Source organism: Cupriavidus sp. R6-3 (assembly GCF_059772245.1).
This window is the reverse complement of record NZ_JCBAJO010000009.1, coordinates 1-54,488: the sequence shown is the minus strand read 5'-3', so window position 1 is coordinate 54,488 and position 54,488 is coordinate 1. Positions and strand designations below refer to the sequence as shown.

Annotated in this window: 54 protein-coding genes, 2 tRNA genes and 1 pseudogene; 27 read left to right on the top strand and 30 right to left on the bottom strand. The window is 67.0% G+C overall.

The features are described 5' to 3' along the window. Positions 1-178 precede the first annotated feature (178 nt). Positions 179-1,099 carry a LysR substrate-binding domain-containing protein gene (locus AC6EI8_RS03615; protein WP_498381285.1) on the top strand — a complete coding sequence of 307 codons (921 nt, stop codon included), beginning with the start codon at positions 179-181 and terminating at the stop codon, positions 1,097-1,099. 92 nt (positions 1,100-1,191) lie between these two features. Here the strand turns inward: AC6EI8_RS03615 and AC6EI8_RS03610 are convergent, their stop codons facing one another. Together AC6EI8_RS03610 and AC6EI8_RS03605 are read right to left on the bottom strand one after the other, a co-directional pair. Continuing rightward, positions 1,192-2,268, bottom strand: a complete 1,077-nt coding sequence (locus tag AC6EI8_RS03610; protein WP_498381284.1) for a porin — start codon at positions 2,266-2,268, stop codon at positions 1,192-1,194. Between the two features lie 389 nt (positions 2,269-2,657). After that, positions 2,658-3,581 carry a LysR family transcriptional regulator gene (locus tag AC6EI8_RS03605; RefSeq protein ID WP_498381283.1) on the bottom strand — a complete coding sequence of 308 codons (924 nt, stop codon included), beginning with the start codon at positions 3,579-3,581 and terminating at the stop codon, positions 2,658-2,660. Positions 3,582-3,781: 200 nt separating this feature from the next. Here AC6EI8_RS03605 and AC6EI8_RS03600 point away from each other — a divergent pair, with 200 nt between their 5' ends. Both AC6EI8_RS03600 and AC6EI8_RS03595 read left to right on the top strand, forming a co-directional pair. After that, a complete protein-coding gene (locus AC6EI8_RS03600) occupies positions 3,782-4,207 on the top strand; it encodes an OsmC family protein (RefSeq protein WP_149316384.1) in 426 nt (141 codons plus the stop codon). Positions 4,208-4,350: 143 nt separating this feature from the next. Beyond that, on the top strand, positions 4,351-5,088 hold the full coding sequence (locus tag AC6EI8_RS03595) for a BON domain-containing protein (RefSeq protein WP_149316383.1): 738 nt from the start codon (positions 4,351-4,353) through the stop codon (positions 5,086-5,088). A gap of 93 nt (positions 5,089-5,181) precedes the next feature. On the opposite strand, the gene AC6EI8_RS03590 is transcribed toward AC6EI8_RS03595, so the two are convergent. Next, positions 5,182-6,327, bottom strand: coding sequence for a GlxA family transcriptional regulator (locus AC6EI8_RS03590; RefSeq protein ID WP_498381294.1), 1,146 nt, complete (start codon positions 6,325-6,327; stop codon positions 5,182-5,184). Between the two features lie 250 nt (positions 6,328-6,577). Here AC6EI8_RS03590 and AC6EI8_RS03585 point away from each other — a divergent pair, with 250 nt between their 5' ends. From AC6EI8_RS03585 to AC6EI8_RS03565, 5 genes are all read left to right on the top strand, one after another. Continuing rightward, positions 6,578-7,837, top strand: coding sequence for a M20/M25/M40 family metallo-hydrolase (locus AC6EI8_RS03585; RefSeq protein ID WP_150082916.1), 1,260 nt, complete (start codon positions 6,578-6,580; stop codon positions 7,835-7,837). Between the two features lie 376 nt (positions 7,838-8,213). Then, a complete protein-coding gene (locus tag AC6EI8_RS03580) occupies positions 8,214-9,389 on the top strand; it encodes a hypothetical protein (RefSeq protein ID WP_498381282.1) in 1,176 nt (391 codons plus the stop codon). Between the two features lie 126 nt (positions 9,390-9,515). Further along, positions 9,516-10,265 carry a DUF892 family protein gene (locus AC6EI8_RS03575; RefSeq protein ID WP_149316381.1) on the top strand — a complete coding sequence of 250 codons (750 nt, stop codon included), beginning with the start codon at positions 9,516-9,518 and terminating at the stop codon, positions 10,263-10,265. A 78-nt stretch (positions 10,266-10,343) separates the two neighbouring features. Next, positions 10,344-10,664 (top strand): hypothetical protein, encoded by a 321-nt coding sequence (locus AC6EI8_RS03570; protein WP_149316380.1) that lies wholly within the window; start codon positions 10,344-10,346, stop codon positions 10,662-10,664. Next, a complete protein-coding gene (locus AC6EI8_RS03565) occupies positions 10,661-10,939 on the top strand; it encodes a DUF2795 domain-containing protein (RefSeq protein ID WP_149316379.1) in 279 nt (92 codons plus the stop codon). Before AC6EI8_RS03570 ends, AC6EI8_RS03565 begins: the two co-directional genes overlap by 4 nt. Before the next feature lie 96 nt (positions 10,940-11,035). Here the strand turns inward: AC6EI8_RS03565 and AC6EI8_RS03560 are convergent, their stop codons facing one another. Then, entirely contained in the window at positions 11,036-12,001 is a 966-nt protein-coding gene (locus AC6EI8_RS03560) for a LysR family transcriptional regulator (RefSeq protein WP_053824353.1), read from the bottom strand. Between the two features lie 316 nt (positions 12,002-12,317). Between AC6EI8_RS03560 and AC6EI8_RS03555 the strand changes: the two genes are divergently transcribed. The 4 genes from AC6EI8_RS03555 (at position 12,318) to AC6EI8_RS03540 (ending at position 19,621) form a co-directional block, all read left to right on the top strand. Continuing rightward, entirely contained in the window at positions 12,318-13,238 is a 921-nt protein-coding gene (locus AC6EI8_RS03555; RefSeq protein ID WP_498381281.1) for an alpha/beta hydrolase, read from the top strand. Positions 13,239-13,432: 194 nt separating this feature from the next. Continuing rightward, entirely contained in the window at positions 13,433-14,680 is a 1,248-nt protein-coding gene (locus tag AC6EI8_RS03550) for an efflux RND transporter periplasmic adaptor subunit (RefSeq protein WP_498381280.1), read from the top strand. A 172-nt stretch (positions 14,681-14,852) separates the two neighbouring features. Further along, the gene (locus AC6EI8_RS03545; protein WP_149316374.1) at positions 14,853-18,053 is read left to right on the top strand and encodes an efflux RND transporter permease subunit; all 3,201 of its coding nucleotides are present in this window, start codon (positions 14,853-14,855) and stop codon (positions 18,051-18,053) included. Positions 18,054-18,133: 80 nt separating this feature from the next. After that, on the top strand, positions 18,134-19,621 hold the full coding sequence (locus AC6EI8_RS03540; protein ID WP_498381279.1) for an efflux transporter outer membrane subunit: 1,488 nt from the start codon (positions 18,134-18,136) through the stop codon (positions 19,619-19,621). A gap of 140 nt (positions 19,622-19,761) precedes the next feature. Here the strand turns inward: AC6EI8_RS03540 and AC6EI8_RS03535 are convergent, their stop codons facing one another. Further along, positions 19,762-20,523: an SDR family NAD(P)-dependent oxidoreductase gene (locus AC6EI8_RS03535; RefSeq protein WP_149316372.1), complete on the bottom strand. Its 762-nt coding sequence runs from the start codon at positions 20,521-20,523 to the stop codon at positions 19,762-19,764. A 156-nt stretch (positions 20,524-20,679) separates the two neighbouring features. Between AC6EI8_RS03535 and AC6EI8_RS03530 the strand changes: the two genes are divergently transcribed. Continuing rightward, the gene (locus tag AC6EI8_RS03530) at positions 20,680-21,588 is read left to right on the top strand and encodes a LysR family transcriptional regulator (protein ID WP_498381278.1); all 909 of its coding nucleotides are present in this window, start codon (positions 20,680-20,682) and stop codon (positions 21,586-21,588) included. A 94-nt stretch (positions 21,589-21,682) separates the two neighbouring features. Further along, a complete protein-coding gene (locus tag AC6EI8_RS03525; protein WP_149316370.1) occupies positions 21,683-22,627 on the top strand; it encodes a cation diffusion facilitator family transporter in 945 nt (314 codons plus the stop codon). Here AC6EI8_RS03525 and AC6EI8_RS03520 read toward each other — a convergent pair. Together AC6EI8_RS03520 and AC6EI8_RS03515 are read right to left on the bottom strand one after the other, a co-directional pair. Then, on the bottom strand, positions 22,624-22,836 hold the full coding sequence (locus AC6EI8_RS03520) for a DUF3820 family protein (RefSeq protein WP_149316540.1): 213 nt from the start codon (positions 22,834-22,836) through the stop codon (positions 22,624-22,626). The genes AC6EI8_RS03525 and AC6EI8_RS03520 overlap by 4 nt on opposite strands. A gap of 123 nt (positions 22,837-22,959) precedes the next feature. Then, positions 22,960-24,150 carry an MFS transporter gene (locus AC6EI8_RS03515; RefSeq protein WP_150082915.1) on the bottom strand — a complete coding sequence of 397 codons (1,191 nt, stop codon included), beginning with the start codon at positions 24,148-24,150 and terminating at the stop codon, positions 22,960-22,962. A 190-nt stretch (positions 24,151-24,340) separates the two neighbouring features. Between AC6EI8_RS03515 and AC6EI8_RS03510 the strand changes: the two genes are divergently transcribed. Beyond that, positions 24,341-25,264, top strand: coding sequence for a LysR family transcriptional regulator (locus AC6EI8_RS03510; RefSeq protein ID WP_498381277.1), 924 nt, complete (start codon positions 24,341-24,343; stop codon positions 25,262-25,264). Here AC6EI8_RS03510 and AC6EI8_RS03505 read toward each other — a convergent pair. From AC6EI8_RS03505 to AC6EI8_RS03470, 8 genes are all read right to left on the bottom strand, one after another. Further along, positions 25,257-25,868, bottom strand: coding sequence for an AAA family ATPase (locus AC6EI8_RS03505; RefSeq protein WP_498381276.1), 612 nt, complete (start codon positions 25,866-25,868; stop codon positions 25,257-25,259). The two genes, AC6EI8_RS03510 and AC6EI8_RS03505, sit on opposite strands and share 8 nt — an antisense overlap. A gap of 74 nt (positions 25,869-25,942) precedes the next feature. After that, positions 25,943-26,383, bottom strand: a complete 441-nt coding sequence (locus AC6EI8_RS03500) for a M23 family metallopeptidase (protein WP_223819553.1) — start codon at positions 26,381-26,383, stop codon at positions 25,943-25,945. Positions 26,384-26,533: 150 nt separating this feature from the next. Then, positions 26,534-26,938 carry an OsmC family protein gene (locus tag AC6EI8_RS03495; protein ID WP_149316368.1) on the bottom strand — a complete coding sequence of 135 codons (405 nt, stop codon included), beginning with the start codon at positions 26,936-26,938 and terminating at the stop codon, positions 26,534-26,536. A gap of 185 nt (positions 26,939-27,123) precedes the next feature. Then, a complete protein-coding gene (locus tag AC6EI8_RS03490; RefSeq protein WP_498381275.1) occupies positions 27,124-29,340 on the bottom strand; it encodes an amylo-alpha-1,6-glucosidase in 2,217 nt (738 codons plus the stop codon). Positions 29,341-29,359: 19 nt separating this feature from the next. After that, positions 29,360-30,478: a glycosyltransferase family 4 protein gene (locus AC6EI8_RS03485; RefSeq protein ID WP_149316366.1), complete on the bottom strand. Its 1,119-nt coding sequence runs from the start codon at positions 30,476-30,478 to the stop codon at positions 29,360-29,362. 259 nt (positions 30,479-30,737) lie between these two features. Continuing rightward, a complete protein-coding gene (locus tag AC6EI8_RS03480) occupies positions 30,738-31,238 on the bottom strand; it encodes a GFA family protein (protein ID WP_149316365.1) in 501 nt (166 codons plus the stop codon). A 249-nt stretch (positions 31,239-31,487) separates the two neighbouring features. Then, positions 31,488-31,564: transfer RNA gene (locus tag AC6EI8_RS03475), tRNA-Asp, on the bottom strand. A 101-nt stretch (positions 31,565-31,665) separates the two neighbouring features. Continuing rightward, positions 31,666-31,741, bottom strand: a tRNA-Glu gene (locus AC6EI8_RS03470). 157 nt (positions 31,742-31,898) lie between these two features. Between AC6EI8_RS03470 and AC6EI8_RS03465 the strand changes: the two genes are divergently transcribed. The 3 genes from AC6EI8_RS03465 (at position 31,899) to AC6EI8_RS03455 (ending at position 33,601) form a co-directional block, all read left to right on the top strand. Further along, positions 31,899-32,294: an NINE protein gene (locus tag AC6EI8_RS03465; RefSeq protein ID WP_223129660.1), complete on the top strand. Its 396-nt coding sequence runs from the start codon at positions 31,899-31,901 to the stop codon at positions 32,292-32,294. A gap of 49 nt (positions 32,295-32,343) precedes the next feature. Further along, on the top strand, positions 32,344-32,811 hold the full coding sequence (locus tag AC6EI8_RS03460; protein WP_498381274.1) for a DUF2127 domain-containing protein: 468 nt from the start codon (positions 32,344-32,346) through the stop codon (positions 32,809-32,811). A gap of 193 nt (positions 32,812-33,004) precedes the next feature. Then, positions 33,005-33,601 carry a CDP-alcohol phosphatidyltransferase family protein gene (locus AC6EI8_RS03455; RefSeq protein ID WP_498381293.1) on the top strand — a complete coding sequence of 199 codons (597 nt, stop codon included), beginning with the start codon at positions 33,005-33,007 and terminating at the stop codon, positions 33,599-33,601. Between the two features lie 90 nt (positions 33,602-33,691). On the opposite strand, the gene AC6EI8_RS03450 is transcribed toward AC6EI8_RS03455, so the two are convergent. The 4 genes from AC6EI8_RS03450 to AC6EI8_RS03435 all read right to left on the bottom strand — a co-directional run bounded on the left by AC6EI8_RS03450 (position 33,692) and on the right by AC6EI8_RS03435 (position 38,998). Next, positions 33,692-35,194 (bottom strand): aldehyde dehydrogenase family protein, encoded by a 1,503-nt coding sequence (locus AC6EI8_RS03450; RefSeq protein WP_498381273.1) that lies wholly within the window; start codon positions 35,192-35,194, stop codon positions 33,692-33,694. 101 nt (positions 35,195-35,295) lie between these two features. After that, complete coding sequence (locus AC6EI8_RS03445; protein ID WP_498381291.1) at positions 35,296-37,131, bottom strand: ATP-binding response regulator; 1,836 nt, start codon at positions 37,129-37,131, stop codon at positions 35,296-35,298. A gap of 71 nt (positions 37,132-37,202) precedes the next feature. After that, positions 37,203-37,850, bottom strand: a complete 648-nt coding sequence (locus AC6EI8_RS03440) for a response regulator transcription factor (RefSeq protein WP_149316361.1) — start codon at positions 37,848-37,850, stop codon at positions 37,203-37,205. A gap of 467 nt (positions 37,851-38,317) precedes the next feature. Then, positions 38,318-38,998, bottom strand: a complete 681-nt coding sequence (locus AC6EI8_RS03435; RefSeq protein ID WP_265633601.1) for a flavodoxin family protein — start codon at positions 38,996-38,998, stop codon at positions 38,318-38,320. A 135-nt stretch (positions 38,999-39,133) separates the two neighbouring features. Here AC6EI8_RS03435 and AC6EI8_RS03430 point away from each other — a divergent pair, with 135 nt between their 5' ends. The 8 genes from AC6EI8_RS03430 (at position 39,134) to AC6EI8_RS03395 (ending at position 45,637) form a co-directional block, all read left to right on the top strand. Then, positions 39,134-40,015 (top strand): LysR substrate-binding domain-containing protein, encoded by an 882-nt coding sequence (locus tag AC6EI8_RS03430; protein ID WP_150082851.1) that lies wholly within the window; start codon positions 39,134-39,136, stop codon positions 40,013-40,015. A gap of 260 nt (positions 40,016-40,275) precedes the next feature. Beyond that, entirely contained in the window at positions 40,276-41,064 is a 789-nt protein-coding gene (locus AC6EI8_RS03425) for an alpha/beta hydrolase (RefSeq protein ID WP_498381290.1), read from the top strand. Between the two features lie 126 nt (positions 41,065-41,190). Further along, entirely contained in the window at positions 41,191-41,556 is a 366-nt protein-coding gene (locus AC6EI8_RS03420) for a glyoxalase superfamily protein (protein ID WP_149316359.1), read from the top strand. 124 nt (positions 41,557-41,680) lie between these two features. Further along, positions 41,681-42,358 carry a LuxR C-terminal-related transcriptional regulator gene (locus AC6EI8_RS03415; RefSeq protein WP_223819544.1) on the top strand — a complete coding sequence of 226 codons (678 nt, stop codon included), beginning with the start codon at positions 41,681-41,683 and terminating at the stop codon, positions 42,356-42,358. Beyond that, positions 42,355-44,184: a hybrid sensor histidine kinase/response regulator gene (locus tag AC6EI8_RS03410; protein WP_226106679.1), complete on the top strand. Its 1,830-nt coding sequence runs from the start codon at positions 42,355-42,357 to the stop codon at positions 44,182-44,184. Before AC6EI8_RS03415 ends, AC6EI8_RS03410 begins: the two co-directional genes overlap by 4 nt. Before the next feature lie 59 nt (positions 44,185-44,243). Next, positions 44,244-44,762, top strand: coding sequence for a GNAT family N-acetyltransferase (locus AC6EI8_RS03405; protein ID WP_498381272.1), 519 nt, complete (start codon positions 44,244-44,246; stop codon positions 44,760-44,762). 152 nt (positions 44,763-44,914) lie between these two features. Next, the gene (locus AC6EI8_RS03400) at positions 44,915-45,097 is read left to right on the top strand and encodes a hypothetical protein (RefSeq protein ID WP_226106677.1); all 183 of its coding nucleotides are present in this window, start codon (positions 44,915-44,917) and stop codon (positions 45,095-45,097) included. Positions 45,098-45,274: 177 nt separating this feature from the next. Further along, a complete protein-coding gene (locus AC6EI8_RS03395) occupies positions 45,275-45,637 on the top strand; it encodes a YHYH domain-containing protein (protein WP_226106676.1) in 363 nt (120 codons plus the stop codon). Between the two features lie 33 nt (positions 45,638-45,670). Here AC6EI8_RS03395 and AC6EI8_RS03390 read toward each other — a convergent pair whose 3' ends face one another. The 3 genes and pseudogenes from AC6EI8_RS03390 to AC6EI8_RS03380 form a co-directional block, all read right to left on the bottom strand. Continuing rightward, positions 45,671-46,573 (bottom strand): NAD(P)/FAD-dependent oxidoreductase, encoded by a 903-nt coding sequence (locus AC6EI8_RS03390; RefSeq protein ID WP_226106675.1) that lies wholly within the window; start codon positions 46,571-46,573, stop codon positions 45,671-45,673. Then, complete coding sequence (locus AC6EI8_RS03385) at positions 46,563-47,027, bottom strand: Rrf2 family transcriptional regulator (protein ID WP_149316532.1); 465 nt, start codon at positions 47,025-47,027, stop codon at positions 46,563-46,565. Before AC6EI8_RS03385 ends, AC6EI8_RS03390 begins: the two co-directional genes overlap by 11 nt. A gap of 301 nt (positions 47,028-47,328) precedes the next feature. Then, positions 47,329-47,502 (bottom strand): annotated as a pseudogene (locus AC6EI8_RS03380) (AraC family transcriptional regulator); the annotation flags it as partial. Between the two features lie 166 nt (positions 47,503-47,668). Between AC6EI8_RS03380 and AC6EI8_RS03375 the strand changes: the two are divergent. Continuing rightward, positions 47,669-49,171, top strand: a complete 1,503-nt coding sequence (locus AC6EI8_RS03375) for an argininosuccinate lyase (protein WP_498381271.1) — start codon at positions 47,669-47,671, stop codon at positions 49,169-49,171. A gap of 167 nt (positions 49,172-49,338) precedes the next feature. Here the strand turns inward: AC6EI8_RS03375 and AC6EI8_RS03370 are convergent, their stop codons facing one another. The 8 genes from AC6EI8_RS03370 to AC6EI8_RS03335 form a co-directional block, all read right to left on the bottom strand. After that, positions 49,339-49,866, bottom strand: coding sequence for a phage integrase Arm DNA-binding domain-containing protein (locus tag AC6EI8_RS03370; RefSeq protein ID WP_498381270.1), 528 nt, complete (start codon positions 49,864-49,866; stop codon positions 49,339-49,341). Further along, complete coding sequence (locus tag AC6EI8_RS03365; RefSeq protein WP_498381269.1) at positions 49,859-50,947, bottom strand: phage integrase Arm DNA-binding domain-containing protein; 1,089 nt, start codon at positions 50,945-50,947, stop codon at positions 49,859-49,861. Before AC6EI8_RS03365 ends, AC6EI8_RS03370 begins: the two co-directional genes overlap by 8 nt. 3 nt (positions 50,948-50,950) lie before the next feature. Further along, positions 50,951-51,148: an excisionase gene (locus AC6EI8_RS03360; RefSeq protein ID WP_226106672.1), complete on the bottom strand. Its 198-nt coding sequence runs from the start codon at positions 51,146-51,148 to the stop codon at positions 50,951-50,953. A gap of 241 nt (positions 51,149-51,389) precedes the next feature. Beyond that, a complete protein-coding gene (locus AC6EI8_RS03355; RefSeq protein ID WP_498381268.1) occupies positions 51,390-51,773 on the bottom strand; it encodes a hypothetical protein in 384 nt (127 codons plus the stop codon). Then, complete coding sequence (locus tag AC6EI8_RS03350) at positions 51,770-52,285, bottom strand: hypothetical protein (protein WP_498381267.1); 516 nt, start codon at positions 52,283-52,285, stop codon at positions 51,770-51,772. The genes AC6EI8_RS03355 and AC6EI8_RS03350 overlap by 4 nt, the downstream gene beginning before the upstream one ends. Positions 52,286-52,302: 17 nt before the next feature. After that, entirely contained in the window at positions 52,303-53,346 is a 1,044-nt protein-coding gene (gene recT, locus AC6EI8_RS03345; RefSeq protein ID WP_498381266.1) for a recombination protein RecT, read from the bottom strand. Next, positions 53,343-54,209 carry a PD-(D/E)XK nuclease-like domain-containing protein gene (locus AC6EI8_RS03340; protein ID WP_174108204.1) on the bottom strand — a complete coding sequence of 289 codons (867 nt, stop codon included), beginning with the start codon at positions 54,207-54,209 and terminating at the stop codon, positions 53,343-53,345. Before AC6EI8_RS03340 ends, recT begins: the two co-directional genes overlap by 4 nt. Next, positions 54,206-54,340, bottom strand: coding sequence for a hypothetical protein (locus tag AC6EI8_RS03335; protein ID WP_302480489.1), 135 nt, complete (start codon positions 54,338-54,340; stop codon positions 54,206-54,208). The genes AC6EI8_RS03340 and AC6EI8_RS03335 overlap by 4 nt, the downstream gene beginning before the upstream one ends. Positions 54,341-54,488 lie beyond the last annotated feature (148 nt).

Here is a 54,488-nt window from a genome sequence, read left to right as displayed (position 1 = left end):
GGCCGGATGTTTCGTCATCCCCGGTATTCCGGCGGATCATGGCCACCGCCGATGACAACGCCATCGGGGCCATATCCCTATCGGCTTCGGTCCGCGCCTGTGTCCACGCCTCTGTCCGGGCATTTGTGCCGGCCTCTGTCCGCGCATTTGGTCGCGCGTTTTTCCGCATCAGCCCGCCATGACGCCAATCAGCCAGGCCGCTTCCCAGGCCCTGCGCGCGATGTCGCTCGATGCGCTGCGCGGATTCGACAGCGCGGCGCGGCATTTGAGCTTTACCGCCGCAGCCGACGAGTTGTGCCTGACGCAGTCGGCCATCAGCAAGCAGATCAAGAGCCTGGAGGACGCGCTTGGCGTGCCGCTGTTCCTGCGCGGGGCCAAGGGCTTGTCGCTGACGCCCGAGGGACGCCTGCTGCAGCAGGCCGCCAGGGAGGCCATCGAACAGCTGGCCGGCACCGTCGAGCGCCTGATCGCACCGGAGCGCAGCGCGATCTCCGTCACCACCACCCCGTCATTTGCCTCGCTTTGGCTGGTGCCACGCCTGGCGCGGTTCCAGGCGGAGGCGCCGGAGATCGACGTGCGCATCGACGCCTCGGAGGCAATCGCCAATCTGGACAGGGATGGCTTCGACCTGGCGATCCGGCTGAGCCAGCCGGGGCAGGCCCCCACCGCGCTGCTGCGCGAACGGCTGATGCTGGTGGCGGCGCCGCAGGTCGCCGCGCGCATTCATCGGGCGGACGACATCCGTGCCGCGACGCTGCTGGTCTATCACGATCCGAATGCGCGCTTTGGCTGGATGTCGTGGGGCGAGTGGTATCGCCGCCTGGGCCTGACGCCGGTGGCCAGCCAGCCGTGCCTGTATTTCTCGCGCTACGAGCACGTCGTCGCCGCGGCCGCGGAAGGCGCGGGCGTGGCGATCGGCCGCACGCCGCTGATCCTGCCGCTGCTCGCCCGCGGCGAGCTGCAGGTGGTACTGCCGGATGCCGGAATCGACGGCATGGAATACCAGGTCGTGACCGCGGACCATGCACAGGCACGGCCCGCGGTGCACCGTTTCGAGGCCTGGTTGACGCGCGAACTGACGCGCGACGTCACCGGTTGACCAGAGGCGCCGCGCGCTCCCAGGCCGACACCGAGGACACCGGCGACACCGGCGACACCGGCGACACCGGCGACACCGGCGACACCGGGCGATCAGAAGCGATGGCGCACGCCGACCCCGTAGTTGTTGCCGTGGGACAGGCCGCCGACCTTGTCGTAGTAATAGGCGACATAGACGTCGGTGCGCTTTGACAGGTTGTAGTCGTAGGCCACCGCCGCGGTGTTGCGCTCGACGTCGGCGACCTCGTTCTTGACCTTGCCGTAGGCATACGACAGCCGCAGGCTGCCCGCGCCGATCGGCACCGAAGCGCCGATCTGCCCGTTCGTGTGCTTGATGTCGCCGGTCGCGCTGTCGATATCGGATCGGATGTGCTGGCCCTGCGCGAACAGCTTGACCACCTTGAAGTCGTAGCTCAGGCCGGCCTGTACGGCGTTCTGCTTGCGAAAGCCCACCATCGCGGCCGGCGAGGTCACGTCGCCCGGCGTGTTGTGGAACTTGACCTGCTGGAAGGCGACGGTCGCGGCAAACGGGCCGTTGAAGTACAGCACGTTGCCGCCCCACTTGTTCTTGCCGTTGTCGCCGGCCTGCTCGCCGAAGGCGTAGATCGCGTTGAAGCTGAGCCCGCCGAACTTCGGCGACGAATAGACCAGCGAATTGCTCCAGCCCGAATCGCCGACGATGCCCGGATCGTAGACCGTGCCGCCATTGCTGCTGACATAGGTGTGGAAGATGGTCGGCGAGAAGTGGTACGAATCGACCAGCGGATTGAACAGGATCGTCGACAGGAAATAGGGCGTGGTATTGCGCCCGAGCCGGAGAGTGCCGGCCCTGTCGCTCTGCAGCCCGACGTAGGCGCTGCGCGTGAACATGCCGTCAGCATCGAAGCGGCCCGCGCGGCCGCCGTCGGCGCGATAGAAGCCGTTCAGGTCGAAGATCGCCTTCAGGCCGTTGCCCAGGTCCTCGGTGCCCTTGATGCCCCAGTAGGAGGTCTGCATGCCGCCGGCGCCCAGCACATAGGCGCGATCGCCGCCGACCGCCTTGTTGCTGCCGACGTAGGTGTCGACCTGCCCGTATAGCGTCACGCTGGACTGCGCCAGCACGCCCCCGCTTGCCAATGCCGCCATGGCGGCCGCCAGCGCGCGCGCCGGCCCGGATTTCGTTGTTGTCATGCAAACCTCCATCGTTGACCCTGATTTCTCTCGTGCTTCGTTGTGATGTTTTTGTCGTGACGTCGCCGTGATCGTGCGCGTCGGCCCCGCTCGGCTGGCTCGGCCGTAGGACGGGGCGTTCGGATCAGTGTGCGGAAATCGGGCGGGACCGACCACCATCATTTTTCGCGCGACGCGAGCGCAAAATGTGTGCGGTGCCGGGGCAAGGACGGTGCAGCCGGATCGGCGCGCAGAGCCGACGCCGGGCGCTTCGCGGCTACCGAGGCTACGCGGTTACCGAGTGCCAAATGAACGGCCAATGAGCGGCCAATGGGCAGCCACCAATGAGCGGCCAATGAGCGGCCAATGAGCGGTCACCGAGGGGCTGTCGAGCGGATACCGGCCGGCCACTACGCGACCAACGTCAACGGCGGGTGCAGCGCCCCGATGGCGGTCTTCAGATGTTCGGCGAATGCGGCCGCGGCCGGCGGCAACGCGCGGCCCTTGCGCGTGGCCAGCACCAGCCGGCCCAGCGCCAGTTCCGGATCGCTCAGCGGCACCGCGGTCAGCGTGCCCTGCCGCGTTTCGCGCAGCGTGCCGGCATGGAACTGGAAGCAGATCGCATCGGTCTGCCGGACGAAACCCTTCAGCGTCTCGACCGTGGTCGCCTCGAGCATCACCGACAGATGCAGCCGATTGCGCGCGGCAATGGCCTCGATCAGCCGGCGGCTGGCAAAGTTGACCGGACCGAGGGCGACCGGAAACGCCGCGCAGTCGGCCAGCCGCAGCGTGCGCCGGGCCGCGAGCGGATGGTCCGGCCGCATCATCGCGCAGAACGGCTGCGGCGCGGCCGCCAGCTCCTGCAGCAGCGGACTGGCAGGCGGATCGTGCGCGAGCAGCAGGTCGGCGTCGTCCTGCTTCAGCGCATCCATCAGGGCATCGGTGCCGCCGATCGCCACATGGAATTGCACGCCGCGATGGCGCGCCTGATAGCGGCCGATCGCATCGGGCAGGAAATCGGTTGCCACCGACTCCGCCGACGCGATCCGCACCGAGCCGCGCACCAGCCCGCGCAGTTGCGCCATCTGCGCCGCGGCCGCGTCCAGGTCGGCCAGGCTGCGCCGGATCGTGGCCACCAGGACCTCGCCGGCCGACGTCAGGCGCACGCCGCGCGGCAGCCGCTCGAACAGCGGCGTGCCGATCTGCTGTTCCACCTCGAGAATCTTGCGGTTCAGCGCGGTGGATGCGACATGCAGCTGTTCGGCCGCCTTGCGGATCGAGCCGCAGCGGGCCACGGTGTCGAGGTACAGATAGACGCGGGGAGGGTGAAGCATCGGCTCGGGGCAGCAGGAATCGGAACGATCACTGCTAGCAAGGATCGTGCGCACCCTGTGCGCCCGGCGGACCACACGGCGATTGGGGCCCTGCGCTGGCCGATCGTCCGTTCGCGTCCTATTGTGGGACGTGGTTGGGTCGGTCCGGACGGTGCGCGGCCGGCCCTTGATCTGTAACAACTTCGACGGAGCGCATGGCTATGCAGAAGACTGGATCGGCAAGATGGCAAGGCGGCATCAAGGACGGCGGCGGCACGATCTCGACCCAGAGCGGCGTGCTCAAGGATGCGCCATACGGCTTCAAGGCGCGCTTCGAGGGCGGCCCCGGCACCAACCCCGAGGAACTGATCGGCGCCGCGCATGCCGGCTGCTTTTCGATGGCCCTGTCGCTGATCCTCGGCGAGGCGGGCATGGTGCCGGACAGCATCGACACCAAGGCCACCGTGACGCTGGAGAAGGAAGGCGGCGGCTTCAGTATCACGGCCATCCATCTCGACGTGGCGGTGCGCATCCCCGGCGCGGACCAGGCCGCCTTCGACAAGTGCGCGCAGACCGCCAAGGAGAACTGCCCGGTGTCCAAGCTGATGAAGGCGCCGATCACGATGAATGCCACCCTGAATGCCTGAGGCCGGGTCCGCCGCCGTGCCGCGCCAACATGGCCCGGCGGCGAGATTCGCGGGAACCGGGCGCGAAACGCGCTTTCTATAATGGACAGGGCGCAGCGCCCCGCCATCCGGCGCTGCTGCCCGCCACCTCAGGAGGCAACATCATGCAGAGCAGCGAAGCGGTGCTCACGCAGGCCCGCGCGGCGCTGGCCAATCTGCCGTTCCACGGCCAGCATCTCCATCCCACCATCAATCTGCGCCTGTCCGACGGCGCTCTGATCCTCGAGGGCGACGTGCCGGATATCGTCGCCAAGACGCGGGCCGCGGCCCGGATGCGCAAGATCGACGGCGTATCGTGCGTGATCGACCATCTACGCGTGGCCAACGGCGCCGCGCCCGCAGGCGATGGCGAGCTGCGCAATGCCGTCTGCCAGCGACTGCTGCAGGCGGTGGATTTCCGCAGTTGCAAGATTTGCGTGCATGCCAAGGGCCGGCTGGAAACGCTGCGCGAGGCGGTCGGCGAGCGCAGCGGCTGGATCGAGGTCAATACCGTCGATGGCATCGTGACCCTGCGCGGACAGGTGATCAGCCTTTCCCATATGCGCCTGGCCGGCGTGCTGGCCTGGTGGTCGCCCGGCTGCCAGTGCGTGGTCAATGAGCTGGAGATCGCGCCGGCCGAGCGCGACAACGACGAAGAGATCACCGAGGCGCTGCGCCTGGTGCTCGAGTCGGACCCGCTGGTCAATGCGGACCAGATCGTCATCCGCACCGAAAACCGCGTGGTCACGCTGGAGGGCTATGCGGGCGAGGGCGCGCGCCGCCAGGCCGAACGCGATGCCTGGTATCTGCACGGCGTCGAGGACGTGGTCAACCGGATCGAGCGCCGGCCCGACGCCGTCTGACGTCCGAACGCGCGAGAAGCGCTGCCGAAGGGTTTGTGCTGTTTCTCGCCCCGGGCCCTGGCCCCCGCCCCCGGGCCCCGGGGCCCCGGTCCTTCAGGCCGCGGCGCCTTCGCGCAGCGCGTCCTCCACGCGCCAATAGCGGCGCCGCGCCCGCAGCGCGTAGCGGGCGCGATAGTGCGACATCGACATCCCCGTCGCGCGCTGGAACAGCCGCCGGAAGGTCGCCGCATCGCTGTAGCCGCACGCTTCGGCGATCGCCTGCGTGCCGTGCAGCGATACCTCCAGCAGCGTCTTCGCGCGTTCGATCCGCAGCGCATGCAGATAGGCCAGCGGCGTCGCGCCGGTGACCTGGCGGAAATGCCGCAGCAAGGTCCGCTCGCTGACCGCGGCGGCGCGCGCCACTTCGGCCAGCCGGTATGGCGCGCCGATATGGTCCTGCAGCCAGCGCTTGGCGCGGAACACCGGGCTGTCCGCCGTGGGCGTGAGCCAGCGCTGCGCCGTCAGCGCCGGTGTCAGCTGCTGGCGTTCTGCCTGCAACAGCAGCACGCGCGCGCTGGCCTGGGCCAGATCGGGATCGTGCAGATGGCCCAGCACGCGCAGCATGAATTCGGTCTGCAGAGCCGGCGCCACGCTGTGGAAGACGCGCCCGTGCACGCCCATCGGCTCGTCGTCCGTGAAGTCGCACAGCGGATAGCGGCGCGCCATCCAGCTTTGGTACAGCCACGGCGCGCTCACGCGGGCGCCGTCGAGCAGGCCGAGTTCGGCGGCATAGGCGATGCCGTTGAAGGACGCGGCGATCCAGCCGCCCCCCTGCGCATGCCGCTCCACCAGCCTGAGCACCGCGCGCTGCTGTTCGAACAGCTCGCCCAGATGCGGGGCGTTGCGGGCCATCACCCCGGGGATCACCAGCAGTGAATGCGCTTCGGCAGGCTGGGGAGGGGGTTCGACAGCGCGTTCGACGGCGCGCTTGTCCGCGCCCTTGTCCCCGCGCTTGTCCCCGCGCTTGTCCCCGCGCTTGTCCCCGCGCTCCGCCGGGCGCGAGCGCCGGCGCGCCCGGGCCAGCCCCGGTACCGGCATCGGCAGCGCGCGTCCCGTTTCCCCGATCACCTGCCAGCTGAGGCCGCAATCGCGGCCGGGGCGCTGCAATTGCGCGATGCCGCTGGCCGTGCGCAGCACGTCGAGCGCGGCAAACAGCGAGCCCGGCATGGCGTGGGGCAGCCACAGCAGCCGCACATGCAGCTCGGGCGCGGGGCGATCCGTCGCCGGCAGCAGGCCGAGTTCGGGGAAATCGTGTGCGGCAGCATCTTCGTCTTGGCAGGGCGGGCGGGACACGGACTTGGCGGGATCGGCATCGGAAATGGCGATATTGGTCCTCCCCTGTGCGACGGACAAGCCCTAGCATCCCGGATTGACTCCCGGCACAAGGCGGCCCTTGCCGCCACGACATTCCTACCCCGGGCCCTCACCAGGAGACTTCATGCAGCCACGTCTGCCCCCCGCCGTACGCCGCCTCGCCGCGGCCGCGCTGTTCGTCTGCACCGCCGCCGCCACCAGTGCGGTGCAGGCCGCGCCCGACGCGACGCTGTTCGAGGCAGCGCGCGCCGCGCAGCCGAAACTGATCGAATCGCTGAAGGAAATGGTGTCGATCGAATCGGGCAGCCGCAACGCGGCGGGACTGGCGCAGATGGCGGCGTATGCCGAGAAGCGGCTCGCGGCGCTGGGTGCGACCGTCGAGCGCGTCAAGCCGAAGAGCGGGGACAGTCCGATCGTCAAGGCGACGCTGACGGGCAACGGCAAGGCCCGCATCATGCTGATCGCGCATATGGACACCATCTATCCTCCCAACACGCTGGCCACGCAGCCGATCCGGCAGGATGGCAACAAGCTGTACGGGCCGGGCATCGCCGACGACAAGGGCGGCATTGCGGTGATCCTGCACGCGCTGGAGATCCTGCAGGCGAGCGGCTGGCGCGACTATGCGCGCATCACGGTGCTGCTGAACGCCGATGAGGAAATCGGCTCGGAGGGCTCGGGCGAGCTGATTGCCGCGCTCGGCGAGCAGCACGACGTGGTGCTGTCGTGCGAGCCGACCGCGGCCAAGGCGGTGGTCAAGGCCGAGGCGCTGCTGCTCGGCGCCAGCGGCACCGCCAGTGCGACGATGGAGGTCAAGGGACGCGCCGCGCATGCGGGCGCGGCGCCCGAGCATGGCCGCAACGCGCTGCTCGAACTCGCCCATCAGCTGCAGCAGACGCGCGATATCGCCAAGTCGGTGCCCGGCACGCAGCTGAACTGGACCGGCGCGCAGGCGGGCGTCGTGCGCAACCAGATTCCCGAAGTCGCGGTGGCGACCGCCGATGTGCGCACCACGGTCAAGGACGGTCCGCAGAAGCTGAAGGCCGCGCTGGAGCGCAAGGTCGCCGAGAGCAGGCTGATTCCGGATACGCATACCACGGTGTCGATGGAGGAGGGCCGTCCGCCCTTTGTCGTCAACGAAAAGGGCCGCGCGCTCGCGAAGCGGGCCCAGCAGATCTACGCCGAACTGGACGGCCGCCCGCTCGCGCTGGCGGAGGGGACCGGCGGCGGCACCGACGCCGGCTATGCCGCGCTGTCGGGCAAGCCCGCCGTGGTGGAGAGTTTTGGCCTCGCCGGGTTCGGCTATCACGCACGCGACGAGTACATCGAAATCGACTCGATCGTGCCGCGGCTGTATCTGATGACGCGCATGCTGCAGGAAATCGGCAAGCAATAGCGGGGTAGTCCACTCCGCGGCAGTCGCATTCCGCGGCAGTCGTATTTCACGGCAACCCCATTCCGCGGCAACCCCCATTCCGCGGCAATTCCATTCCGCGGCAATTCCGTTTCGCAGTCGTTCCGCTTAAAACCCGCGCCATACCGCTTGTCCAATGCGCCCGCCGGCAAGAAACCGGCGGGCGCATTTTTTTGCGCAACGCTGCGCGAGCCGCCAGCGCAAGTTTTGCAAGGCGTGCAGGGATTGTCTTCCGGATTCACAACGTGGGGCCTGCGCTGGCGCGCAGCGGGATCGGCACGCCCGTTGCTAGAGCAAGAAACGCGTCGCCGGCGGCATGCCGCACGGCGTCTTTCGCTCACCCCACAATGGAGTTTCCATGGACACCTTGACCGATCTGCTGGATGCCAAGGGCTGCCCGCTGGGCCAGCAACATTTCACTTGGAAGGACCTGGTCCAGGCGCCGATCAGCAAGCTGGACGACGACGCATTCACTCGCGTCCGGATCATTCTGATGAATGGCATCGAATCCGATGCGCTGCGGCTCAAGCACATCATGTCCCGCTGCAATCGGGAATTGCGCATTCCGCTCGCGCAGATCCGCCGCGTCGAGCATCACCAGGCGACGATGATCAACTGGCTGATCGGCGCCGACCATTCCCCGCTGGAGACCACGATCGCCTACGAGCAGGTAGCCATCGAGGTCACCGCGGCCGTCGCGCAGACCGAGCCCGATCCCTACCAGGCGCAGGCCTATCGCTTCGGCCTGCTGGAGGACTTCGATCACCTGTACCGCTATAGCGCGCTGCTCGACCGGCTCGAAGGCAAGAACGCGAACGCGATCACGCAGGGCCATACCGACATCGTGCCGGGGCGCTCGACCTGGGTCGAACACCGCGCGCCGCAGGATGACGTGCGCGAGAGCTACGACCGCGCCAACGCCGCGCTGATCACCAAGATCCACGCCGCGATGATCACCGCGGCCGAGTACCAGACCCACGACTACTACATGAACATCGGGCCGCTGTTCACCGATCCGCTGGCGCGCCAGCTGTACGCCGAGATCGCCTCGATCGAGGAGCAGCACGTGACGCAGTACGGCTCGCTGATGGACCCCGACGAAAGCATGATCGAGAAGTGGGTGATTCACGAAGCGATGGAGGCCTACAACTACTACAGCTGCGTGCAGCAGGAGAGCAACCCGCGCATCAAGGCGATCTGGGAACGCTTCCTCGATTACGAGCTGGGGCATCTGCATGTCGCCTGCGAAATGCTCAAGCGCCACGAGAATCGCGATCCGGCCGAGATCTTGTCCGGGCCGCTGCCCAAGCCGATCGACTTCGCCAGTCAACGCGATTTCGTGCGCAAGGTGCTCGCGGACGAGGTGGACCTGCGCGCCAACGGCATGGACTTCGTGCCGCTCGACAAGGACAGCCCCGCCTCGATCGAATACCGCCGCGTGATGAATGCCGAAGGCTCGCCGTCGCAGCTGGTGTCCGCCGGCTATGTGTGGACGCCCGGCACGGAACTGGCGCGGATGCACACGAGCGCCTGAGGCGTTTGTTGCCGAGGCGGCCGCCGAGGCCCGCACGCTGAACTACCGAGCCGAACGATCGCTTGAACTATCGAGCCTGACTATCGCCTGACTATCGAGCAGGACAACCGAAACTGGAGAGAACGCATGCAACAGACCACCCAGATGGGCGTCAACCGCACCGGCGCGCAGATGTCGCCGATCGACACCGAGACCATGGAGCGTTATGCCGAAAACATGGGGCCGGACAGCGGTATCGACGATATGAACGTGCCGGCCGAATCGCAGCCCGCCGCCGATATGCGTGCCCAATATATTGATGCGGCCGATCCGGTCGGTTCGGTGCCGCTGCCCGGTACGCTCAAGGGCGCGATGAGCACGACCGTGGACAAGCTGACCGGCAATCGTCCCGAGGTGCTGATCGACAAGCTCGGCGAGCGCCTGGCTTTCGAACGTACCGGTACGCGCCTCTACGAACTGATGATCGCCAAGTGCAAGGAGATGGATACCAGCGCGGTCGATCCGGACGTGCTCGGCACGCTGATGCATTTCCACGATGAAGAGGCCGAGCACTTCGCGATGGTCGACGAGACCATGCGCGCGATCGGCGCGGACCCGACCGCGGTCACGCCCTGCGCCGACGTGGCGGGTGTCACCGCGATGGGCGTGCTGCAGACCATCGCCGATCCCCGCACGAACTTCGCGCAATGCCTCAATGCGCTGCTTACCGCGGAGATGACCGACAACGCCGGCTGGGAGCTGCTGATCAAGCTCGCCACCGAGACCGGTCATACCGAGATGGCGCAGAAGTTCCAGCAGGCGCTGACGGAGGAAGAGCAGCACATGGCCACGATCCGGCAGTGGCTGGAGCGCGCGGTCATCACCGAAGCGACGTAAGACGAGGCGCACCGGCACCAACACCAGCGCCGGTTGCCGCGGCAGCGCCGCGGCATCCCCCCGCCTGAAGGAGAGCGCATGAAGGAAATGTTCTATCGCGACCATCTGATCGCCGCCCACGCGGTGCCGGTCGGCGCCAGCGCGGGCGTGCGCTACGGCTACCAGGGCGAGATCCTGCCGGCCGGGGCGCGTGCGGCCACGACGCAGGACCTGCCGACGTCCTTCGCCTCCGATGTCGACACGGCGTTCGACAACGCGGCCACGGCGATCGAGGCCTGCCTGCTCGAGGGCCGGCGGCTGATCGATACCCGGCTCGACGGCGCCGACACGCCGGCGGCATCTTCGGACCCGGCCCGGGCGCCGGGCTCGGGCAACAGCAATCACAGGAGCATGCAATGACCCAGAAGCAGACCGACCAGGGCAAGAGCGGATCGAGCGGCAAGGGCGCCGCGCAGGGTGGCAAGGATGGCGGAGGCGGACGCGAGGAGCCGAGCCCGATCGATGTGCAGAAGTCCCTGAAGGGCATCGACTTTCCCGCCACCAAGGACGACATCCTCTCGCGCGCCCGCGACGGCGGCGCCAGCGAGGAAGTGATGGCCGAACTGGAACAACTGCCCGAGCGCGACTACGATTCGCCGGCAGAGATTTCGCGGGAGTTGGGCAAGCTGCATTGAGCGAATTGACTGTGCGCGGCCTTTCGCGGGGTATTCAGCTGCCGCAGGCGTAATGCGATTCGGGGCAGGCGGTGCGCAGCTTTTGATTTCTGCGTGCTACGACACCGCCTCCAACACCGGCGCCACGACCGGGCGCGGGCCCGGGAACGAATCGCGATAGCCCATTTCCGGATCTCGCGCGAATATCTCGGCGGCCCAGTCGACGAAGACCCGCACCTTGGCCGACAGATTCCGGTTTTGCGGATACATGGCCGAGATCGGCATGACCTCTTCCTGCCAGTCGCCCATGATTTCGACCAGCCGGCCGCTTTCCAGATACGGTTGCGCCATCACGCGCGAAATGACGGCGATGCCGTGTCCTTCCAGCGCACAGCCGATATAGACCTCCGGATCGTTGGTCGAGATCGCCGACGGCAGCAGCAATTCATGGCGTTCGTCGCCGCGCGTCAGGATCCATGGCATTTCCCGGCCGGTGCGCGTCGACAGGTAATTGATCGCGCGATGCTGCATCAATTCTTCGGGCGTGGTCGGCGTGCCGTGCTGCTTTAAATAAATCGGCGACGCGTAGAACGCCAGACGCAATTGGCCGATGCGGCGCGCCACCATCGTATCGTCGACGGTATCGCCGACGCGGATCACCACGTCGACGCCTTCCTTCAGCAGATCGATTGGCTTGCCATTGATGGTCAGTTCGACCTTCAGGTCTGGATAGCGCGCGAAGAACTCATGCAGATTGGGCACCAGCGCCAGGCGCGCCAGCCCGCCCACGGTATCGACTCGCAGCGTGCCGCGCGGGGTCTGGTTCTGATGGGTCAGCGATTGCTCGGCTTCGTCGACATCGGCCAGAATGCGCACGCATCGCTCGTAATAGGCGGCGCCTTCGGAAGTCACGCTGATCCGGCGCGTGGTACGGTGCAGCAGCTTGACGCCCAGGTGCGTTTCCAGATTCTGGATCAGCCGCGTCAGCGTGGCCTTGGGCAAATCGAGCGATTCGGCCGCGCGGGCGAAACTGCCGACGTCCACGACGCGGGTAAAGGCTTGCATTGAGACGAAGCGGTCCATGGCGGCTGTCCAATTAGAAGCCATAGCGAGCGGACGGCGCCGCGCGGCTGGCGAGGGCGAATCTTACTCACTCTGTCGGTCGTATGCACGGTAGGGTCTTTCATTGGCATAACCGCAACAGTGGAGCGGTTATTCGCCGAATGGGGACGATCTATCGGAACAGACCACGGGCCGGCGCGATTATTCCATCCGCAGAATAGTGCGTTGGCAAACTGCGCCTTTATCCCGTCTACGTCAATCACCATAATTCGATGCAACGCAACATGCAAACCATGCGTCGAGCCGTGTTCCCGGCCGGCGCAACGGGACCGACACCATGACCAAACCGACGCAAGCCACCGCATCCCAGCCCGCCAAGGCCGGCGCCGCGGCGCGCGTGGTGCGGCATGAGATCGCCAGCGGCGAGCGCACCATCGCTGTGCACGTGTGCTATCCGGCCGGGTATCCGACCGCCTGGGCGCCGGCGCCGCTGCCGTGGCTGCTGTATCTGCACGCCGGCAGCTTCGTCGACGGCGGCATCGAGAAGGCGGCCCGTCTGACCCGCCAGCTGGCCGGCGCAGTGCCGGCCGTGGTGGTGGCGCCCGAATACTCGCTGGCCCCGGACCATCCGTTCCCGGCCGCGCCGGAGGACGCCTTCAATACCGCCGAATGGGTATTGCGCCAGGCGCGCCGGCTCAAGGTCGACAAGATGCGTTTCTCGCTGGTCGGCGAGGAAGCCGGCGGCAATCTGGCGATTGCGGTGGCGCAGATGCTGCGCGATCGCGGCCTGCCCGCGCCGCGCGCGCAATGGCTGATCCGCCCGGTTACCGACCCCTGCCTGCAGCACGCCTCCTGCGCCGGCCAGGCGCACGTGCCGCTGGAAACGCTGCAGCGCATGGCCGTCTGCTATCGCGATTACCTGCCGACGCCCGCCGCGTCGGTCCACCCCTACGCCGCGCCGGCGCATGCGATGCGCCTGGCCGGCCTGCCGCCGACGCTGATCCAGGTGGCCGAGCTCGATGCCCTGCGGCCCGAAGGCGAGGCCTTCGGACGCAAGCTGCTCGACCGCGGCGTGGCGGCGGAAACCCGAATCATGCCCGGCGCCTGTGGCGCCGGTGTCGAAGCATCCCACGACCGATGTCAGGTATGGGTCGATGAAGGCGCGCGCTTTCTGCGAGAACGATTCGCGGACAGCGACGATGCCTCGCCACAGGCCGAACGCCGGCCGGCAGCCAAGCCTTCCGGTTGGGCGCCGTGACGTGCCTGCGGCCGCGCCAGCGTTCATCGCGCTAGCGCCGGCCGCCATTCGAGAAGTCAGCCGCGTGTGAATGTCTCCGGACCCCGCGTCGGCGCCCCAGGGTGTGCTCACCCGCAAGGCGCCGAACGGGCCCGGCGGGCGGCGTTCGTCCTTTTGCTTTTCCGGTTGAAGAAAACCCGAAACGGAGTGAAGAAATGAAGCTGCAATCCCGACGTAGCCTGATCGCCGTCGCCATCGTGGTCGTGCTGGGCACCGGCCTGGCGACCTCGATCCTGCGCCCCTGGCATGCCGGCGAGGCGCAAGCCGTGCCGAGCCCCGCCGCCAGCGCGGCGGCGGTCGATGTCGCCGCCGCCATCGGCAAGACCATCACCGAGTGGGACGAATTCTCGGGCCGCCTGGAGGCGATCGACCGCGTCGAGGTGCGTCCGCGCGTCGGCGGCACCATCGACGCGGTGCACTTCCGCGAAGGCGCGATGGTCAAGAAGGGCGATCTGCTGTTCACCATCGACCCGCGGCCGTACGCGGCCGAGGTGGCCCGCGCCGAAGCCGCGCTGGCCGCGGCGCAGGTGCGCGCCAGCCACGCGCAGAGCGAGCAGGTGCGGGCGCAGCGGCTGCTGGACGACAACGCGATCTCGCGCCGCGAATTCGACGAACGCATCCATGCGGCGCGCGAGGCCAACGCCAACGTGCGCGCCGCGCAGGCCGCGCTCGACTCCGCCAAGCTGAACCTGGCCTACACCCGCATCGCCTCGCCGGTGACCGGCCGCGTCTCGCGCGCCGAGATCACGGTGGGCAATCTGGTCGCCCCGGGCGCCAATGCCCCGGCGCTGACCACGGTGGTGTCGGTGTCGCCGGTGTACGCCAGCTTCGAGATCGATGAGCAGAGCTATCTGCGCTACACGGCGCCGGGCGCCGCGGGCGGGTCCAACGGCAAGGGCATGGCGGTGTATCTGGGCCTGGCCAACGAGGAAGGCCATCCGCACGAGGGCCGCATCCAGTCGGTCGACAACCGGCTTGACCCGCGCAGCGGCACGATCCGCGTGCGGGCGGTGTTCGACAACCCGGACGGACGCCTGCTGCCGGGGCTGTACGCCAAGGTCAAGCTCGGCGGCAACGCGCCGCATGACGCGGTGCTGATCAACGACCGTGCGATCGGCACCGACCAGGGCAAGAAGTTCGTGCTGGTGGTCGACAAGGACAACAAGCTGAACTATCGCGAAGTCCAGATGGGGCCCAACTACGACGGCCTGCGCGTGATCCGCTCCGGCCTGAAGGCGGGCGAGGTGATCGTGGTCAACGGCCTGCAGCGCGTACGGCCGGGCGATACGGTCGCGCCGACGCCGGTGCGCATGGCGCTCAAGCGCGAGCTCGAACGCGGCAATGCGACCGAAAAGAGCGCGGACAACCAGCCGGAGCCGGCCAAGAAGGAGTCGGTCGGATGACGTTTGCCAGCCTGATTTTCTCGCCTCGCCCGCGGGCTGGCGAGGGAGAACCAGCCCCGCCAGCCACGGCATCCTGAGCTGACCCAGTCAGCCAGCTGCATCGCCCAAATGCGTTTCCATGGCGTCCAGAAAACGGACCGCCAGGGGGCTCCCTTTTTTATCGAGACCCGTCATGAACCTCTCGAAATTCTTTATCGACCGGCCGATCTTCGCCGGCGTGCTATCGGTGCTGATCTTCCTGATCGGCGCGATCGCCATGTTCAAGCTGCCGATTTCCGAGTATCCGGAAGTCGTGCCGCCGTCGGTCGTGGTGCGTGCCCAGTATCCGGGCGCCAACCCGAAGGTGATCGCCGAAACCGTCGCCTCGCCGCTGGAAGAGCAGATCAACGGCGTCGAGGACATGCTGTACATGTCCTCGCAGTCGAACAGCGACGGCCTGCTGACGCTGACCGTGACCTTCAAGCTGGGTACCGACCCGGACAAGGCCCAGCAGCTGGTGCAGAACCGCGTCTCGCAGGCCGAGCCGCGCCTGCCCGAGGACGTGCGCCGGCTCGGCATCACGACCGTCAAGAGCTCGCCCGACCTGACCATGGTGGTCCACCTGGTCTCGCCGAACGATCGCTATGACATGACCTACCTGCGCAACTACGCGGTGATCAACGTCAAGGATCGCCTGGCGCGTATCCAGGGCGTGGGCCAGGTGCAGCTGTTCGGCTCGGGCGACTATGCGATGCGCGTGTGGCTCGATCCCGAGAAGATGGCCGAGCGCCAGCTCGCCGCCAGCGACGTGGTGCGCGCGATCCGCGAGCAGAACGTGCAGGTGGCCGCCGGCGTGATCGGCGCCTCGCCGTCGCTGCCGGGCACCGACCTGCAGCTGTCCGTCAACGCGCAGGGGCGCCTGAACACCGAGGAAGAGTTCGGCGGCATCATCGTCCGCACCTCGCCGGACGGCGGCGTGACCTATCTGCGCGATGTCGCGCGCATCGAGCTGGGCGCGTCCGAATACGCGCTGCGCTCGCTGCTCGACAACAAGCCGGCGGTGGCGATTCCGATCTTCCAGGCGCCGGGATCGAACGCGATCCAGATCTCCGACGATGTGCGCAAGACCATGGAAGAGCTCAAGGAGAACTTCCCGGACGGCGTCGACTACAGCATCGTCTACGACCCGACGCAGTTCGTGCGGCACAGTATCGAGGCGGTCACGCACACGCTGTTCGAGGCGATCGCACTGGTGGTGCTGGTCGTGATCCTGTTCCTGCAGACCTGGCGCGCGTCGATCATTCCGCTGCTGGCGGTGCCGGTGTCGATCGTCGGTACGTTCGGCCTGATGTACGCGTTCGGCTTCTCGATCAACGCGCTGTCGCTGTTTGGCCTGGTGCTGGCGATCGGTATCGTGGTCGACGACGCGATCGTGGTGGTCGAGAACGTCGAGCGCAACATCGAGGAAGGACTGTCGCCGAAGGAGGCCACGTACAAGGCCATGCGCGAAGTCAGCGGGCCGATCATCGCGATCGCGCTGGTGCTGTGCGCCGTGTTCGTGCCGCTGGCCTTCATGACGGGCCTGACCGGCCAGTTCTACAAGCAGTTCGCGCTGACCATCTCGATCTCGACGATCATCTCGGCGTTCAACTCGCTGACGCTGTCGCCGGCGCTGTCCGCGCTGCTGCTGCGCAGCCATGACGCGCCGAAGGACTGGCTGGCGCGCGCGATGGATCGCGTGCTGGGCGGCTTCTTCAAGCGCTTCAACCGCTTCTTCGGCGCCAGTTCCGAACGGTACGGGCAGGGTGTCAAGGGCGTGGTGCGCCGCAAGGGCGCGGTGTTCGGCGTCTACGCCGTGATGCTGGCGCTGACCTGGGGCATCTTCCAGATGGTGCCGAAGGGCTTCGTGCCGGCGCAGGACAAGCAGTACCTGGTCAGCTTCGCCAAGCTGCCCGATGGCGCGACGCTCGATCGGACCGAGGACGTGATCCGCCGCATGTCAGAAATCGCGCTGAAGCATCCGGGCGTGGAATCGGCGGTGGCCTTCCCGGGCCTGTCGATCAACGGCTTCACCAACAGCCCGAGCGCGGGCATCGTGTTCGCCACGCTCAAGCCGTTCGAGGAGCGCAAGTCGGAAGACCTCAGCGGCAATGCGATCGCGGCGCAGCTGAACCAGCAGTACGGCGCGATCCAGGACGCGTTCATCGCGGTGTTCCCGCCGCCCCCGGTGCAGGGCCTGGGCACCATCGGCGGCTTCAAGCTGATGATCGAGGACCGTGCCGCGCTCGGCTATGACGCGCTGTTTGCCGCGACCAATGCGTTCGCCACCAAGGCGCGCGCGACGCCGGAACTGGCGGGCATCTTCAGCAACTACCAGGTCAACGTGCCGCAGCTCGACGTGCAGCTGGACCGCGTCAAGGCCAAGCAGCTGGGCGTGCCGGTGACCGACGTGTTCGACACGCTGCAGACCTATCTGGGTTCGGCCTACGTCAACGACTTCAACAAGTTCGGCCGTACCTACCAGGTCAAGGTGCAGGCGGATGCCAGCTACCGCCAGCATGCCGAGGACATCCTGCAGCTGAAGACGCGCAACGCCGCCGGCGAGATGGTGCCGCTGTCGTCGATGGTGCAGGTCAAGCAGGGCTTCGGTCCGGACAGCGTGGTGCGCTACAACGGCTTTACCGCCGCGGACATGAACGGCGGACCGGCGCCCGGCTTCTCCTCGGGCCAGGCGCAGGCCGCGGCCGAGCGCATCGCCGCGGAGACGCTGCCGAAGGGCATCAAGTTCGAATGGACCGAGCTGACGTATCAGGACATCCTGGCCGGCAATGCGGGCGTGTGGATCTTCCCGCTGTGCGTGCTGCTGGTATTCCTGGTGCTGGCCGCGCAGTACGAGAGCCTGACGCTGCCGCTGGCGGTGATCCTGATCGTGCCGCTGTCGCTGCTGGCCGCGCTGACCGGGGTGTGGCTGTCGGGTGGGGATAACAACATCTTCACGCAGATCGGCTTCATCGTGCTGGTGGGCTTGTCGGCGAAGAACGCGATCCTGATCGTGGAGTTCGCCCGCGAGCTGGAGCATCAGGGCCGCACCATCGTGCAGGCCGCGATCGAGGCGAGCCGCCTGCGTCTGCGCCCGATCCTGATGACCTCGTTCGCTTTCATCATGGGCGTGGTGCCGCTGGTGGTGTCGACCGGCGCGGGCGCGGAGATGCGCCAGGCGATGGGCGTGGCGGTGTTCGCCGGCATGCTGGGCGTGACGTTCTTCGGCCTGTTCCTGACGCCGGTGTTCTACGTGGCGCTGCGCAAGCTGGCCACGCGCGGCAAGGCGCAGCCCGAGCCGGCGCCGGAGCCGAAGCCCGACAACAGCGTGGCACTGGCTGAACCGCAACATTGAGTCGCAGTGAAGGTGTGCTCGCTCCCCCGGGGAGGGAGCACACCGAACGAGCCAAAGAACGAGAATCAAGGAACAACGACATGACAGCAAACCTGCAATCGTGGATGCCGCGGCTGGCCACGCTGGCCGCCGCGCTGGTGCTGGCAGGCTGCTCGCTGGCGCCGACTTACAAGGTGCCGGAAACCGCGACCGCCCCGGCCTTCAAGGAGGCCGAGGCCGCGCAGGCCGAAGGCGCCCAGTGGAAGGTGGCGACGCCGGCCGAGGGCGTCGAACGCGGCCAATGGTGGAAGGTATTCGGCGACGCAGAACTCGATCGGCTGATCGACGCGGCCAACAGCAATAACCAGGACCTCGCGGCGGCGGCCGCGCGCGTCAAGCAGGCGCGCGCCTTCACCGGCGTGGCCGAAGCCGACCTGTATCCGCAACTGAGCGTCGGCCTCGATCCGACGCGCAGCCAGCCGTCCGCGGCCTCGCTCGGTTTGCCCGACGGCACGCCGGTGTCGCCGCGCACCGTGCTGCGGGCCCGTGCGATCGCCAGCTACGAGGTGGACCTGTTCGGCCGCGTGGCCGACAGCGTCCGTGCCGCGCGCGCCGAGGGCGAAGCGGCCGAGGACCTGTTCCGCTCGGTGCAGTTGACCTTGCAGGCCGACGTTGCGCAGGCCTTTTTCGTGCTGCGTACGCTCGACGCCGAGCGCCAGCTGCTGCGCGCGACGATCGCGCTGCGCGAGGACGCGGTGCGCCTGCTCAAGCGCCGTTTCGATGCCGGCGAGACCACCGACCTCGATCCGGCACGCGCCGAGGCCGAGCTGGGCACCGCCCGCGCGGATCTGGCCGATATCGAGCGCCGTCGCGCCAACCAGGAGCATGCGCTCGCCGTGCTGACCGGCGTGCCGCCGTCGCAATTCGCGCTGGCCGAACGTCCCTTCGACGCCGCGCCGGTGGCGATTCCGGCCGGCTTGCCGTCAGACCTGCTCGAGCGCCGGCCCGACATCGCGCAGGCCGAGCGCCTGATGGCGGCGGCCAACGCGCGCATCGGCGTGGCCAAGTCGGCGTTCTTCCCGCGCATTTCGTTGACCGGCGTGTTCGGCTTCGAGTCCAGCGAGCTGTCGAATCTGTTCCGCTGGTCCTCGCGCGCCTGGCTGCTCGGCCCGCTGATCGGCTCGACCATCGCGGCGCCGATCATCGACGGTGGCCGCAACCGCGCCAACCTGGCCGCGGCGCGCGCCCAGCATGAAGAAGCGGTCGCTGCCTACCGGCAGACCGTGCTGGTGGCGTTCCGCGAGGTCGAGGATGGGCTGGCCGATGTCCGCTGGCTGTCGCAGCAGGCCAGCGCGCTCGACAGCGCGCTCGCCGGGGCTCGCCGCGCGCAACGCATCTCGCGCAGCCGCTACGATGCCGGCGCGGTCGACTATCTGACCGTGATCGATGCGGACCGCACCGTGCTGCAATCGCAGCGCGCGGCCAATCAGGTGGCGGGCCTGCGCGCCGCCGCCACCGTGGCGCTGGTGCGCAGCCTCGGCGGCGGTTGGGGGCCGGTGCAGGCGTCGAGCGACGCGGCGGCACGGTGATCGCGGTCAGGGTGATCGCGGCCAGCGTGATCGTGGCGAGGCAATAAAGCAGCACGCCCGCTGTCTGCTGTGCGCAGGCAGCGGGCGTGCCGCAACAAGGGGAGAGGCCGGCGTGACCGGCCTCTTTTTTTCATCCAGGATCAAAGCAACATGCCGCCCGAGGCCTCGACCCGTTGCGCGTTGATCCAGCCGGTGCCCGGGGCAAACAACGCCGCCACCACGGCGCCGATATCGTCCGGCTTGCCGGGGCGGCCCAATGCGGTCACCGAAGAAACGAAGGCGTTGACTTCCTCGTTGTCGCGCACGACGCCGCCGCTGAAGTCGGTCTCGATGGCCCCGGGCGCCAGCGTGTTGACGCTGATGCCGCGCGGGCCCAGCTCCTTTGCCAGATAGCGCGTCAGCACTTCGACGCCGCCCTTCATCGTCGCGTACGCCGAGTAGCCCGGCAGCGCGAAGCGGGCAAGGCCGGTCGACACATTGAGGATGCGCCCGCCGTCGGCGATCAGCCCGAGCAGGGCCTGCGTCAGGAAGAACGGCGCCTTCAGATGGACGCGCATCAGTTCGTCGAACTGTTCTTCGGTGGTATCGGCAAAGGCGGCATGCACGCCGATGCCGGCGTTGTTCAGCAGGAAATCGAAACGGCTGCGGCCCCAGCCGGCCAGCACCGACTCGACCTGTGCCGCGAAGCCGGGGAAAGCGCGGCTGTCGGCCACGTCCAGCTGCAGCGCGGCGGCGCGCCGGCCCAGCCGCTCGATCTCCGCGACCGCGCTGTCGGCCTCGGCGCGCTGGCCCCGGTAGGTCAGGATCACGTCGGTGCCCTGGCGGGCCAGGTGGATCGCGGCATTGCGGCCCAGGCCGCGGCTGCCGCCGGTGATGACGGCGATGGTGGAAGTTGTGGTCATGAAGTGGACTCCGGATAAGGGGGTTGGGGGTTTCGCTTTGCGGATCGGGGTCGAGCCGCGTGAATCCACTTTATTGATTCGTCCGTGACGCATAAACTGGCGTGGCGCGATAGCTCTGTTTTCCATCGCCAAACAATTGCTCGGACAACCCACCCCATGGACTCCCTCGACACGCTGCGCATCGTTCTGCGCGTCGCCGAACTCGGCGGCTTCGCCCGGGCCGCGGACAGCCTCGAGCTGTCGAAGGCCGCGGTATCGATCGCGGTGCAACGGCTGGAGGCCAGCCTCGGCACCCAGCTGTTCCATCGGACCACGCGCCGGGTCCAGCTGACCGCCGACGGGCAGGCGTTCTACGAGCGTGCCCGCGATCTGCTCGATGACATGGACGAGCTGCACGGGATGTTCCAGCGCGACGGCGGGGCGCTGAAGGGCCGGCTGCGCGTCGACATGCCGGCCGGCATGGCCTCGATGTTCGTGATTCCGCGGCTTCCGGAATTCCTCGACAGGCATCCCGAGCTTTCCATCGAAATCAGCGGGACCGACCGTCGTGTCGATGTGGTGCGCGAAGGCTTCGACTGCGTGGTGCGTGTCGGCACGCTGGAGGACAGCAGCCTGGTGGCGCGGCCGTTGGGGGCGATGCGGTTGATCAACTGCGCCAGTCCCGGCTATCTGCGTCGCCATGGCGTGCCTCGCACCATCGACGATCTTCGCGATCATCGGCTGGTGCACTACGCCAGCACACTGGGGCAGCGCCCGCTCGGCTTCGAATACCCCGATGGCGCCGGCCATGCGGCGATGCCGATGGCGGGCGCCGTCACCGTCAACAACGGCGCCGCGTACGAAGCCGCGGCGGTCGCCGGACTGGGCATCATCCAGGCGCCAGCCACGGCGATGCAGGCCAGGCTGGCGGCAGGCGAGCTGGTCGAAGTCCTGCCGGATTTCCGGCCGCCGGCGATGCCTGTTACGCTGCTCTATGCGCAGCGACGCAATCTGCCGCGGCGCGTGCGCGTCTTCATGGACTGGATCGCGCAGGTCCTGGAACCCCATCTCGAACCGCTGCCGTGACGCTGGTGCCCTGCCTTGCCGGATAGCCTCCGCAAGACGCTGGCAGGCCGCCCGCGGCGTGAACTGCCCACGTTGCTGCGGTACAGTCGAGGCCATGAGCAAGCCCCGTCCCATCGAGCCCGCCCACGACCATGACGATGCCGCGCTGCGGCAGCGCGCCGCGCGCCGCAGCACGCTGGTCAGCGTGGCGGCCAATCTGGTGCTGACCGTCGCGCAGGCCGTCACGGGCATCGTTGCCGGCTCGCAGGCGCTGCTGGCCGATGCCGTCCATTCGCTGTCGGACATGCTGTCCGATTTCATCGTGCTGTTCGCAGGCATGCACAGCGGCAAGGGGCCCGACGAAGATCACCAGTACGGCCACCAACGCTTCGAGAACGCGGCTTCGCTGGCGCTCGGCGTGCTGCTGCTTGCCGTCGGCGTGGGCATGCTGTGGTCGGCGGCCGGCAAGGTCGATCCCGCGGGCGACACGCCGCCGGTCGGCATGGCCGCGTTGTGGGTCGCGCTCGGCACGCTGGTGCTGAAGGAATCGCTGTTCCGCTATCTGCTGTCGGTCGCGCACCGCGTGCGCTCGAGCATGCTGGCGGCCAACGCCTGGCATTCGCGCTCGGATGCCGCGTCGTCGCTGGTGGTCGCGCTTGGTATCGGCGGCAGCCTGCTCGGCTATCGCTGGCTCGATCCCGTCGCCGCCATGGTGGTCGGCCTGATGATCATCCGCATGGGCTGGCGCTTTGGCTGGAATGCGATGCAGGACCTGATGGACCGCGGCGCGGACGCGCACACCGTCGAGGCAATCCGGCACAGCCTGTTGTCCACGCCGGGCGTGCTGGGCGTACACGACCTGCGTACGCGCAAGATGGGCGACCTGATCCTGGTCGACGTGCATCTGGAGATGGAGGCGATGCTGACCGTCGAGCAGGGCCACGCGATCGCGATGGAGGCGCGCCGGCGCGCGATGGAAAACCGCGACGTGCTCGACGTGATGACCCACATGGACCCGGTGCGCCGTGGCGGCGCCACCGTCGACCGCGCGGCCGGCTAGCGCTTGCGCAGCGGCGCGAGCAGATGCGACAGGCCGTTGTGGTCGAGCTCCTGCATCAACGCCAGCAACCGCCCGATCTCACCCGGCGGAAACCCTTCGCGCGCAAACCAGTTCAGGTAATTGCCCGGCAGATCGGCGATCAGCCGGCCCTTGTACTTGCCGAACGGCATGGTGCGGGTGACGAGGAGTTGCAGGTCTTCGGGGTGCATGGAGATAAGGGGGCCGCAACTGCGCTTGCCGGCGGCTCGTCGCCTTGTCGCGGTTGCCCCATATCGTAGCGGATCCATGGCCGCGTCCTCACGTGTCGGTCCCCGGGGAGCAACTGTGCCCCATCAACCGGCCTCGGCCCCCGCCGCACACGCAGGCAACGACGGCCGTGCCCGTTCCAGCCGCACGCTCCAGGCCGCGACCGCCAGTGCCGACAGCGGAGCCAGCGCGGCAACCCAGGGCAGGGCGGTCAGGCCTGGACCGTGGTCGATCACCATGCCACCGAGCCAGGCGCCCAGCGCATTGCCGAGGTTGAAGGCGGCGATATTGAAGCTCGACGCCAGGTTCTGGCCCGGTCCGCGCGCGTGCCGCAGCACGCGCAGTTGGAGCGGCGACACCGTGGCGAAGGCCGCGATGCCGAGGATGCCGACGAAGGCCACCACCGCGACCTGGTGGTGGATGGCGAAGGTCATCAGCGCCAGCACAGAGGCGAGCGAGAGCAGCGTGGCGAGCACCGCGGCGACCGGACGGCGGTCCGCCAGCCTGCCACCGAGCAGATTGCCGACGATCATGCCGGCGCCGAACAGCAGCAGGATCGGCGACACCGCCGCCTCGCCATAGCCGGCCACCTTGGTCAGCAGCGGCTGCACGTAGGTGATCACCGCGAAGATGCCGATGGCCTGCAGGATCGTCATGGCCAGGCCCAGCATCACCTGCGGCCGCACCATGGTCGCCAGCTCGTCCTTCAACGAGGCCGGCGCGCTGTGGTCGCGGCTGGCCTTGACCAGCATGCCGATCACGACGAGCGATACCAGCCCGATCAGCGTCATCGCCCAGAACGTCGAACGCCAGCCCAGATGCAGGCCCAGCCAGGCGCCGGCGGGCATGCCGAGCAGCGTGGCCAGCGTCAGGCCGGAGAACATCACCGAGATCGCCGAAGCGCGGCGGTCTTCCGGCACCAGGCCGGTCGCCACCACGGCGCCGACGCCGAAGAAGGTGCCATGCGTCAGCGAGGTGATCACGCGGGCGATCATCAGCGTGGTGTAGTCGGGCGCCAGCGCGCAGGCCGCGTTGCCGACGGTGTAGATCACCATCAGCGCCAGCAGCACGGCCTTGCGCGGCATGCGGCGGGTCAGCAGCGTCAGGATCGGCGCGCCGGCGGCGACACCGAACGCATAGCCGGACACCAGCATGCCGGCCGAGGCGATCGACACGTGCAGGTCGGCGCTGACCTGCAGCAGCAGGCCCATGATCACGAATTCGGCGCAGCCGATGCCGAACGAGCCGGCGGTCAGCGCGTAGAGCGCCAGCGGCATGCCTGCGCGCGCGGGCTTGGCAGGAGGCTTGGCAGTGGGTGGGGTGGTGGACGGAGTAGTGGACGGGGTAGTGGCGGTAGGCGGGGCGGCCATGACAACTCTCCTATTGGAAGGCTCGCAGTTTGCCCGCCCGCATCTTTTTGAAAAACCGGCGGTATCATGAATCAGTTTCAATATCCGATTGATAGTCATGGACCGAATCGGCGATATCGCGCTGTTCCTGCGCGTACTGGACCTCGGCTCGATCAGCGCTGCCGCGCGCAGTCTCGACCTGTCGGTGGCCGTCGCCAGCCAGCGCTTGAAGCGGCTGGAACAGGACCTTGGCGTACGCCTGCTGCACCGGACCACGCGCCGGCTGCATGCGACGCCCGAAGGCGCGGCGCTGGCCGAGCAGGGCCGCGGGTTGGTCGAGGAACTGGAGGCGCTCGGTAGTTCGCTGCGCCGGGCAGGTGGCGAGGTCACCGGTACGCTGCGCGTGACCACGGCATCGTCGTTCGGCCGCCAGTACCTGTCGCCGCTGTTGCCCGAATTCATGGCGCGGCATCCGCAGCTACGGCTCAACATCCATCTGGACGACCGCGTGGTGGATCTGGTCAGTGCGGGCTTCGACTTGGCGGTTCGCATCGGCGCGCTCGACGATTCGACGCTGGTCGCGCGCAAGCTCGCCAACAATCGGCGGCTGCTGTGCGCGTCGCCGGACTATCTGCGCCGGCATGGCACCCCGCGCACGCCGGAAGAGCTGGCCCAACACGAATGCCTGGTGTTGGTGGGCAGCCAGGGCAGGCAGGACCTGTGGCGGCTCGAAGACCGTGACGGCCGCGAGATCGCCGTGCGGGTGCGCGGCCGGATCGAGGCCAATACCGGCGAATTGCTGTCGGACGCCGCGCTGGGCGGTCTCGGCATCGCGCTGCATTCGTACTGGCATGTCTGCTCGATGCTGCGGGCCGGCCGGCTGGTTCAGGTATTGCCCGACTACCAGATTGCCGACACGGGCATCTATGCGGTGATGCCGCAGCGACGGCTGGTGCCGCCGCGCGTACGGGCACTGGTCGATTTCCTGGCCGAACGCTTCGGCGACATCCCGCCGTGGGAGCGCGACAGCGGACTCAAATGACCGCGTGCGCGGCGTCGATCCGATCGAGCACGAACCGCACACGCGCAGCCACGTCGACGCGCGGCAGCTCGATCAGCGTATAGCCGCAATCGCGATAGGCCTGTGCGACCGCGTGGCAGGTCCGTTCGGCCTCGTCCAGGCTCTGCTTCCGCTCGGCGTCCTGCCGGTAGATTTCCGGCCAGGGCGGTGCGATGAAGACCTGCTGGCGATAGCGGAAGGCGGCGGCGGCGCGCAGCAGATGGTCGGGCACCGGCAGCTCGCACAGCCGCAGGTAGCCGATCACGTCCGGCACGCCGCGGTCGAACAGCACGGGGCCGGGATGCCGCTGCGCCAGACGATAGGAGCGCAGTTCCCAGGCCAGCATCGCTTCGGCGAAGGCCTGCCGGTCGCGCCATGGCAGCGCGGGTCCGTCGATCGCGATTTGGTCCTGGATGATGCCGCGACCGGCTTCTTCCGAGCGGGCATAGCCTTGCCGCTCCAGCGCATCGATCAGCGTGCTCTTGCCCGAGCCTGGGCCGCCGGTGAAGACGATCAGGCGGTCGATATGGCCGGCGACGCCGGCTGCGGCATGGTCTTCGGTCTGGTTGAAGCTTGGTGCCGACATTGGCTTCTTCCTGGATGATTGGAATTTCGGGGCGCTGCGAATGGTGAAGCATGGACGGCCGGGCGCGTGCCGGCTTACTTCGACGTCGCGATGCGCGCCGTCAACAACGGATAGGGATTGATCGCACCGGTCGGCGTATAGATGCCGTAGTGCAGATGCGGCGGCGTGCCGCGCGCGTTGCCGGTATTGCCGACATACCCGAGCACGGTGCCGGGCGTGACGCGATCGCCGGGCGCGATCTCGCCATAGCGGTCGAGGTGGGCGTAGTAGTGCATCTGCCGGCCCGGTCCCATGACCCAGACCACCTGGCCACCGAGATTGTTGGTGCCGACGCGGGACACGATGCCTTCGGTGGCCGACACGACCTCGCGACCGCGCGGCGCGAAGATGTCGATGCCCTGATGCTGCCGGCCGCCGGAGCGCGGGGCGTTCCAGGTATCGCGCAAGGCGTTGGCCGGTACGCCTGCGACGGGCACCGGCAGCGCTTTGGGCGCCGGCATCGCCGCGAGGCGCATGCCGTAGAACACGCGCTCCAGCACCGGCTGGACGCGTGGCCAGGCCCACCATGCCGCCGCCGCGAAGGCCGCGACCCATAACCACCCCGAACGCCTGCGTAGGATCGACACGGGGTCAGGCTGCCGCGGTGTTCGCCGATCGGCGCGGACTCAGGCGGTTGCCCTGGTGGTCGCGATCGACACGCCGGCCTGCAGCGTCAGCGTGACCGGCGTCTTGCCGGCGATCTCCAGCAGGCGTTCCCATTGCTCGTCGCTCAGCGCCGCCGAGGCGTGCAGCGTGCGTTCGATGCGCGTATCGCCGTCGCGGTTTTTCAGCAAGGTCAGCTCGACGCGCAGATCGCCGAGGTCCCAGCCCTTGCGGTCCGCATACATGCGCAGCGTGATCGCCGTGCAGGCACCGAGCCCGGTCAGCACATAGTCGTACGGAGCCGGCCCGGCATCCTGCCCGCCCGCCTTGGCGGGCTCGTCGGCCACCAGCTGATGCTTGCCGGTGGTGATTTCGTGCCGGTAGTTCGGTCCGGCGGCGCGGACACTGGCGTGGGAAACCGGGGTCATGACGGGCGGCTCCTTGCAGGGAGGGAAAGGGGGGAAAGATGGGACGGCACCGAAAATGCTGACTGCCGAGGCCGGTGCCGGAGCGGCTCACACTAACACTTAAGCGCTCTCGCGTACAGCCAGCCTCGGTGCCAGGGCGCCCGGAATCCCGGTCGATCCCTCGTCAACTCCTCGTCGGTTCCTCGTCAATTCGTCGTCAACACCCGCACCGGTCCGCGCCGCTCCAGCATGTCGACGACGACATGCCGGCCCGAGCGCCGCAGCGCGACGTCGGCCGAGCCGCCGCCGACCGCCAGGTTGCGGAAGACCACCTCGTCGAGGAAGGCCGGCAGCGCCGGCTCGTCGAAGGTGATATGCACGCGCTCGGTGTCGAAGCCGAGCCCGAGGCTGGCCTGCAGCATGTATAGCGGTGCGGCCGCGGCCCAGGCCTGCGGGGTGCAGGCGACCGGATAGAAGGTCGGGCCCTGCGTGCCCTGGCGCGGGAAGCCGCAGAACAGCTCGGGCAACCGGCGCAGGTCGATATAGGTTGAGGCCGCGAACAGGCCCTCGAAAATCCGCGCTGCTTCGCGATGGAAGCCGTAGCGCGCCATGCCGCCCGCGATCAGCGCATTGTCGTGCGGCCAGACCGAGCCGTTGTGATAGCTCATCGGGTTGTAGCGCGCCTCGGTCGACGCCACGGTGCGCACGCCCCAGCCGCAGAACGACGTTCCCGACATCAGCGTACGTACCACCGCGGGGGCGCGCTCGGGCAGCGCGATGCCGGTCAGCAGCGCATGGCCGGCGTTCGACGTGCGCACCCGGCATGGGCGCTTGTCGCCATCGAGCGCGAGCACATAGGTGCCGAGCGCCTCGTCGAAGAACTCCGCATCGAAGGCCGCGCGCAGGGCCTCGGCGCGCGCCGCGCATTGGGTCGCACGCTCGGTCATGCCCAGTTGCGCGGCGATATCGGCGCCGGCCTGCCAGGCGCCGTAGACGTAGGCCTGCACCTCCGCCAGCGCGATCGGGCCCCTGGCCAGCGTGCCGTCCGCATGGAAGACCGAGTCCTGGCTGTCCTTCCAGCCCTGATTGACCAGCCCTTCGGTGGTGCGCCTGCCGTACTCGACGAAGCCGTCGCCATCGCGATCGCCATAGCGCTCGATCCATTGCAGCGCGGCCTCGAGGCTCGGCCACAGCCGCTGCAGCGTGCCGAGATCTCCGGTGCGATGCAGATAGGCGCCTGCCAGCATCACGAACAGCGGCGTCGAGTCGATGCTGCCGTAGTAGCGGCGGAACGGCACCTCGCCGAGCTCCGCCATCTCGCCGTGCCGGACCTCGTGCAGGATCTTGCCCGGCTCGGCGTCGGCGGCCACATCGTTTTCGGTGGCCTGATTGGCCGCCAGATAGCCGAGCACGCCGCGCGCGATATTCGGGTCCAGCCACAGCGTCTCCAGCGCGGTGATCAGCGCATCGCGGCCGAACACGGTGCTGAACCACGGAATCCCGGCGTAAGGGTAGGGACCCTCCGGCGTATCGGTGATCAGCATGTACAGGTCCGACACGCTGCGCCGGACCGCCTCGTTGAAGATCTCGTTCGAGGTCACGATCGAGGCCGCGCGCGAGGCCGAGTTGCGCAGCGCCCGCCGGGCGTCGCGCAGCGCGCTGAAGAAGGCGCAGCGGGTCTGCTGCGGAATCTCGCCGATACCGCAGCGGATCTCGACGAACAGCAGGCGCGCCTCCTTCGGCTGGATATCGAGCGTGAAGCGCGCGCAGTTGCCGGTCAGCCGGGTCGGCGCCGGATCGAACAGCAGCGCCGTGTGCCGGCTCTGCTGATCGAGCCCGGTATAGCCGAGGATGACCCGATTGTTGCTGATGCGGGGCGGATGATGTTCGCCGCGGCGCTCGCGTTTCGAGCCGCGGACCTCGAACAGGTCGGCGAAGTCCGCCGCGAACGCGAGTTCGAGCTGGATGCGGCGCGGCTTCTCGTCGAAGTTGCGGATGATCAGCCGTTCGTAGCAGGTCGCGTTCCACAGGAAGCGCGAGCGGCGCAGATGCAGCAGATCGTGCTCGATCTTCAGCTGGCCATCGCCATCGAACAGATCGGGATTGGTCAGGTCGCAGGTCAGCGTCGCGTTGTCGTCGCGCAGCGTCGACGACAGCAGCATCGGCCGCGCGCCGTCGATCGACAGGAACAGGTGCGACAGGTGGCGGGTGTCCCGATGGAATATGCCCTCGGGACTGCCGGGGCCCGACAGCGCATCGCCGTTGTGGTCGAACACCGCGAAGGTGTCGCCATGCTTGAGCGTGCGTGGCCTGCGCTCCTGCAGCGACGCGGCGGCCGGGATGAAGAACTGGGCGAGCTGGGTACCGCCGGGCCCGGTGGGCGCCGGCGCGTGGGAGGCGGCAACAGTGCTGGCGGTTGGCATCGTCGCGATCCTTTGCGGTTCAGGCGAGGGCGGGCAGGCCGACACGGTCGCTGCCGGCCACGCCGCCCACCGTTGCACCCATGGCTCGGCGCAGCAGCGCACCGGCGCTGACATCGGCCAGGCTGCGATAGATCTCGACATACTGCTGCGCCATTCGTTCCACGGTGAAGCGCTGCTCGAAGGTCGCGCGGATCCTGCCGCGGTCCAGTTCGTCGATGCGTCCGACCGCCTGCGCCGCCTGCTCGATGTCCTCGACGATAAAGCCGGTCACCCCCTCGTCGATGACTTCGGGCACCGAGCCGCAGCGGTAGGCGATCACCGGCGTGCCGCAGGCCATCGCCTCGATCATCACGAGGCCGAAGGGCTCCGGCCAGTCGATCGGGAACAGCAGCGCGCGCGCGTTGCCGAGGAATTCGGCCTTCTGATGCTCGTTGATTTCGCCGATGAACTTGACCTTCGGATGCGCGGCGATCATCGGCGCGATGACTTCGTCCCAATAGGCCTGGTCGGCCTTGTCGATCTTGGCGGCGATCTTCAGCGGCATGCCGGTGCGCGCGGCGATTTCGATGGCGCGATCGGGCCGTTTTTCGGGCGAGATGCGGCCGAGGAAGGCCAGATAGCCGCCCTTCGCCTCGGCGGTGAAAGGCAGCAGGTCGCGCGGCAGGCCATGGTGCACCGTGCCGACCCAGTTGACGGGCGGCATCGGGCGGCGCTGGTCGTCGGAGATCGACACCAGCGGAAATTCGGGGAAGGCGCGATAGAAGGGCACCAGGTCGGGCAGATCGAGCCGGCCATGCAGCGTGGTGACGGTGCGCTCGGCGATGTCGCGGATCAGCGGGAAATGCAGCAGGTCGATGTGGAAGTGCAGCACGTCGAAGTCGTCGGCACGCCGGCGGACCTCGTCCAGCATCATGATGTGATAGGGGATCGGGTCTTTCACCCTGGGATCGAGCCGTAGCGCGATGTCGGAGCCGCGTACCAGCCGGGCGGCGGTCCTGGAGTCGCCGCTGGCGAACAGGGTCACGTCATGACCCTGGCGGACAAGCTCTTCGGTCAGATAGGACACGATGCGCTCGGTGCCCCCGTAGAGCTTGGGCGGGCAACGCTCGGCAAGCGGGGCGATCTGGGCAATCTTCATCAGCAAACCTCCTCTTCAAGCGAAGTTGACTGTCCGGAAGCCGCACGGCCGCGATGGCCGGTGCGGCGTGGGTGCCGTTCCAGAGAAGACGGGCCGACGCCAAATTAAGGGCGGCTGTGTGACCTTCAAGAGCCGCCCGGCAAAAATTTTTTTGGGCGGCGCGTAGCGGCGCCGCCCTCTTCAGCTAGTTATATGCGATGCGGAAGCGGTGTGAAGGACGGGCCGCATGCGGCCCTTGCCGGCCGGTGGTCCGACGGCGTCAGCGCTCGCCATTGCCGTCGCCGAGGCCATGCCGGGCATGCCATTGCGCCAGCGATTCGTCGGGCCACTGGCGGCAATGGACATGCCCCTTGCCGCGCGGCACGTCGACCCAGGGCGCGGCATAGTCCAGCGCCGCCTCGACGACCTCCGGCGGGCGCGGCAGCGGGGTGTCGATCGCCGACGCATGGGGATGGACCAGTTCCGGCCAGCGCGGGTCCCACAGCCACAGCGGGCTGCCGCATTGCAGGCAGAAATGCCGCGACGCCGGCGAGCGGGTCGCGCGCTTGCCGGGCTCGCGCATCACGGCGTGATAGATGCCCAGATGCTTGCGGCCGCGTACGCGCAGCGTGTTGGCGTCCGCGCCGAGATTGATCGCATAGCCGCCGGAGCCCGCGGTCTTGCGGCAGATCGAGCAATGGCAATGCATGAAGGGGTAATACGAAGACGACTCGACGCTGAAACGCACCGCGCCGCAATGACAGGAGCCTTCCAGATGCATGGCGACCTCATATCCAGGAGTGGTGGATCGAGGTTCCTATTGTGGAAGCTGGCCGGCGGAATACCAATCCAATACCAGGCCAATACCAAGCCGATACCAGACCAATACCAGGCCGATACCAGGCCGATACCAAGCCGATACGAGGCCGATACCAATACCAATGCAATGCGCCTATCGGCCAGCAGCGAAGACGCCGCGCCAAAACAAAAAACCCGCCGATCTTGCGATTGGCGGGTTTTCTGCTTTTGCTGGCGGAGTGGACGGGACTCGAACCCGCGACCCCCGGCGTGACAGGCCGGTATTCTAACCGACTGAACTACCACTCCTTGTCGGCTTGCCTGCTGGTGCCGCTGCAATGGCTGGCATGGTTGCCGGCATTGCAGCGATCGGTCCAGTCGGCGTCCGGATGCATGGCATCCGGTCAAGCTGGCGTCCCCTAGGGGATTCGAACCCCTGTACTCACCGTGAAAGGGTGATGTCCTAGGCCTCTAGACGAAGGGGACTGGAACCGTTTCGCATTGACGCTGTGTTTTGCGTCGCGAGGGGCGCAAGTATAACGCCGATTTTTTTGCGTGTGAAGCCTCTTCGATGCGATTGGCGAATCGGCGGGTCCGACAGATGCCTATGGCATCATTCCGGCACGACAACATGAGGATGGACATGCTTCAGGACACGCACAGCAAGCTGATCGGTTATTTGCTCTGGATCTTCGGTTTTACCGGCTCGCATCGCTTCTACTATGGCAAACCGGTGACCGGCACGATCTGGTTCCTGACGCTCGGCCTGCTGGGCATCGGCTGGCTGATCGACCTGTTCCTGATTCCGGGCATGGACCGGGATGCCGACCGCCGCTTTACCTCGGGCCGCGTCGATTTCAATATCGCCTGGATTCTGCTGACCTTCCTCGGCATCTTCGGCGTGCATCGGATGTATATGGGCAAATGGCTGACCGGCCTGCTGTATCTGGTGACCGGCGGCTTCTTCCTGATCGGCGTGCTGTACGACTTCTGGACGCTCAATGACCAGGTGTCCGACAAGAACCGCGTGTTCTCCTGAGCTTCTCCTGAGCGGCGGACCGCGTCCCATGCGCACGGAGCGCTGAACCATGGCAGGCAGGCAAGGCACCCTCGGGCTGAAAGGCATCGCACTGCTGGAGGCGACCAAGGGCGCGCTGGTGGTGCTGGCCGGCATCGGCCTGGCGGCGCTGCTGCATCGCGACGCGCAGGCGCTGGCCGAGGCCATCGTCGCGCGCCTGCACCTGAATCCCGGCAGCCGCTATCCGACGATCTTCCTGTCGCTGGCGGCGCATCCCGACGATCCGCGCCTGTGGGCCATCGGCGCGTCGGCCGCGATCTATGCCGCGATGCGATTCGCCGAGGCCTATGGCCTGTGGCACGAACGCGCCTGGGCCCAATGGCTGGGCGTCTGGTCCGGTGCGATCTATATTCCGGTGGAACTTTACGAAGCGGCGCGGCATCCGACCTGGATACACATCGGCGTGGCCGTCGCCAACGTGGCGATCGTCGCCTATCTGGCCGCGAACCTGGCCCGCCGGCGCGGCACGCCGCGATGACGGGCGCCTGATGCCGGCACGGCCCGGGCATCGGGGCGGACAGGGGGATCGCCAGGGGAACAAGCGGAACGAGGGGACGAGAGGGCCCAGGGGGACTCTCGAAGACCGACCACGCGAGGAGCCAGACATGCCTGAATCGAACGATCCGACCCGATCATCGGCCGATCCATCCGCACGGCCGCGGCATTTCTCGATGATCCGCGAACTGGCGCTGGCCGACGTCTTTACGCTGGCCAATGCGGCCTGCGGCATGGCATCGGTGTTCTTCGCGATGTTCTACATCGACAGCCAGTCGCTGCGGCACTTCCTGATCGCGGCGGCCTTCGCGCCCGCCGCCTTCTTCTTCGACGTGATCGACGGCCGCGTCGCGCGCTGGCGCCACGCGCATTCGGCGCTGGGCCGCGAGCTCGATTCGCTGGCCGACATCATCTCGTTCGGCGTCGGTCCCGCGACGCTGGCCTTTGCCGCCGGCATGCGCGGCGGCTGGGATCTGCTCGCGCTGATCTATTTCGTTTGCTGCGGCGTCAGCCGGCTCGCGCGCTTCAACGTCACGGCCGAATCGCTGTCCGGCGCCAGCGGCAAGGTGTCCTATTTCGAGGGCACGCCGATCCCGACCAGCGTGGTGCTGACCGGCGTGCTGGCGCTGTGCGCATGGCAGGGCCGCATCGGCGATGCGCTGTTCGGCGGCGCCTGGACGCTCGGCACGGCGGTACTGCATCCGCTGGTGCTGCTGTTCGTGCTGTCGGGCTCGCTGATGATCAGCAAGACGCTGCGGATTCCGAAGTTCTGACAGGGTGATCGTCCGCGGCGATCGTCTGCGGCGACCGAATGCGGCGACCGAATGCGGCCACCGAATGCGACGACCGGATTCGGCGATCGCCTATCGCAGCGACAGCCACACCGTCTTCGGTTCGGTGAAGTTCTGCAGCGCCGCGTCGCCATGTTCGCGGCCCAGCCCCGAATCGCCGGCACCGCCCCAGGGAAGCCGGACATCGGTATAGCCGTAGGTATTGATCCATACCGTGCCCGCCTTCAATTCGCCGGCGACGCGATGCACGCGCCCGATGTCCGCGCTCCAGACCCCGGCCGCCAGGCTGAACGCGGTGCCGTTGGCGATGCGGATCGCATCGGCCTCGTCGTCGAAGGGAATCACTGCGGCCACCGGGCCGAAGATCTCCTCCTGCGAGATGCGCATCGCGTGCGCAACGTTGGCGAATACCGTGGGTGCAACGAAGTAGCCGCGCTCGCCGACCCGCATGCCGCCGGCCACCACTGATGCCCCTTCCTGCTTGCCGATCTCGATATAGTCGAGCACCGTCTTCAGCTGCGCGTTGGATACCAGCGGCCCCATCGTCGTCTCGGGCAACGCCGGATCGCCGACGCGGATCGCGTTGGCCCGTGCCGCGAGCCGCTCGACCACCTCGTCGTAGATGGCGCGTTGCGCGAGGATGCGCGATCCCGCGGAGCAGACCTGGCCGGCATTGAAGAAGATGCCCGATGCCGCGGCCCGCACCGCCGCGTCGAGATCCGCGTCCGCAAAGATCAGGTTGGCCGATTTGCCGCCGAGCTCGAGCGTGACGCGCTTGAAGTTGCCGGCCGCGCCATGCATGATGCCGCGGCCCACGCCCGGCGAGCCGGTGAAGGTCACCTTGTCGACGCCGGGATGGCCGACCAGCGCATCGCCGACCACGCTGCCCTTGCCGGTGACGATATTGAGCACCCCCGGCGGCAGGCCCGCTTCGAGCGCGAGTTCGCCGACGCGCAGCGCCGACAGCGGCGTGATTTCCGCGGGTTTGACGATCACGGTGCAGCCGCATGCCAGCGCCGGCGCGATCTTCCACATGCCGATCATCAGCGGGAAATTCCACGGCACGATCGCGGCCACCACGCCGACCGGCTCGCGCACGGTATAGGTCAGCGCGTCGGGGCGGGCCGGTATCACGTCGCCGTGGATCTTGTCGGCCCAGCCCGCGTAGTAGCGCACGGTGTCGATCACCGCCGGCAGGTCCTGCCGGCGCACCGCGGCCAGCGGCTTGCCGGCGTCGAGGCTCTCCAGCGCGACCAGCTCGTCCCGATGCGCCTCGAGCAGGTCGGCAAAGCGCTGCAGGATGCGGCCGCGTTCCGCGGCGCGCATGCGGCTCCAGCCCTTCAGCGCGCGGCGCGCGGTCTGCACCGCGAGGTCGACCTCGGCCGGGCCGCCCTGCGCGACCAGCGCGATCGGTCCCTCGGTGGCGGGATTGATATCGGTCGAATAGGCGCCCGAGATCGGCGCGACACGCTCGGCGCCGATCAGCAGGTCATGCTGCGGCAGCGAGGACGAATTGGGCCAGATCGGCGAATTCGGCGAGGGCAGCGAACTCGTTGGCGGCAAAGGCGACGGCATGATGGCTCCTCACGGGATCGACCCGGTGCAGTGTCGATTCAGTGTTGGCAAGCCGCGGACCAAAGTCCAATTAATAGATCGGATTGATTTATCCGAAAAAGTTATGGTGCGGACGCGTCCGGTTTGCCGCGTCTATCCGGCTGCTCGGTCTCGCCCGGTTCGTCAGGTCCGTCCGTTCCCTCGCCGGGGCCAATCGTGCGTCCTTGGGCCGCGAGCGGCGGGACCAGCCCCACGATCGCCGCATGCAGTTCCGCGGCGACCACGGGCTTGTGCAGCAGTACGGTGCCGCTCGCATGCACGCTGCGCAGCCGGTCCGCCGCGGTATCGCCGGTGATGACGATCGCCGGTACCGCCTCTCCCAGCTGCTTGCGCAGCGCCGCCATCGCCTGCAGGCCGTCCCGGTTTCCGCGCAGCCGATAATCCGCCACGATCAGGTTGGGCCGGAACGCCGGCAGGCAGGCCAGCGCGTCGCGTTCGGACTCCGCCGCCCGGCAGTCGCATTGCCAGCCCGACAGCAGCTCGGTCATCGCCAGCCGGATATGCGGATCGTCGTCGATGACCAGCGCCCGCACGCCCGGCAGCGGTTCCAGCTGCATCGGCGCATCGCTCGGCAGCCGATGTACCAGCGTCTCCATGCCGGCCGGCGGCAGCCAGACCCAGGGCAGCGCCATGCGAAATACCGAGCCGCGCTGCGGCGTCGAGGCGAGCGTGACATCGGTGGACATCGTGCGCGCGAGGCCGCTGGCGATCGACAACCCGAGTCCCAGGCCCTTGCGCTGATCGCGCTCGGGATTGCCGAGCTGATGGAACTCCTGGAAGATCGCCGCGTGCTGCGACGCCGGGATGCCGATCCCCGTGTCCCATACCTCGAGCACCGCATGTTCGCCGCGCCGGCGGCAGCCCACCAGCACGCCGCCGCGCTCGGTATAGCGGATTGCATTGGCGATCAGATTGCGCAGCACCAGCTCGACCAGCGCCGGATCGGCGAACACCGCGCAGGTCGTCTCGCGCGTCCGGTAGACCAGGCCGCGTGCTTCCGCCAGCGGCGCGAACTCGTTCTCGAGCCGGTAGAGCAGCGGCTGCAGGCGAAACGCCATCGGCCGTGCCTGTACCACGCCGGCTTCGAGCTTGGAGAAGTCCAGCAAGGTGTTCAGCATTTCCCGCGCGGCGTCCGAGGCCGCCTCGATATGCGTCAGCAGCTGGCGCTGCTTGTCATCCAGCGAGGTGCGGCTCAGCGAGACCAGAAACAGGCCGAGCGCATGCAGCGGCTGGCGCAGGTCGTGGCTGGCCGATGCCAGGAACACCGATTTCGCGCGGCTCGCCTGCTCGGCCGCGCGCTGGGCGGACTCCGCGCGCGCCGTCTGCTCGCGCAGCTGCCCAATCAGTTCGATATTCTCGAAGCGCAGCGCGATCGAATGCCGCGCCACGCGGGCGTAGTTGCGCGCGAACACGATCAGCACGATCAGATAGAGCGGCGTCGCCAGGAACATCGGCAGATAGTCGGGGTCGCCGGTGGCCAGGAAGCTGATCCATACCGGCAGGATCGCCGGCACGAAAAAGCCGACGGCGACCGGCAGGCATGCCGAGAACACGGCCAGCGCCGCGGCGCTCATGCCTGCGATCAGCGACAGCACCGAAATGACGATCGGCGGCTCGCGGACATCGAGATAGAGCAGCGCGATCACTCCCCACAGCGAGCCGATGCAGGTCAGCAGCATCGTCATCCAGCGCGCGTAGCAAGGCGCTGCGGCCTCGGTGGTGCGTTCCGGCATCCGCTGCCGGCCGACCAGGCCGTAGGCGCAGGCCAGCGTCATCGCGATGGCCCACGGCAACGCCAGCGGGCGATCGCCGGACAGCACCAGCCCGGCCGTCAGGAACCAGGATGCCAGCGCGCAGCCGATCATCGCGACGCTGAAGCTCTGGTCCAGCAGATCCATCTGGGCGGCCAGCAGCCGTCCCTCGTCGAAGCGCGGCAGCAAGGGCAGCCGCCAGCGGCCGCTGGCGCGCTTCACCGCGCGGCCTGGATCAGGCCACGCCGCTGCGCCTCGATGATGGCCTCGACGCGGCTGACCACGCCAAGGTGATCGAGGATGGCGGCGACATGCACCCGCACCGTGTTCTCCGACAGGCCGAGATGGTGCGCGATGATCTTGTTGGAACGGCCCAGCGCCAGCTGGCTCAGCACCTCGAGCTGGCGCGGTGTCAGCTGGCTGGGACGGTAGCGGGCCGCATCCGTGGCGGACGGGTCCGGCGCGATGGCGTCATCCGCATGGCAGAAGTAGCTGCCGCCCTGCAGGCAGCGCGCGATCGCCTTCTCGATGCGCGTGGCGTCCGCCGATTTGGGCAGGAAGCCGGCCACGTCCTTCCGCACGTCGGGGGGAATCGCGTCCGGGCCCGAGGTACCCGAGACGATCAGGATGCGCGCCGCGGGAAAATGCCGGCGCAGCACGCGCACGCCCTCGATGCCGTTCAGGCCCGGCAACTGGATATCGAGCAGGATGATATCGACCTCGGCCCCGGCATGGTCCTGCACCGCCTCCATCACCGTGCCGGCCTCGACGATCGCGGACACGCTGGCGCTGTCGGCCAGCAGCAGCCGCAGGCCGGTGCGGAACAGCGTATGGTCGTCGATCAGCAGCAGGCGGGCATCGGGCATGGCGGTCGATAAGGGGCCGGTCATCGGCGTGGCGGGCCGCTAGAACCTTGCGGTTGGGGGATCGCATGGCAGGGCGAAGGCGCGCGGATGGCGGCCGGCGGCCCTTGCCAGTGGTGGATTGGAATCGATTCCCGACTGCTTGTCCATGCCTGCCGATCCGGGGTTGCCTAGTCCGGATGGATTATTGGCGTGGCTGGCGCGTGATGCGAGGATGCGTCCTGAGCGGAACCGCGACTCGCTCATACCACTTTGAAGTACCCGCACCTCCCGGCTGCGGGTATTTTTTTGCCCGATCGCTGCTCGGCGACATGGCCGCCATGCAGCGCATGCATTCACGATCGCGATTGCGCCGGCCATGCCTCGCCATGTCCTTCGGTGTCGGTCCGATGTCGGTGCGATGTTGGTGCGATGTTGGTGCGATGTTGGTGCGATTCCCGCGGCCATCATGCCGCCCGATCCCGCGGCCATCATGCCGCCCGATCCAGCGGCCAGACCCGCGTATCGCGCGGCGTATCGAAACGATAGTCGCTGTAGGACCGCACAAACAGCTCGGCGCCGAGTCGCTCGGCCTGCGCGATCGCATCGGTCGGATCGCGTACCACCTCGCCGCGGCGATTGCCGGTACCCCGCACCACGCCTGCCAATTGCGAATCGGTATAGCGGGCATACTCCTGCAATTGATGAACGATGCCGAGCGCCGCGCCGGCATAGCTTTCCTCGGACGCCAGTACCAGGCCGAGGCGCTTGCGGGCCAGCTTCGGCACCACGGTGGCCGAATCCGGATGCGAGGCGGCGTAATAGCAGAACATCCGGTCGAAGAAGGCCTTGGTCTGCGCCGACAGGCCATACCAATAGATCGGCGAGCAGAACACCACGCCGGCCGCGGGCAGAAAGTCCTGCAGCAATAGGTCGCGATAGCCGTCGTCGATGCCGCAGCTGCCGTCGGCGCGCCGGCATTGGCGGCAGTCGCGCAGCAGCCCGCCGATATGGTCGTCGAGAAAGCGCAATTTGACCGGGTGGCCCGCTCGCTCGACGCCGCGCTGCACCGCGTGCGCCATCGCCGCCGAATTGCCGTCGCGCCGAGGGCTGCCCACCAGGATCAATACCGGCCCGGAAGGAAGGGTTTGGGAGAAAGTCGTATCCGTCATCATGTTCCTTGCATTGCGTGGTAGGGACACGGCGACTGTAGGATGGCGGCTGCGGCGCGACAAACGAGCAATTCTTGCGTCGGACAAATTCGGTTCATCTCTGGGTTTCCTGCGCATTTTTTTGGAGCGCAATGCATGTTCGCTTCCTTGCCGATCGCCGCCCTGCGCGTCTTTGAATCTGCCGCGCGGCATCTGAGCTTCAAGGCCGCGGCGGCCGAGCTGTCGGTGACGCCGGCCGCCGTTTCGCATCAGGTGCGCGGGCTCGAGTCCTGCCTTGGCGTGGCATTGTTCACGCGCCTGCCGCGCGGCGTGGCGCTGACGGTCGAAGGCGAGCGGCTGTTCCATCGGATGCATGGCGCGCTGCTCGATGTGGCCCAGGCCATCGACGAGCTGCTTCCGCAGCCGGCGGCGGGGTCGCTGACGGTGACCACCACCATGTCGTTCGCCGCGCTGTGGCTGGTGCCGCGGCTGGGGCGCTTCTATCAGGCGCATCCCGATGTGCACGTGCGGATCGACAGCGATGGTGCGCCGGTCGACCTGCACCAGGACGCGCGCATCGATGTGGCGATCCGCTATGGCACCAGCGCCTGGCCCTCGCTGCTGAACGCATGCCGCCTCGGCGAAACGTTCGGCGTTTACGGATCGCCGGCGCGGATCGCAACTGCCGGCCAGGAGACGCCCGAACTGATCACGGTGCGATGGACCGATTCGACGCTGTACGACGATGGCTGGCAGGCGTGGTGCGATGCGGCCGGCGTGCGTTGGCTGCAGGAAGGCGCCACGATGCGCGCCTACGACGAGGAGAGCTATGCGCTGCAGGCCGCCGTCGCGGGACAGGGGCTGGTGCTCGCCAGCTCCATCATGGTGTCCGACAGCGTGCGCAATGGGCTGCTGCTGCCGTATCGGCCCGATATCACGGTAGCCGGCGCCGCCTATACCGCGCTGTGCGTGCCGGGGCGCGAGCGGCATCCGCCGGTGCGGGCGTTTCTGGCCTGGCTGGCGCGGGAATGGGCCTGAAGGCGCCGCCTTTCGCCCATGCGGCTCAATGCCACGTCAATGACGTGTTACACCGTGTAGGGCACCCGTTGCCGCGGCCCGCGCATGGTCTCCCCCGTGGCGCGACGCAACATGGCGATTCCTGCCGCCGCCCGGCAATTCGCGTTGCCTAATATTCAGATCGTGGCGGTTCCGCCAGCGGCCATCGGGAGGAAAGCATGCCGACCGCAGTCCGACACCGTTTTCCCCTTGCTGCCCGCATCGCCAGCATCGCGCTCGGCATGGTTTGTTTCGCCGGCATGGCGCCGACGGCAACGTTGGCGGCATTGCAGGACCACTTCCTGTACTTCCCGAGCAAGGCACCGCTGGCCGCGCTGATTTCCGACGAATTGCGCCCCTGGCCCGGTGAAGACGACTTCATGGGCCTGCTCGCCGAGCCCAGCGGGCCGGCGCGTGCCACCGCGATCGTGTTCCATGGCAACGCGGGCCATGCCGGCCACCGCAAGGTCTATGCGAACGCGCTGGTGCAGCACGGCGTGCGGGTCATCCTGGCCGAATATCCGGGCTATGGGCCGCGCGATGGCGAGGTAGGCGAGGCCAGCTTCGTCGCCGATGCGCAGCGCACCATCGAACTGGCCCATGCGCGCTTCGGCGCGCCGCTGCTGCTGATCGGCGAATCGCTCGGCGCCGGCGTGGTGGCCGCAGCCGCCGCGCGGCAACGCGACCGGATCGCCGGCCTGATGCTGATCACCCCGTGGGATCGGCTGGCCCATATCGCCGCCCATCACTACGCATGGCTGCCGACCTCCTGGCTGTTGCGCGACCGCTATGACAGCGTCGCCAATCTGGCCGCATTCGATCGCCCGGTATTGGTAGTGGTGGCCGAACGCGATCGCATCGTGCCGGCACGCTTCGGCCGCGCACTGCACGACGCGCTCGGCATGCGGCGGCAATTGCGCGTGGTGCCGGGTGCCGACCACAACGACTGGTTCGACCGCGTCGATGCACAGTGGTGGGGGCAGGCGCTCGCCTTCCTGCTCGAATCCGGGCCCAACGCCGCCGCTCCGTGAGCCGGTTTGCCAGCGATTCTCCAGCGATTCTCCAGCGGTCCGAGGGTAATTGCATTAATGTTGGAACTTACGGATTTGGACGCGCATTGGTTATCCTTGTGTCATTGCATTGAATGAACCAATCCGATGAAGCTCTCTCCCGCCATTCCAATTCTGCGTATCTTCTCGGTGGACAAGGCCAGGGAGTTCTATCTCGATTTCCTTGGATTTTCCGTCGACTGGGAGCATCGCTTCGAGGAAAGCCTGCCGCTGTACATGCAGATATCGCGCTCTGAATTGCTGCTGCATCTGAGCGAGCATCACGGCGATGGCACGCCCGGAACGGCAATATTTCTGCGGGTCGATGACATCGAAGCGCTGCATCGGGAATTGGCGGCGAAGCCGTACCGATATGCGCGCCCCGGCGTCGAAACGATGGACTGGGGCAAGGAAATGCAGGTGGCCGACCCGTTCGGTAATTCCCTGCGTTTCTGTCAGCTCATTGACGATTAATTATATTTCGAACACCTACCGTAGTAGGGATAACGCGGCGCCACGCGAATTCCGTTGTGCGAAATCAATTACACTGGCGCAAAAAATAAGCTTTATTTCGGCAGGGGTCAGGAGCCAAAGCTTGGTGAAGAGTCGAATTGCGTCGGGCATGGCCCCGGCGCGCCAGTCGTATGCCATCGTCGTCGACGACCATCCGCTGGTGGCGCGCGGTATTGCGGGATATCTGACAACGCATTGCGACTACGCGGTGGCGCACTATGCCGCGAATGCGCAGGAGTGCTTTCAACGGATCGATAGCGACGGTCCGCCCAGCCTGCTGGTGGTCGATTTCTGGCTGCCCGGCGGCACCGCCCTGGCGCTGCTGCGCGAGGCTGCGGCAAAGCTGCCATCGTGCCGCCTGCTCGTGATGAGCGGCGATGAAGACGCGCGCGTACAGATCAAGGCCATGGAGGCGGGCGCGCACGGCTTTCTGCGCAAGAGCGAGCCGCCGGAGACGTTCGCCCAGGCGGTGGCCACGCTGCGCCAGGGCGGCACCTGGTTCCCGGCCGTGCCCGCGGCGGAACTGACACCGGCCCTGCGCCGCGAGCTGCCGCTGAGCCCGCGCGATCTCGGCCTGACCGATCGGCAGGGTCAGGTGCTTGCATTGATGCTGCGCGGCCTGCCCAACAAGCAGATTGCCAAGGAACTGGCGATTTCCGAGCAGACCACCAAGGAACACGTGACGGCCATTCTCGGCAAGCTGGGCGTCAGCAATCGCGTCGAGGCCATCACGCTGCTGCACGGACGCCGGCTCGAACCGTGAGCGGGTCGATCTCGCAACGGCTGGGCCTGCGTGCCGCCGCCGCCGAATCGAGCGTCAGCCCGCGTGCCCGCGCGCGCCTGGTCGACATGACGTTCGAGCGCCTCGTCTTCAGCGTCAACGCGATTCCCTTCGTCGGCCTGCCGTTCGTCGTCTGGCTTCATGTCACGGGCAGGGATGCCCGTTCGCTGCTGGTGTGGACGCTCGCCTACTGCCTCGCCGCCGGCTGGATGCGGCTGGAGCGCCGCCACTATCGGCGCGAGCGCGCGCAGTCCGACGACGCGGCGATGGCCGAGCGCTGGCTGCCGGTGGTTCGGCGCATCGCGCTGGTCCACGGCCTGTGCCTGTCGATGGCAACGGTCTTGACCGCGGGCCAGGTGACGTTCGACTTTGCGCTGCTGCTGCATATCAGCCTCGCGGCCATTCTTGCGGCCAACGCCACGCACCAGACGCCGATACTGGGCGCCTTCCAGCGGTTCTTCTTTGCGTGCTGGGGTGTGGTGACGGTCAACGTGCCATGGAGTTTCCCCCATCACTGGCAGGTGGTGCTGCCGTTGACGCTGCTGTACGCGGTGGCGATCTATCGGCACGCGTTGATCGCCAATCAATTCTTCCGCCAGCAGGTGCAGCTCGAGGACGACGGCATCCGGCTTGCGGAGAGCTATCGGCTCGCCAAGGAGGCGGCCGAGGATGCGCTGCGCGCCAAGAACCTGTTCCTGACCACCGCCAGCCACGACCTGCGCCAGCCCGTTCATGCGATGGGGTTCCTGATCGAAGCGATCGCACAGCGCAATCGCGATCCGGCGCTGAATCCGCCGCTGGAGGACCTGCGGCGCAGCGTCCGATCCGTTCATCTGATGTTCAACTCGCTGCTTGACCTGTCGAAGATCGAGCAGGGCATGGCGATGCCGCGCAGCGCACCGGTGGCGCTCGCACCCATCATGGAGGAAGTCGCCGCGCTGTTCCGCGAGGAAGCGCATAGCCGCCATCTCGATCTGCGCGTGCGGGTGCCGAAGCAGGCCGCCGCGGTGCTGGCGGATGCTTCGCTGCTGCGCCAGTCGCTGGTCAACCTGGTCCACAACGCGCTGCGGTACACGCAGCGTGGCGGCGTGCTGCTGTCGGCGCGGCGCCGCGAAGCGGACTGGCTGCTGGAAGTCTGGGATACCGGCATCGGCGTGGCCAACGAGGACAAGAGCCGGATCTATTCACCGTACTATCGCAACGAATACGCCTGGCGCATCGATAGCGCCGGTCATGGCCTCGGTCTCGCCGTGGTTGCCCGCTGCGCGACCATGATGGGTGCCGCCTACGGGCTGGACTCCGTCGAACGTCGCGGCTCGCGATTCTGGCTGCGCTTTCCGGCCGCTGACCCCGGGCAGGCCCATGTGCACGCGATGGCGGCCGAGTCCCAGGCCCGCCCGACGAGCGCGCTGCCGCCGCTGAGCGGTTGCTGTCTGATCGTCGAGGACGATCCGGTCGTCGTCAGGGCGTGGGGGAGCCTGATGCAGGCATGGCATGTCGATGCACACTGCGCGGCCTCGGCGACGGAAGCGATCGCGCTGCTCCATGCCGGCCTGCGTCCGCAGGTGATCCTATGCGACCAGCGCCTGCGATCCGGCGAGAGCGGCTTCGAGGTGCTGAAGGAGCTGCTGGAGCGCTGTCCCGGCGCCAGCGGCGCGATGGTCAGCGGCGAATTCGATTCGCCCGCCCTGCTGCAGGCCGAACGCGAGGGCTATGTGGTGCTGCGCAAGCCGGTGGAGCCTGCGCAGTTGCATGCATTGCTGTACCAGTGGCTTCGGCCGGAAGAGACGCTGCACCGCGCGTCGTGATCCGTGGGCGATGATCCGGTGCCAGCATCGCCATCCCACCTCCTTGTAGAGGACCGACTATGCCAATCCAGATCCGTGACGAAGTCCCCGCCGATATTCCGGTGATCGAGTCGGTCGTCGCCGAAGCCTTCCGCAGCGCGACGCATGCCAGCGGTACCGAACCGCTGATCGTCAATGCATTGCGCGCGCGAGGGCAGCTGTCGATTTCACTGGTGGCCACGGACGCCGATCAGCTCGGCGGCCGCATCGTCGGTCATGTGGCGGTGTCCCCGGTCGCGATCTCCGATGGCAGCGCGGACTGGTATGGCCTTGGACCGATCGCCGTGCTTCCCGCCTGGCAGTCGAAAGGCGTCGGTACGCTGCTGATGAACGCGGCACTGGACGCGCTGCGCCGCCGCGGCGCGCGAGGCTGCGTGGTGCTGGGCGAGCCCGCTTACTACGGCCGCTTCGGCTTCGTTTGCCGTGCGGACCTCGTATTGCCCGATGTCCCGCCGGAGTATTTCCAGGCGGTGCGATTCGAGGGCGAGTGGCCGGCGGGGACGGTGCAGTATGACGAGGCGTTCTGGGTGACGGGGTAGAGTGTGGGCGCGCCGGCGACGACAGGAGCGAGACATGAAAGGAGGCTGCCTCTGCGGCGAGATCGCGAGGACCGGCCGCCTGCCAAGGTGCCGGCTCGGACATCGTCCGTTCACCTGCGTACAATGCCGGCCTCGACTACCGAGATGATCCCGTGAAGAAAACCGACCTCGAAAAGAACAAAGGCCTGAAGATCGCCAACAGCATGAAACAGGCCGGCGCCAAGCGCGGCGGCCCGGCTCCGAAGACCGAGCGCCGCGGCGCGGCAGCGGCCAAGACGGGCCTGCTTGGCAAATTGCTGGGGAAGGCGGTGCCGCCGGAGAAGTCCGGCGATTGATCGTGCTTGCTCGGCTTCGAAAGCGACCGTAGCGTTCTGGCTCGCGGCCTGTCGCTGCCCTGAGGTGTTTCCCCCTTCGGCGGTATGGCGAGATTCGAGCCCGCCTCCGACAATCGTACGTCTTCGTGTTGGCATCGCGCCACGCCAGGACGATAACGATTAGAACGGGAGGGTCGCATGCGTGTATTCAGCGCTGTTTCGGAGCTTCACATCGGTGGACGCGATGTTGGGGCGACGATCCTGCAGTGGGGGGCAGGAGCCATTTTCTTTTTGTTCACGGGGGCGGCGAGTGCCCATGGGGGCGGACTGAACGCCGAGGGTTGTCACACGAACCGGAAAACTGGCGAGTACCACTGCCACAGAGGAAGCGGACATACCGGCGTCCGCGCGGTGCCGGCACCTGGCGCCAGGACCCACCCATCGGCCAATGCCTTCATGGCCCGCCAAGGTTCGTCCACCGGCCCTACCTGCTATCGCGGGCCGCGCGGCGGCACCTATACGATTACCGCTAGCGGTCGCAAGAACTACGGCGGGTGCTAGCGCGCCTCGCGGCCCCGAAGTTCGCCAATCGCCTTATCGCGCCCCAAACACCAGCGACTGATGCGCGGCCACGCCCGCCATCACGCCATCGGCACTGGCGAACGTCGCGCTCTGCATGCCGCGGGCGATATCGCCCGCGGCGTAGACGCCCGGTACCGTGGTGTTCTTCTGCGCATCGGTACGGATGATCGAACCGAACGGCATGTCTTCCATTTCGCAGCCCAGCTGCTGTGCCATGTCGCTGTTCTGGCGGCTGCGAACGGCGAGATAGAGCGCGTCGACCGCGGTGGTTCGGCCATCGGCAAACTCGATTGCCGATAGCGCCGTGCCCTCGCCGTGCAGCGCCTTGATCGGCGCCGCTTCGATCGCGACACCACGCTTTTCCAGCTCCGCGAGTGCGGTTTCGTCGGCGGCCGGCTCCCCATTCAAATAGAGCGTGGTCGGTCCCCATTCGGCGATCAGCATGGCCTGATGGACCGACATCGGCGACATGCTTAGCACGCCCAGGCGTTGATCGCTGAATTCGAAGCCATGGCAGTACGGGCAATGAATCACGGACTTGCCCCAGCGCTCCTTCAGTCCCGGCAGGTCGGGCAGTTCGTCGGAGATGCCGTACGCGAGCACCAGCCTGGCGCCTTCCACCGCCTCGCCGTTCTCGAGGCGCACCGAGAAGGCCCCCAGTTCTCCTGACGCGCGGATGGCTCGACCTTCGATAAACGTGGTCGTGGGATACGCCGCCACCTGCTGTCGCGCGGTCGCGAGCATGGCGGCGGGATTGCTGCCGTCCTGGGCCAGGAAGCCGTGCGAATGCGTGGCAAAGCGATTGCGCGGGGCGCCCGCATCGATGATGCAGACCGAGCGCCTTGCCCGCGCGATATAGGTGGCTGCCGACAGGCCGGCGAAACTGCCGCCGATGACGATGGCGTCATACCGCATGGACGTGCTCCAGATCGTGGCGGCCGCCGCGAGCGACCATCCGTTTGTGGAAATCGGCGCTCAGCATCGCCAGCGTGACCTCGCCCAGCCGCGCCAGCAACAGCGCTTCCGCGTCGTTGAAGGCCTGGTCGAGCGCGGCATTGACGGCTTGCTCGACCAGGCAACCGGGTGATTCGGTCCGGTTGCCGATCGCCAGAAGCGAGGGGCAGCCAAGCGCGGTATAGACGTCGCGCAGCGTGACCCTGGACAGGTCGCAGGCGAGCGTCCAGCCGCCGCCATGGCCCTTTTCCGAGCGCACATAGCCCTGCTCGCGCAGGCCGGCCATCACGCGGCGGATGACCACGGGATTGGTTTCCATCGCCTTGGCGAGGACCTCGGAGGTGACCGGGCCATCGTGCTCGGCCATGTGCAACAGGACGTGGAGCACGCCTGACAGTCTGCTATCGCGTTTCATGGAACTTATGGTGTTACATGAAACGCCGAATGTCAAGATAAAGGAGAGCAGGTCGATTGCGACGCCCTGACCGCGGGAAGCCGGGGCCGATGATTGGGTGGCTTGCATGGGTTCTCTCCGTGAGTGCGGGAGAGCGCAGCGTAATGCGGACGCGGCTGCGGCGTCTTGAACGATTGTGCGAGCCGAATCAGCGGCCGTTGGCCGACTGGACCATGCGCAGCCATCTGGCCGGCGGAATGCCGTAAGCCTTGGTGAAGTGCCGCGTCATGTGGCTCTGGTCCGCAAAGCCGGCTGCCACGGCGCTGCGCCGATACTGGAAGCACTGCACGCCGGCCGGCGTACGGCCGATGGCATAGGTATCGTGCCGGTGCATTGCATAGGCGTTGCCGATGAAGAAGGCCTCGATGCGCTCGATGCCCTGCGCCGGTTCGGCGCGATGCACCCAATCGGGGCTCTTGGCACGACGTTTCGTCATGGCCGGCAGGGGCCGGCATGGGGCCCTCTTGTGGGAAGGGACGCTGTCATTGTCTGCTGAATGTATAGCCTTGCGCCTGCGTCCGCAATCGGCTGTAATCCCGTGGCGCCTTTTTTTCACCGGCGTCGCCCGACAATGACCGAATAACGAGACAAGCGAACCAGCCGTGTTGAAAACCCGAATTGGCATTCTTGCCCTGGCGATTTCCGCCCACGCCATTCCCGCCTTTTCCCAATCCGCAGTCAATCGCGACGAGTTCTATTGGCTCGGCGAAATCAACAAGGCCACCACCGTGATCAATACGGAGGAAGGGCTATTGGACAAGTCGCTCGCGCCGCGTATTGCCTCGGGCATCGTCAAGGTGCTGGAAGACGGCAATCGGCCGGGCGGCAAGCGTCCTTCCACGGTGATCACCTTCGAGCCATTGCTGATCCAGGCCGCGGGCGTCGAGGTGACGCTATTGCATGCGGGGCGGTCCAGCCAGGACATGCATGCGACCTACCGCGCCGCGATCCTGCGGGACCATCTGCTGAGCCTGGCCGATCAGTTGAACAAGACCAGCCGTTCGCTGGTGTCGCTGGCGGAGAAGCATGCCAATACCATCGTGCCGAACTACACCAACGGCGTGGCGGCGCAGCCGAACAGCCTGGGCCATTATCTGCTCGGCCATGCGGCGGGACTGGAGCGCGACGCACAGCGGATTCGCGAGGCTTATGCGCGCATCGATCGTTCGCCGATGGGAACGACCGTATTGAACGGCACCAGCTGGCCGCTGAATCGCGCGCGCATGGCCGACTATCTGGGCTTCTCGGCGATCGTCGACAACGCCTACGATGCCGCGCAGATTTCCTCGACCGAACAGCCGGTCGAGGTCGGCGCCATCGTCACCAGCATTGCGCTGCATGCGGGCAACTTCATCGAAGACGTGATGACGCAGTATGCGCAATCGCGTCCGTGGATGCTGTTGCAGGAGGGCGGCAGCAATACCTATGTCTCCAGCGCGATGCCGCAGAAGCGCAATCCCGGCCTGCTGAACACGACGCGCCGGCACGCCTCGACCGCGGTCACGCTGGCGATGGGGCCGGTGATTCAGGCGCACAACATCACGCCGGGAATGGGCGACGCCAAGGAGGTCAAGCCCAACAGCGAAATGGTGCAGAGCGCGATCCGCGTGCTGCAGGGCTGGGACAAGATCCTGAACGCGCTGGTGATCAGCCCCGAGCGTGCGCTGGAGGAGCTGAACAGCGACTGGACCGCCTCGCAGGAACTGGCCGATGTGCTGATGCGCAAATACAAGCTGCCATTCCGCGTGGGCCATCACTTCGCATCGGAGATCGTCGACTATGCGAAGGCGAACAATATCCGGCCCAGCGAATTCCCGTATGCGCAGGCGCAGCGCATCTATGCGGAAGCGGTCAAGGGCCAGGGACCGGCGCAATTGCCGATGAGCGAAGCGGAATTCCGCGCCACGCTCGACCCGGTGGCGATCGTTCGCCATCGCGCCACCGTGGGCGGTCCGCAGCCAGCCGAGATGGAGCGGATGCTGAAGGCGGCAAAACAGACGCTGGCGCAGCAGGATGCCTGGATCAAGGAAAAGCGCGGCCGGATCGATGCATCGCTGGCGCGGCTGGATCGGGATTTCAGCAAGCTGGCCAAGGCAGCAAATTAGGAAAACAATCCGGCCAACAACGAGGCCGCCAGCTAGCTTTCTGCGCGATGCCGATCGGGTGAGATCCGTTCCATCAGCCGTTGCGCATCGAATGGCGCCTTGACCTTCTGGTCGTTATCGAAATAGCAGCGGCCACCGGCTGGAAACCCGCATGGCATATAGGGCGTTTAACAGATGTCGCTAATTTGTTCAAAATTTCCGGTGCTGTCTGCAAGGCCGATGGGCTTCGCGGAGTTGAGGGGCGGCTCGAACATGCGGATGTATCGTGCTTCCAACTGAGTTAGTTTGGAAGGATCGCAGGCAATGATGAAGACCGAATCGAAGTCCTTCTGGCGAGCCGTTCGATGTTGGCCCAGTCGGTATTCGACATCCAATGACTTACCCACGTAGACCACCTTGGCATTGCGCACAAGGAAATAGATGCCGGAGTAGCCGCCCAAGGGATATGCCTGGCTGACGACGGCTTCGTGCGACAGCAAGGCTGTTGCTTCCACTAGGCTTTCCTCATCCAACTCCTGGACCACTTCTCGGTTCGACTTCTCGGCAAAGCTGATGGCCGCAGCCTTGTCGTATCCGATGGAAATACTTCTGCCGGTGAGCGGGTTGCGGTACGAGAAATACTCCCCAGCCGCTCGCTTCTGGACGTACAGGTTTTCTGGCAGAAGCTTTCTGCCGTGCTTCCGTGGCCTAGCCATTGCTCACCACCTTCACTTTGATGGGCTCAAGTCCGCGCGTATTGGCGTAGATCGCGGCAGTCGCATCGCTCATGTGCCCGAGCAACGCCTTCGTGTCCACGCCGCCCTGTTCCATGTAGACGCGCTTGCAGAGACTGCGGATCTCGTGAAAGGTCGGGGCGTTGTCGCCGCGAATGCCGGCAAGTTCTCGCGCTTCGTTGAAGGCCGATGTAATGCTCGACAGACGCACCGACCCACCACGTCTAGCCGGCCCCCAGCTTTTGACGTGATGCACCAAGTAGCGGCTGATGACGCCCGTCGCCTTGCATCGTGCAATGACATCCCCAACGCTCATGCCAATGGCGTCCATTCGCAGCGCGAGGGGGATTGCAATGCGAGCGTCCGTCTTAGGCCGGTGCGCGATGATGACATCGCCTTGAATCGTGGAGCGCTGCCAATTCGCGATAGTTGATCGATCCTGGCCCGTCACGAGCGCTAGCAGCATGGCGTTCTCCAGCCAAGGCGCGACCGCTGGCGCCTTCTCCAGTATCGCTTTGAAGTCGGGCAGCGTCAGGCGACGGCGCTGGACCTTCACCCGTACCTTCTCGGTGATTTCAGCGGGATTGGTTGGCATCCATCCTAGCGACACGCCCTTGCGGCAAGCGACCGTGATTCGCGAACGAACCGACTGGGACATGCGCACCGCGCCGCGTTCCTTGATCGCCTCGAGCATGTCGGCGACATGCTTTGTGGTGAGCGCCGAGCATTCGATATGGCCGATTGCATCCTTGATCGCACGATCCAACGAGCGGATGTTCGCGAGGCTTGTCTTTTTGTAGTGGTCGAGCGGCAACCGGTCGAGCAACTCGGCGACGGTGTGGCTACCGCCCGCGACGCGTTCTGACAGCGAGCGCTGCAGTTGTCCGGACGTGGCAATGACATTCGCCTCATTTGCCTCGTGGATGGCCTGCGCCAAGGGAACCCGGCCGATGATGTGCGTCTTTCCATCACGCGGATCGCGCCAGGTGAAGTAGCCCGGGCGCGGCTCGTGGAGGTTCGGCGGGAAGTGGGCGCGCTTGCGAATTCGGGGGCGGGCTGCCATGGCTCAATGGGGAATGCGTTGTGCGAGGGAGGGCCGGGCGATGCCGTCCTGAAAGACGGCATTCTGCTCGACATAGTAGGCGCGGCCGACCTTCACCGGCGGTGGGTAGATCTTGCCCTCCTTGATCCAGAGCCGCGCGGTGCGGATAGCGGGAGGCGGATCAAACTGGCTCTTGAGCCATTCATCGAGGCGCTTTTTCATGTGCCTTCTCCAGATTCCAATGCTTGCGGGTCAATTCGATGATGCGTGCTGCTGCTGCGGTCATTCTTCTTGGTCTTCCGCGCACCAATCGCAGTCCCATGCCGGCGATACCCCATGCCGGCACGGCTTGCTTTCGTCGTGATACTCGGCCTCCGGCTCTTCAAACTCGTCAAGGTCCGTGTCTCGGATTCGGTTTTTGGTAGTCATCTGTCGACCTCCATCACGCATTGCACCCAGGCAATCATGCGCCCGCCAGCTCGTCGTCATGGTCCAGCAGCCGATGCCGGAACCGCGGCAGCTTGATGCGAACCGGTCGCGTCGCTATGCCCCAGGCCTCCAGCAGCTCGTCGAAGCGCAGGCGCGGCCGGCTGCATCCCTCGCGTGCATAGACGTCGCGCTCGAGCTCGGCGCGCAGGGCCTCGACGTTGTCTGCCGAGTACTCGCAGCAGTGTTTGCCGCGTCCCTCGAATCGCTCGACCCGGCGCACCATGTTGCCGAGCAGTCGCAGGTTTCGCGTGACCCTGTTGGCGCTGCTGCCGATCTCGCGGGCGAATTGCGCCGCGACGATGTGCTGGCCATCGAGCAGTGCGGTGATGACGCGCTCGCGAATGGTCGGTTCACTCATGCCGCCTCCCTCTCATCCAGTTCAATCCGAATCTGCGTCGTCCGGATCAGGTCGTTTGCGTACTGCAGCGTCATTTCCAGCGACTCGGCGCGCAGCACCTTAATCGCCTGGCGCACTGCTGTGATGTCGGCCATTTCCAGCGGCATCGCATAGCGCAGCTTCCGAGCCAGCAGCCGCAGCGGATCCAGCGGCATCGGCCGATGCTGCCGCATGGCGTGCGTATGGAAGGCGTCGATGATCCCTTCCAGCGCCGGCGCAGTCTCGTAGTAGTGGCCATCGTTCAGGTCGCGGAAGATCGGCGTACCGTCGCGGGTGGCCATCACTTCGCCGTCGCGCTCGATCGCGTCGAGCATGGACTCGAGCGGGTTGAACACCGCGGCCACCCTCCAGGGTTCGGAGCGCAGCTTGACGCCGCCCGAGTTCCACTTCGGACGGTACGGCTTGCGGGGCTTCTGGCTTCTGCTCATGGCGTCACAGGAATAAAAAGGCGGGCGCGCCAGCCGGGGGGACATGACGCGCCGCAGAAGGGTTATGCGCCGGTGATCTCGTCGCGGCGCGCGTGGTAGATGTCGAGCAGCGGCGCGGCCACGTCTTGCGGCAGGTCGCGCAGCTCGTCGGCCATCAGGTCCAGCGTCTCGACGTCCTTGCAGGCGCGCAGCTTCTCTGCGAAGCCGTTGGCGTCGAAGTCGATCGGCACGCCGCCAGGCTGGTTGTCGATCTGGGCAGGGGGCTCATCGTCGCCCTCGGCATAGTCGGAGGCCGGCGTGATGTAGTCCCCTTCGAGCACGTTGTCCAGCGCCTGGCTTTCGCCACGCGCATGCAGGCCGTCGAGCGCCGACGCGTTGGCGAGCTCGATGCTGACGGGCAGATACTTGAACAGCCGGCGCAGGACCGTCTTGCGGCCCATTTCCTCGTAGTGCTGGCCCCACACCGTCTTTTCCTTGTCGCGCGCGAACTTGTAGTTCTGGCTGGCGTCACGGATCTCGTTCACCTGCTCGGCACTCATGACCTCGAACGCGTGGCCGCCGCCGACCAGCTTTGCCACCGCATAGAACGCGACAACCCGGCCGCGGCCCGACATGGCCGGCTTGTGCTCGAGCTTCTCGTCCAGCCCGTAGGCATACTCGAAGTGGTCGCCTTCCCGCACGGCGTGTGCCGCGATGCTGACGACCTGGCCGGAGCGGCGCGCGAGGTCGATCAGGCCCTTGTAGCCGATCACGATCTGCGTCTCGACCTTGTCGGTCACCCACCTGCCGTTCTGTTGCTTCTTCTTCTCGAACGGAATCAGATACGCGTGGCCCAGCGGTGTGTTCGGCTCCAGGCCCAACTGCGAACATTGCACGACGGCGCCCATCAGGGACTCGACAGTGCATTCCATCAGCTTCGGGGTGGTGCGCAGGGCGCCGAGCGCGATCTTGAGCATGCGGTCAGGGCTGACGTGCTTGGGCAGCACCGCTGCGAGCGTCGATTTCTGCGACTCGAAGAAGGTCTTCACGCTGCCGATGCCGGCTTGCGCGGCCACCATCTTGGAGGTCTTCTTCAGTTCTGCGAGGTTGGTTTGTGCCACGGTCATTCCTCGTTGCGGTTGGTGGTTGCCCAGGCGGGCAGGCTGATGATTTCGATCTGGTCGCTGTAGCCGGGCCACTGGTTGATGCGCAGGCAGTCGGCGTAGCAGGCAAGGTCGAGGCGGTATGCCGAGCGGCCGGCGTCCTTGGCGGGGTCGTCCAGCATCAGCGCGCAGGCTGCGAACGGGTATTCCGTCTCGACCGCGACGAAGATGAACCCCAGCACCGGCCGGCCGCTGGCCGCGGCATAGCCGTCGGTGTAGAAGGCGTCCTGCACGTGGTACCGCTTGCGCGCGATCTGGCGCCGGAATTCGGCCGGGCTCGCGTCCGAGTAGGTCTTGAGGTCCAGCAGGATCACGCCGGCGTCGCCGCAGTCGTGCACCCAGTCAGGCCGGCAGCGGCACTGCACGCCGGTGTCCGGGTCCACCCACAGGGCGGTGACCTCGGCCGCGCCGACGGCCAGCGCGTCGCAGACCTCCGGTAGCCTGCGCACAGACTCGGCCTGGCGCAGCGCCGTTTCGTACTGCTCTTCCTTGATGATCACGGCGCCCGGCCGGAGCGCGGCCATCTCGGCCACGTAGTCCTTCCACTTGTTCGTGTTCCGATTCCAGTCCGGCCCCACGATGTAGCGCTCGGCGAAGCTCTCCGGCTCGAGCACCATGCAGTGCGCAAGCTGGCCCTCAAGCTGGCCGGCCTTCTCGCGCGGCGCCGGCCGTGCCGGGTCGATGTGCCGCGCGTAGGCGATCGCCGGCGACTGCGCCACGCTGTCGAGCACGGATTTCGAAGCGCCGGGCAGCCGGTGGTATTCGTCGATCGGCACGCCGTGATGCACGCCGGTCCAGGCCGCGATCGTTGGCAGCGGGGCGTTCATGCGACACCCATGTAGAGAGGCTGATCGGCCCAGCCCGCGATGCCGTGGGCCAGCAGCAGGATGAAGATGACGATCCACGGCGCCGATTTCGGATGCGCCTCGGCGAAGCGCTCGAACCAGTTTCCGATCACAGGTAGGCCCTCACGATGTCGATGACGTTGGCGATCAGCAGCACGCCGATGGCGATCCACGCGCCGGTGCGAAAGCGCCGCAGGTTTCGCGCTTGCCGTGCGCGCAGGGCGTTGAAGTCTTCGATGTCGATCACGACTTGGCCTCCCT

Excerpts from the sequence above, each read along its gene's own strand:
- AC6EI8_RS03615 (WP_498381285.1), top strand. The coding sequence starts at position 179 with ATGACGCCAATCAGCCAGGCCGCTTCCCAGGCCCTGCGCGCGATGTCG.
- AC6EI8_RS03610 (WP_498381284.1), bottom strand. The coding sequence starts at position 2,268 with ATGACAACAACGAAATCCGGGCCGGCGCGCGCGCTGGCGGCCGCCATG.
- AC6EI8_RS03605 (WP_498381283.1), bottom strand. The coding sequence starts at position 3,581 with ATGCTTCACCCTCCCCGCGTCTATCTGTACCTCGACACCGTGGCCCGC.
- AC6EI8_RS03600 (WP_149316384.1), top strand. The coding sequence starts at position 3,782 with ATGCAGAAGACTGGATCGGCAAGATGGCAAGGCGGCATCAAGGACGGC.
- AC6EI8_RS03595 (WP_149316383.1), top strand. The coding sequence starts at position 4,351 with ATGCAGAGCAGCGAAGCGGTGCTCACGCAGGCCCGCGCGGCGCTGGCC.
- AC6EI8_RS03580 (WP_498381282.1), top strand. The coding sequence starts at position 8,214 with ATGGACACCTTGACCGATCTGCTGGATGCCAAGGGCTGCCCGCTGGGC.
- AC6EI8_RS03575 (WP_149316381.1), top strand. The coding sequence starts at position 9,516 with ATGCAACAGACCACCCAGATGGGCGTCAACCGCACCGGCGCGCAGATG.
- AC6EI8_RS03570 (WP_149316380.1), top strand. The coding sequence starts at position 10,344 with ATGAAGGAAATGTTCTATCGCGACCATCTGATCGCCGCCCACGCGGTG.
- AC6EI8_RS03565 (WP_149316379.1), top strand. The coding sequence starts at position 10,661 with ATGACCCAGAAGCAGACCGACCAGGGCAAGAGCGGATCGAGCGGCAAG.
- AC6EI8_RS03560 (WP_053824353.1), bottom strand. The coding sequence starts at position 12,001 with ATGGACCGCTTCGTCTCAATGCAAGCCTTTACCCGCGTCGTGGACGTC.
- AC6EI8_RS03555 (WP_498381281.1), top strand. The coding sequence starts at position 12,318 with ATGACCAAACCGACGCAAGCCACCGCATCCCAGCCCGCCAAGGCCGGC.
- AC6EI8_RS03550 (WP_498381280.1), top strand. The coding sequence starts at position 13,433 with ATGAAGCTGCAATCCCGACGTAGCCTGATCGCCGTCGCCATCGTGGTC.
- AC6EI8_RS03545 (WP_149316374.1), top strand. The coding sequence starts at position 14,853 with ATGAACCTCTCGAAATTCTTTATCGACCGGCCGATCTTCGCCGGCGTG.
- AC6EI8_RS03540 (WP_498381279.1), top strand. The coding sequence starts at position 18,134 with ATGACAGCAAACCTGCAATCGTGGATGCCGCGGCTGGCCACGCTGGCC.
- AC6EI8_RS03535 (WP_149316372.1), bottom strand. The coding sequence starts at position 20,523 with ATGACCACAACTTCCACCATCGCCGTCATCACCGGCGGCAGCCGCGGC.
- AC6EI8_RS03530 (WP_498381278.1), top strand. The coding sequence starts at position 20,680 with ATGGACTCCCTCGACACGCTGCGCATCGTTCTGCGCGTCGCCGAACTC.
- AC6EI8_RS03525 (WP_149316370.1), top strand. The coding sequence starts at position 21,683 with ATGAGCAAGCCCCGTCCCATCGAGCCCGCCCACGACCATGACGATGCC.
- AC6EI8_RS03520 (WP_149316540.1), bottom strand. The coding sequence starts at position 22,836 with ATGCACCCCGAAGACCTGCAACTCCTCGTCACCCGCACCATGCCGTTC.
- AC6EI8_RS03515 (WP_150082915.1), bottom strand. The coding sequence starts at position 24,150 with ATGCCGCTGGCGCTCTACGCGCTGACCGCCGGCTCGTTCGGCATCGGC.
- AC6EI8_RS03510 (WP_498381277.1), top strand. The coding sequence starts at position 24,341 with ATGGACCGAATCGGCGATATCGCGCTGTTCCTGCGCGTACTGGACCTC.
- AC6EI8_RS03505 (WP_498381276.1), bottom strand. The coding sequence starts at position 25,868 with ATGTCGGCACCAAGCTTCAACCAGACCGAAGACCATGCCGCAGCCGGC.
- AC6EI8_RS03500 (WP_223819553.1), bottom strand. The coding sequence starts at position 26,383 with ATGCGCCTCGCGGCGATGCCGGCGCCCAAAGCGCTGCCGGTGCCCGTC.
- AC6EI8_RS03495 (WP_149316368.1), bottom strand. The coding sequence starts at position 26,938 with ATGACCCCGGTTTCCCACGCCAGTGTCCGCGCCGCCGGACCGAACTAC.
- AC6EI8_RS03490 (WP_498381275.1), bottom strand. The coding sequence starts at position 29,340 with ATGCCAACCGCCAGCACTGTTGCCGCCTCCCACGCGCCGGCGCCCACC.
- AC6EI8_RS03485 (WP_149316366.1), bottom strand. The coding sequence starts at position 30,478 with ATGAAGATTGCCCAGATCGCCCCGCTTGCCGAGCGTTGCCCGCCCAAG.
- AC6EI8_RS03480 (WP_149316365.1), bottom strand. The coding sequence starts at position 31,238 with ATGCATCTGGAAGGCTCCTGTCATTGCGGCGCGGTGCGTTTCAGCGTC.
- AC6EI8_RS03465 (WP_223129660.1), top strand. The coding sequence starts at position 31,899 with ATGCTTCAGGACACGCACAGCAAGCTGATCGGTTATTTGCTCTGGATC.
- AC6EI8_RS03460 (WP_498381274.1), top strand. The coding sequence starts at position 32,344 with ATGGCAGGCAGGCAAGGCACCCTCGGGCTGAAAGGCATCGCACTGCTG.
- AC6EI8_RS03455 (WP_498381293.1), top strand. The coding sequence starts at position 33,005 with ATGATCCGCGAACTGGCGCTGGCCGACGTCTTTACGCTGGCCAATGCG.
- AC6EI8_RS03450 (WP_498381273.1), bottom strand. The coding sequence starts at position 35,194 with ATGCCGTCGCCTTTGCCGCCAACGAGTTCGCTGCCCTCGCCGAATTCG.
- AC6EI8_RS03445 (WP_498381291.1), bottom strand. The coding sequence starts at position 37,131 with ATGGATCTGCTGGACCAGAGCTTCAGCGTCGCGATGATCGGCTGCGCG.
- AC6EI8_RS03440 (WP_149316361.1), bottom strand. The coding sequence starts at position 37,850 with ATGCCCGATGCCCGCCTGCTGCTGATCGACGACCATACGCTGTTCCGC.
- AC6EI8_RS03435 (WP_265633601.1), bottom strand. The coding sequence starts at position 38,998 with ATGACGGATACGACTTTCTCCCAAACCCTTCCTTCCGGGCCGGTATTG.
- AC6EI8_RS03430 (WP_150082851.1), top strand. The coding sequence starts at position 39,134 with ATGTTCGCTTCCTTGCCGATCGCCGCCCTGCGCGTCTTTGAATCTGCC.
- AC6EI8_RS03425 (WP_498381290.1), top strand. The coding sequence starts at position 40,276 with ATGGTTTGTTTCGCCGGCATGGCGCCGACGGCAACGTTGGCGGCATTG.
- AC6EI8_RS03420 (WP_149316359.1), top strand. The coding sequence starts at position 41,191 with ATGAAGCTCTCTCCCGCCATTCCAATTCTGCGTATCTTCTCGGTGGAC.
- AC6EI8_RS03405 (WP_498381272.1), top strand. The coding sequence starts at position 44,244 with ATGCCAATCCAGATCCGTGACGAAGTCCCCGCCGATATTCCGGTGATC.
- AC6EI8_RS03395 (WP_226106676.1), top strand. The coding sequence starts at position 45,275 with ATGCGTGTATTCAGCGCTGTTTCGGAGCTTCACATCGGTGGACGCGAT.
- AC6EI8_RS03390 (WP_226106675.1), bottom strand. The coding sequence starts at position 46,573 with ATGCGGTATGACGCCATCGTCATCGGCGGCAGTTTCGCCGGCCTGTCG.
- AC6EI8_RS03385 (WP_149316532.1), bottom strand. The coding sequence starts at position 47,027 with ATGAAACGCGATAGCAGACTGTCAGGCGTGCTCCACGTCCTGTTGCAC.
- AC6EI8_RS03370 (WP_498381270.1), bottom strand. The coding sequence starts at position 49,866 with ATGGCTAGGCCACGGAAGCACGGCAGAAAGCTTCTGCCAGAAAACCTG.
- AC6EI8_RS03365 (WP_498381269.1), bottom strand. The coding sequence starts at position 50,947 with ATGGCAGCCCGCCCCCGAATTCGCAAGCGCGCCCACTTCCCGCCGAAC.
- AC6EI8_RS03360 (WP_226106672.1), bottom strand. The coding sequence starts at position 51,148 with ATGAAAAAGCGCCTCGATGAATGGCTCAAGAGCCAGTTTGATCCGCCT.
- AC6EI8_RS03355 (WP_498381268.1), bottom strand. The coding sequence starts at position 51,773 with ATGAGTGAACCGACCATTCGCGAGCGCGTCATCACCGCACTGCTCGAT.
- AC6EI8_RS03350 (WP_498381267.1), bottom strand. The coding sequence starts at position 52,285 with ATGTCCCCCCGGCTGGCGCGCCCGCCTTTTTATTCCTGTGACGCCATG.
- recT (WP_498381266.1), bottom strand. The coding sequence starts at position 53,346 with ATGACCGTGGCACAAACCAACCTCGCAGAACTGAAGAAGACCTCCAAG.
- AC6EI8_RS03340 (WP_174108204.1), bottom strand. The coding sequence starts at position 54,209 with ATGAACGCCCCGCTGCCAACGATCGCGGCCTGGACCGGCGTGCATCAC.